This is a genomic window from Clostridium sp. AM58-1XD, from assembly GCF_003464085.1.
Lineage (GTDB): Bacteria > Bacillota > Clostridia > Lachnospirales > Lachnospiraceae > Lachnoclostridium_A.
Genome location: NZ_QSDR01000010.1, coordinates 57672 through 115342 on the forward strand (window position 1 = coordinate 57672; position 57671 = coordinate 115342).

Annotated in this window: 43 protein-coding genes and 5 pseudogenes (2 of these 48 cut by a window edge); 10 read left to right on the forward strand and 38 right to left on the reverse strand. The window is 46.9% G+C overall.

Going from position 1 to position 57671, the window contains the following annotated elements; all coding sequences use genetic code 11:
• Window positions 1-1230 carry the 5' end (the start) of a DNA translocase FtsK gene (locus DXA13_RS07945; RefSeq protein ID WP_118243186.1) on the reverse strand. Its footprint begins 1710 nt before the window's first position, so the window shows 1230 of its 2940 coding nt (coding positions 1-1230); its start codon is at window positions 1228-1230; its stop codon lies off the left edge, out of view.
• A 216-nt stretch (window positions 1231-1446) separates the two neighbouring features.
• On the opposite strand from DXA13_RS07945, the gene DXA13_RS07950 reads away from it, so the two are divergent.
• A complete protein-coding gene (locus tag DXA13_RS07950; protein ID WP_118243188.1) occupies window positions 1447-2046 on the forward strand; it encodes a hypothetical protein in 600 nt (199 codons plus the stop codon).
• Window positions 2047-2135: 89 nt separating this feature from the next.
• A complete protein-coding gene (locus DXA13_RS07955; protein ID WP_118243190.1) occupies window positions 2136-2408 on the forward strand; it encodes a hypothetical protein in 273 nt (90 codons plus the stop codon).
• A 202-nt stretch (window positions 2409-2610) separates the two neighbouring features.
• Here the strand turns inward: DXA13_RS07955 and DXA13_RS07960 are convergent, their stop codons facing one another.
• Together DXA13_RS07960 and DXA13_RS07965 are read right to left on the reverse strand one after the other, a co-directional pair.
• Window positions 2611-4431: a bifunctional diguanylate cyclase/phosphodiesterase gene (locus DXA13_RS07960; RefSeq protein WP_181995569.1), complete on the reverse strand. Its 1821-nt coding sequence runs from the start codon at window positions 4429-4431 to the stop codon at window positions 2611-2613.
• The gene (locus DXA13_RS07965; RefSeq protein ID WP_118243195.1) at window positions 4320-8279 is read right to left on the reverse strand and encodes a PAS domain-containing protein; all 3960 of its coding nucleotides are present in this window, start codon (window positions 8277-8279) and stop codon (window positions 4320-4322) included. The genes DXA13_RS07960 and DXA13_RS07965 overlap by 112 nt, the downstream gene beginning before the upstream one ends.
• A 232-nt stretch (window positions 8280-8511) precedes the next feature.
• Between DXA13_RS07965 and DXA13_RS07970 the strand changes: the two genes are divergently transcribed.
• Entirely contained in the window at window positions 8512-8832 is a 321-nt protein-coding gene (locus tag DXA13_RS07970) for a helix-turn-helix transcriptional regulator (protein ID WP_118243197.1), read from the forward strand.
• Window positions 8833-9228: 396 nt separating this feature from the next.
• Here the strand turns inward: DXA13_RS07970 and DXA13_RS07975 are convergent, their stop codons facing one another.
• Complete coding sequence (locus DXA13_RS07975; RefSeq protein WP_118243199.1) at window positions 9229-10044, reverse strand: ATP-dependent Clp protease proteolytic subunit; 816 nt, start codon at window positions 10042-10044, stop codon at window positions 9229-9231.
• A 268-nt stretch (window positions 10045-10312) separates the two neighbouring features.
• Here DXA13_RS07975 and DXA13_RS07980 point away from each other — a divergent pair, with 268 nt between their 5' ends.
• Window positions 10313-10912, forward strand: a complete 600-nt coding sequence (locus tag DXA13_RS07980) for a DJ-1/PfpI family protein (protein WP_118243201.1) — start codon at window positions 10313-10315, stop codon at window positions 10910-10912.
• Window positions 10913-11146: 234 nt separating this feature from the next.
• On the opposite strand, the gene DXA13_RS07985 is transcribed toward DXA13_RS07980, so the two are convergent.
• The 18 genes and pseudogenes from DXA13_RS07985 to DXA13_RS08070 all read right to left on the reverse strand — a co-directional run bounded on the left by DXA13_RS07985 (window position 11147) and on the right by DXA13_RS08070 (window position 33164).
• Window positions 11147-13825: a DUF5050 domain-containing protein gene (locus DXA13_RS07985; RefSeq protein WP_118243204.1), complete on the reverse strand. Its 2679-nt coding sequence runs from the start codon at window positions 13823-13825 to the stop codon at window positions 11147-11149.
• Complete coding sequence (locus tag DXA13_RS07990) at window positions 13747-14715, reverse strand: zinc ribbon domain-containing protein (protein WP_118243206.1); 969 nt, start codon at window positions 14713-14715, stop codon at window positions 13747-13749. The genes DXA13_RS07985 and DXA13_RS07990 overlap by 79 nt, the downstream gene beginning before the upstream one ends.
• A gap of 80 nt (window positions 14716-14795) precedes the next feature.
• Window positions 14796-16166: a zinc ribbon domain-containing protein gene (locus tag DXA13_RS07995; RefSeq protein WP_118243208.1), complete on the reverse strand. Its 1371-nt coding sequence runs from the start codon at window positions 16164-16166 to the stop codon at window positions 14796-14798.
• 124 nt (window positions 16167-16290) lie between these two features.
• Entirely contained in the window at window positions 16291-17328 is a 1038-nt protein-coding gene (locus DXA13_RS08000; RefSeq protein ID WP_118243210.1) for an SH3 domain-containing protein, read from the reverse strand.
• 23 nt (window positions 17329-17351) lie between these two features.
• Window positions 17352-19418, reverse strand: coding sequence for a DUF4234 domain-containing protein (locus DXA13_RS08005; RefSeq protein WP_181995570.1), 2067 nt, complete (start codon window positions 19416-19418; stop codon window positions 17352-17354).
• Between the two features lie 93 nt (window positions 19419-19511).
• Window positions 19512-20768, reverse strand: a complete 1257-nt coding sequence (locus tag DXA13_RS08010) for a M14 family zinc carboxypeptidase (protein WP_118243214.1) — start codon at window positions 20766-20768, stop codon at window positions 19512-19514.
• Between the two features lie 489 nt (window positions 20769-21257).
• Window positions 21258-21359: pseudogene (locus DXA13_RS22950) on the reverse strand (D-ribose ABC transporter substrate-binding protein); the annotation flags it as partial.
• A 74-nt stretch (window positions 21360-21433) separates the two neighbouring features.
• A pseudogene (locus tag DXA13_RS08020) lies at window positions 21434-22063 on the reverse strand (substrate-binding domain-containing protein); the annotation flags it as partial.
• A gap of 27 nt (window positions 22064-22090) precedes the next feature.
• Window positions 22091-23032 (reverse strand): ribose ABC transporter permease, encoded by a 942-nt coding sequence (gene rbsC, locus DXA13_RS08025; protein ID WP_118243218.1) that lies wholly within the window; start codon window positions 23030-23032, stop codon window positions 22091-22093.
• Window positions 23032-24522 (reverse strand): sugar ABC transporter ATP-binding protein, encoded by a 1491-nt coding sequence (locus tag DXA13_RS08030; RefSeq protein ID WP_118243220.1) that lies wholly within the window; start codon window positions 24520-24522, stop codon window positions 23032-23034. The genes rbsC and DXA13_RS08030 overlap by 1 nt, the downstream gene beginning before the upstream one ends.
• Window positions 24523-24548: 26 nt before the next feature.
• Window positions 24549-24962 (reverse strand): D-ribose pyranase, encoded by a 414-nt coding sequence (gene rbsD, locus DXA13_RS08035; protein WP_118243223.1) that lies wholly within the window; start codon window positions 24960-24962, stop codon window positions 24549-24551.
• Window positions 24963-24977: 15 nt separating this feature from the next.
• Window positions 24978-25879: pseudogene (gene rbsK / locus DXA13_RS08040) on the reverse strand (ribokinase).
• 14 nt (window positions 25880-25893) lie between these two features.
• On the reverse strand, window positions 25894-26910 hold the full coding sequence (locus tag DXA13_RS08045) for a LacI family DNA-binding transcriptional regulator (RefSeq protein ID WP_347559767.1): 1017 nt from the start codon (window positions 26908-26910) through the stop codon (window positions 25894-25896).
• Between the two features lie 327 nt (window positions 26911-27237).
• Window positions 27238-28407, reverse strand: a complete 1170-nt coding sequence (locus DXA13_RS08050) for an isocitrate/isopropylmalate family dehydrogenase (RefSeq protein WP_118243225.1) — start codon at window positions 28405-28407, stop codon at window positions 27238-27240.
• A 20-nt stretch (window positions 28408-28427) separates the two neighbouring features.
• Window positions 28428-28619, reverse strand: a complete 192-nt coding sequence (locus tag DXA13_RS08055) for an FCD domain-containing protein (RefSeq protein ID WP_243009023.1) — start codon at window positions 28617-28619, stop codon at window positions 28428-28430.
• Between the two features lie 5 nt (window positions 28620-28624).
• A complete protein-coding gene (locus tag DXA13_RS08060; RefSeq protein WP_118243229.1) occupies window positions 28625-29134 on the reverse strand; it encodes a GntR family transcriptional regulator in 510 nt (169 codons plus the stop codon).
• Between the two features lie 8 nt (window positions 29135-29142).
• Window positions 29143-30521 (reverse strand): annotated as a pseudogene (locus tag DXA13_RS08065) (2-isopropylmalate synthase).
• A gap of 222 nt (window positions 30522-30743) precedes the next feature.
• Window positions 30744-33164 (reverse strand): response regulator, encoded by a 2421-nt coding sequence (locus DXA13_RS08070; protein WP_207662156.1) that lies wholly within the window; start codon window positions 33162-33164, stop codon window positions 30744-30746.
• A gap of 362 nt (window positions 33165-33526) precedes the next feature.
• Here DXA13_RS08070 and DXA13_RS08075 point away from each other — a divergent pair, with 362 nt between their 5' ends.
• On the forward strand, window positions 33527-35152 hold the full coding sequence (locus DXA13_RS08075; protein WP_118243231.1) for a GntR family transcriptional regulator: 1626 nt from the start codon (window positions 33527-33529) through the stop codon (window positions 35150-35152).
• On the opposite strand, the gene DXA13_RS08080 is transcribed toward DXA13_RS08075, so the two are convergent.
• The 3 genes from DXA13_RS08080 to DXA13_RS08090 are packed head-to-tail and all read right to left on the reverse strand — an operon-like array spanning window position 35149 to window position 39772.
• Window positions 35149-36747 carry a C40 family peptidase gene (locus DXA13_RS08080; RefSeq protein ID WP_118243234.1) on the reverse strand — a complete coding sequence of 533 codons (1599 nt, stop codon included), beginning with the start codon at window positions 36745-36747 and terminating at the stop codon, window positions 35149-35151. The two genes, DXA13_RS08075 and DXA13_RS08080, sit on opposite strands and share 4 nt — an antisense overlap.
• A gap of 15 nt (window positions 36748-36762) precedes the next feature.
• A complete protein-coding gene (locus DXA13_RS08085) occupies window positions 36763-39090 on the reverse strand; it encodes a hydratase (RefSeq protein ID WP_118243237.1) in 2328 nt (775 codons plus the stop codon).
• 46 nt (window positions 39091-39136) lie between these two features.
• Window positions 39137-39772, reverse strand: coding sequence for a cytidylate kinase-like family protein (locus tag DXA13_RS08090; protein WP_118243239.1), 636 nt, complete (start codon window positions 39770-39772; stop codon window positions 39137-39139).
• Between the two features lie 331 nt (window positions 39773-40103).
• On the opposite strand from DXA13_RS08090, the gene DXA13_RS08095 reads away from it, so the two are divergent.
• Entirely contained in the window at window positions 40104-40529 is a 426-nt protein-coding gene (locus DXA13_RS08095) for a hypothetical protein (protein WP_118243241.1), read from the forward strand.
• A 187-nt stretch (window positions 40530-40716) separates the two neighbouring features.
• Here DXA13_RS08095 and DXA13_RS08100 read toward each other — a convergent pair whose 3' ends face one another.
• The 10 genes and pseudogenes from DXA13_RS08100 to DXA13_RS08135 all read right to left on the reverse strand — a co-directional run bounded on the left by DXA13_RS08100 (window position 40717) and on the right by DXA13_RS08135 (window position 50661).
• Complete coding sequence (locus DXA13_RS08100; protein WP_118243244.1) at window positions 40717-41709, reverse strand: dipeptidase; 993 nt, start codon at window positions 41707-41709, stop codon at window positions 40717-40719.
• Window positions 41710-41825: 116 nt separating this feature from the next.
• On the reverse strand, window positions 41826-42956 hold the full coding sequence (locus DXA13_RS08105; protein ID WP_347559768.1) for an ABC transporter permease: 1131 nt from the start codon (window positions 42954-42956) through the stop codon (window positions 41826-41828).
• 31 nt (window positions 42957-42987) lie between these two features.
• Entirely contained in the window at window positions 42988-43695 is a 708-nt protein-coding gene (locus DXA13_RS08110; protein WP_118243300.1) for an ABC transporter ATP-binding protein, read from the reverse strand.
• A 58-nt stretch (window positions 43696-43753) separates the two neighbouring features.
• A complete protein-coding gene (locus DXA13_RS22955) occupies window positions 43754-44863 on the reverse strand; it encodes an HlyD family efflux transporter periplasmic adaptor subunit (protein WP_347559769.1) in 1110 nt (369 codons plus the stop codon).
• Complete coding sequence (locus DXA13_RS22960) at window positions 44851-45486, reverse strand: HlyD family efflux transporter periplasmic adaptor subunit (protein ID WP_347559770.1); 636 nt, start codon at window positions 45484-45486, stop codon at window positions 44851-44853. Before DXA13_RS22960 ends, DXA13_RS22955 begins: the two co-directional genes overlap by 13 nt.
• A 41-nt stretch (window positions 45487-45527) precedes the next feature.
• Window positions 45528-46625, reverse strand: a complete 1098-nt coding sequence (locus DXA13_RS08120; RefSeq protein ID WP_118243248.1) for an S-layer homology domain-containing protein — start codon at window positions 46623-46625, stop codon at window positions 45528-45530.
• A 207-nt stretch (window positions 46626-46832) separates the two neighbouring features.
• A complete protein-coding gene (locus DXA13_RS22965) occupies window positions 46833-47294 on the reverse strand; it encodes a DUF6363 domain-containing protein (RefSeq protein WP_347559771.1) in 462 nt (153 codons plus the stop codon).
• Window positions 47291-47692, reverse strand: a complete 402-nt coding sequence (locus tag DXA13_RS22970; protein ID WP_347559772.1) for a patatin-like phospholipase family protein — start codon at window positions 47690-47692, stop codon at window positions 47291-47293. Before DXA13_RS22970 ends, DXA13_RS22965 begins: the two co-directional genes overlap by 4 nt.
• 25 nt (window positions 47693-47717) lie before the next feature.
• Window positions 47718-49268 carry a cardiolipin synthase gene (cls, locus tag DXA13_RS08130; RefSeq protein ID WP_118243250.1) on the reverse strand — a complete coding sequence of 517 codons (1551 nt, stop codon included), beginning with the start codon at window positions 49266-49268 and terminating at the stop codon, window positions 47718-47720.
• Between the two features lie 113 nt (window positions 49269-49381).
• Window positions 49382-50661: pseudogene (locus DXA13_RS08135) on the reverse strand (aminotransferase class I/II-fold pyridoxal phosphate-dependent enzyme).
• Window positions 50662-50852: 191 nt separating this feature from the next.
• Between DXA13_RS08135 and DXA13_RS08140 the strand changes: the two are divergent.
• Window positions 50853-51962 (forward strand): DUF362 domain-containing protein, encoded by a 1110-nt coding sequence (locus DXA13_RS08140; RefSeq protein WP_118243302.1) that lies wholly within the window; start codon window positions 50853-50855, stop codon window positions 51960-51962.
• 147 nt (window positions 51963-52109) lie between these two features.
• Here DXA13_RS08140 and DXA13_RS08145 read toward each other — a convergent pair whose 3' ends face one another.
• Window positions 52110-54182, reverse strand: coding sequence for an LTA synthase family protein (locus tag DXA13_RS08145; RefSeq protein ID WP_118243252.1), 2073 nt, complete (start codon window positions 54180-54182; stop codon window positions 52110-52112).
• A gap of 288 nt (window positions 54183-54470) precedes the next feature.
• Between DXA13_RS08145 and DXA13_RS08150 the strand changes: the two genes are divergently transcribed.
• Window positions 54471-55355: a DUF368 domain-containing protein gene (locus DXA13_RS08150; protein WP_118243254.1), complete on the forward strand. Its 885-nt coding sequence runs from the start codon at window positions 54471-54473 to the stop codon at window positions 55353-55355.
• 158 nt (window positions 55356-55513) lie between these two features.
• Here the strand turns inward: DXA13_RS08150 and DXA13_RS08155 are convergent, their stop codons facing one another.
• On the reverse strand, window positions 55514-56032 hold the full coding sequence (locus DXA13_RS08155; protein ID WP_118243257.1) for a TetR-like C-terminal domain-containing protein: 519 nt from the start codon (window positions 56030-56032) through the stop codon (window positions 55514-55516).
• A 122-nt stretch (window positions 56033-56154) separates the two neighbouring features.
• Here DXA13_RS08155 and DXA13_RS08160 point away from each other — a divergent pair, with 122 nt between their 5' ends.
• Complete coding sequence (locus DXA13_RS08160; RefSeq protein ID WP_118243259.1) at window positions 56155-56379, forward strand: hypothetical protein; 225 nt, start codon at window positions 56155-56157, stop codon at window positions 56377-56379.
• Window positions 56376-56744 (forward strand): hypothetical protein, encoded by a 369-nt coding sequence (locus DXA13_RS08165; RefSeq protein ID WP_118243261.1) that lies wholly within the window; start codon window positions 56376-56378, stop codon window positions 56742-56744. The genes DXA13_RS08160 and DXA13_RS08165 overlap by 4 nt, the downstream gene beginning before the upstream one ends.
• A gap of 212 nt (window positions 56745-56956) precedes the next feature.
• On the opposite strand, the gene DXA13_RS08170 is transcribed toward DXA13_RS08165, so the two are convergent.
• On the reverse strand, window positions 56957-57671 hold the 3' portion of the coding sequence (locus DXA13_RS08170) for a DUF6449 domain-containing protein (RefSeq protein ID WP_118243264.1). 251 nt of this gene lie beyond the right edge of the window; the window shows 715 of its 966 coding nt (coding positions 252-966); its start codon lies beyond the right edge, outside the window; it ends in the stop codon at window positions 56957-56959.

Sequence of the window (57671 nt, forward strand, 5' to 3'; positions counted from 1 at the left end):
ATCGTCGAAATCAGGATGGGCCATGGTGACATGAACCTCCTCCGGCTGAATCTCCCAGGGTGCTTCCTCTTCTTCATATGTTTCCGGATCGTCCCGGCGTTCTTCTTTCGGCCGATCCGCCGCCTGGTCTTCATCGTGCTTCACCGGCTCTTCCGTTTTGCTGACCGCCGTTCTCACTTCTTCCAGCTCGTCCGCATCAAACGGAACTGTATCTTCATCAAATTCAGCCGGCGGTGTAATCTTTCCAGTAAATACATCCGCCTGGTCGGTCCGGGTTCCCCCTGATGTGCCGTCACCATGAGCCGCGAGGTTTCCAGATGCAGGCGCACGCTTAAATTCTTCTCTGGAGGAACGGCGGAACGAACTTCTCTGTACTTCTTTTTTTCCTTCCAGGCGATCATTTAAACTGCCAAGCTCATCGCCAGGTTCCAAATCCAGCGCCTCATCATAATCGTCATTATAATCATCGTCGTATTCATAATCGCCGTCCGGATATCCCCCTGCATCCAGCGCAGTGGCATCCAGATTGACTCCGCGCACTCTGTTTTCTTCTCTGATCCTGCGCCTCTCTTCCTGACGCTCCGCATGGATTTCTTTTCTCCTGTCGAAATCTTCTTTCGCATACTGACAAGCTTTGCTGCCTCCGCTTTTCACGAAAGACACGAGTGACTTTTCTGTTATCAGTACGGTACAGATGGCAAAAAGAACCGCCAGTACCAGATAAGATCCAACCGTTCCTAAAAGGCCTGTCAGCCCGGCGGCAATTGCTCCGCCGACTATTCCGCCTCCTGCTCCAGATTTGGAGGAGGCCTGATAGCACGCTGTAATCTTCCCGCCCTCTTCCAGCGGAATGCCGAAAATAAGCTGTGCAAAAGCGCACAACACAAGAATGGCGCAGATTACTGCCCCCATTTTCATCATCGCTCTTGGATTTTCTCTGTTTGCTATGTAAAAACATGTCCCCACAAATAACAGCAGCGGGGCAATGAAGCCAACGGATCCGAAGATCCCCAGCTGAACACTCCTCAGGAAATCTCCGAATACTCCGCACAGATGAAAGTTGCTTAAAAATAAAAGCACAGCCAGTGCAAAGGAAATGATAATCGCCACCTCGGATTGCAGAAATTCCGGCTGTTCCGGTTCCTTCCTCTTTGGAGGGCGGCCCCTCTTTCCTGTATTCGTCTTCGCTCTTGTGGATGTCGTCGTTTTTCGTTTTTTCGTTTCTGCCAATGTAATTCAAGCCTCCTACTTTTTGGAAATGGAAATAATCAGCTTTCGACAGAACTGCTTCTGTCACAGGAACTGTTTTCCATCCAAATCAGTATACAAAATATTTCGCAGAATTGCAATCACCTCATTCAAGGTGTTTGAGAAGTATTGTCGGATATGCTATAATCTATATGAAGGATATATTGTTTCTATGTTGAAAGAGAAAGGGGGTACCATATGGATTATCTCAAATATACGATAAAAGCTGCCCAGGGTACAATTAGTATAGGCGGTAAGGTAATTGATGCTTATAACATGGAAATGCTGGTTAATCAAATTTATGATCAAATATATGATGTTTATTTCGACATTGCAAGAAGTCATTTAAAAGCTGCCGAAGAATCCATGAAGGCCAGCCAAAAGAGCAATCATCCGGAACAGGAGTTCTTTGCTGCGATTCACCATCTGTATGATTCTTTTGAAGTGCTGCAGCCGCTCCTTACAAAGACAAGAACATATAAATCGCTAATTTTCTTCACTACGACCGAGGATGTGGTGAAAGATAAGATCAAAATTTATAATCCCTGTTTCAAAATCTGCGCACTTATATTTATGCTTTACCATATTTTAGAGGAAAAAAATAATGCAAACGATTGGGAGAATAAATTCTATTTCTACAAAGAGAAAGTCCAGGACGATAACCGGAATAAATATGGGGGTAGTTTTTGGGTAGGAAAGCGAGAAAGCTGTAAGTGTATTTATACCTGTTGGGAGTATCATCATATGGATTGGGATAAGACGTGCCTCATTGTTACAGTCAATATAAATGTGATTTAGAGAAATGTACGTCCTGTACAAAAAAATGCAGACATTATATAAAAGGCGATAAGATATTATATGATGATAGCAATGAAAAAATAAGTGATGTGCAGTATCAGAATTTAAGTGCTATTTCCAAAGATTTTGTCGATAGAACAGAAGAAGAACACAGGGATTATCGGGGATGGGGCGACGAGGTCGGCGAAATCTATGATGAATATGTAACTGTCACGTACTATATTACGGCTAAGGGAAAACAATTCAGGCGGGAACAGGAATTAAAATTCAAAAAAGATGTAGATGACTTTGTGTTCCATGTAGAGCAGAGGAATTACACAGAGGCTCAGACGGTATTGAATAGATTAATTTCTTACCAGTAACCGGTAGCAGGACCATTGCCATGGGGTATGAAGTCTTTTCCTATGACGGGAAAACAGCGAGATATGACAGAGGAATCCCCCTTATTAATGCGGCATTGAACTTAAAAAGGCTGGTAAAAGCGGTGTGAAAACGCTCCTTTTACCAGCCTTTTTTCGTCCATTCCATTCATAGATTCGACTACGCGCAGCTGTCAATCTGCTTCTATTCCTTTTTCATATAAATCGCTTCAAATTCCTTCACCGGCAGCGGTTTATTATAATAATATCCCTGGATATACCAGCATTCCAAACGTTTCAGTACTTCCAGCTGCTCATACACCTCTACCCCCTCGGCAACTACTGTAATTTCCAGCTCTCTGCAGAGATTCAGAATGTTTTTTACGATAATCCGCGCATTCTCATTGCTGATCAGGTTGTTCGCCAGTCCTTTGTCCAGTTTCAGTGTATTAAAATGAAGGGCGGACAGAAACGACAGGTTGCTGTACTTGGAACCGAAGTCATCCAGGGACAGGCGGCAGCCGGCCTGCCGGATCTGGCTGCCGATAGCCGCGATGGTATTGCGTTCCACTTCTCCCAGACTTTCCGTAATCTCGATTTCGATCAGTGACTTGTCCGCTTCATATTTTCCGGCTATCCCGTCCATCTGGGCGATCAGATTTTCCTCCAGCAGGGTGGATCTGGAAAAATTCAGCGAAACGGGAATCCGCGGCAATCCCCGCTGCCTCCATTCCGCCTGGACGCGGCACACTTCCTCGAACACAAAGAGATCAATATGGTGGATCAAACCGGCATTCTCCAGATATTGTATGAATTTCCCAGGAGCAACCAGGCCTGCAGTGTCATCCTGATAGCGCACCAGCGCCTCCGCACCGTAGAGACTTCCGTCCCTGCTGTCAATCTTCGGCTGCATATAAACGAGGAACCGTCTCTGGGACAATGCTTTTAAAAGGCCTTTCAGGATCTTAGCATTTTTGCGCTTATGGCCATACTGTTTTTCCTCGTAATAATTCTGCTTTGCAATCAGGCGACGCTCATCTGCGCTTATGCTCAGAGAATTGAGGCTGATATCCGTATCGCTCCAGGCGGTCCCCATAGAAATGCTGCAGATATCTTTTAGTCTGTCACTGGCTTTATGCGCTCTGGACAGAAAAGTATCATAAGCAATATTTTCACAGAGAGCCAGGAACTCATCTCCCGTAAAACGGTATATTTTAAACATGGACAGCTCTTCCTTTAGAATTCGGGCAATATACCGGACAATATCATCACCGTAGGAATTTCCATGGTTCCGGTTAATTTCCTTCAGTCCGTTAATGTCCAGGGAGATCACCCCCAGTGAAATCAGCCCCTCCTCCTTCAGTGACTCAGCGTAGTCCTTATAGCTGTTCCTGTTCAGCATGCCGGTCATTTCATCGTGGTAGCTTAAATATTCCTGGCGCTTCTGTAATCTGCGTTTGATCAGTTCATTGGTCAGAAAATAGAGAAGCCCGTCTATAGCGGAGATATTGCCTGTATTCTGCCTGGGATTGTCTATCCTAATGTATCCTACCAGCGTACCGTCTTCCACCAGGCTGGATGTGAAGAAGGAGAAGACACCAATACTTCTCAGATATCGGCAAAGTTGCGGATCATGTTCCTCGAATGTATCCAGATTCTCAATATAGCGCAGCTTTCTCATTTGTTCTCCCGCAGGCAAAGACAGGCTTCGGGGACATAGAAAGGTACTGTCAAGGGTTCGGATGGAGCGTTCCTCCTCCTTCTTCCATTCATATAGTTCCAGCAGGTCTGCGGTCTCCCGCTCCAGCTCCACCACGTATGCGCGGTCCGCGCCGTAATATCGGCCGATCTCTTTCAACGTATTCTCCATGGATTTGCGGAAATCCGCAGAACCGGTCAGGAAAAACAGGCACTTTAACAGAATATTCTCCACTGGATTCTCCTGGATCGAAGCCAGGTGCATGGGGCCGGAAAATGATGTTTTGTCCAGCAGCGCCTGTTTGTCCATATCCTGGCTGTAGACCATGCAGCAGTTTCTTCCGTCGGCCTTGGCTGCAAACAGCGCGGTTCTCGCCTTCTGATACAGACTATTAAATGCCAGAGGCTCCCCGTTTCCAAAAACAATTCCGACGGAAACAGTGACCGGGATTCTGACCTGTGGGAACATATAGGCTGGTTGATATCCTTCCGCACATTTTCCGCGTATTGCATTACTTCTTCCGCCGAAGGGCTGTCATACAGAAGCACCACAAATTCATCGCCATAAAACCGCCCTACAATCTTTAAACTGGAGGAACAGGTATTCAGTAGATTTCCCATTTCCTTCAGGATGTTGTCCGCCGCAGCGTATCCGTCATCATGGACGATACCGGTAAAATTATCTACGTTGAATACCATCATGGCATAGTTACTTTTCCGTTTCTGTTCTTTATGAACCGTCTCTTCAATCATGAGGATTGCCGTTTCTTTATTGTAGACACCTGTCAGCATGTCCCGCTCCGCCCGGTTCTTCAGGGCCAGCTCAATATTCTTCCGCTCATCAATATCCTGAAGCGTCCCATATACGTAGAGGCTGCCATCCTGGGCATTGCGCATCAGACGCGCGGAAGCACTGACCCAGAAGAGCCTGCCGTTCCTATCTCTCCTGCGGTATTCACAGCTGATCATGGTCATCCCATTCTGAAATGCGCTGTAGAGCGCTTCTTTACTCATGGCATTCAAAAACCGCACCCTGTCCTCCTTGTTTGCCACATATAGATTGTGCAGCCGCAGCAGGTCATCATAAGTCAGATCGTCTCCGTACTGATCTGTGTCCGGCCCGTCAATATATTCTACCCGGTTTTGGTCCAGATTGCAGCGAAAACAGATAATCATTCCTGCATTCATCATCATGCGCAACTGCATATCCTGCTGGTAGAGCATTTCCGCTTTCTTCTGATTCGTAATATCCTCTCCCACAGCCACAGCATAGGCCGGAGCGCCGTTTTTGTCATAGAGACTTGTATAGTTGATTCGCTCCCACCACCATCCGGACAGATCACAAGTGCGGGTCAAAATATCCGCCTGAATGTGAGGCTCCCCCCTGTCCAGTTTCTGATACATCTCAATCAGATCCTGACGGCTGGAAGGATGCACACATCCCTTATCCAGAAGCGACTCCGGCACCCCTTCCAAAGTTCCTTTAAAGGAATGGTGTTCCTCTGCACTTTCCGTCAAAATCAGCGTATGGTTTTTCACATCATATTCCCAAACATTGATATGTGTCTCTTTGAGCGCCGTTCTGTATACCAGCTCTTTGTGGGCAATCTCATCCTCCAGCCGATGCTTCTCCGTGACATCGATGACGAAGCCGTCCATCACCAAGCCGTCCTCACTTTTTTCCAGCGAAGCGTTTACCAATATCCATTTCAGCCGCCCTTTCCCGGTAATGATCCGGAGTGCCCACTGGAAATAGTCCTTATGATCCGCCCTGGCTTCCTCCAGAAGCCTTCTCGCCAGCAAGCGGTCATCCGGATGGATAAAGGAAACCACCTTATCGTCCATGGCCGCCACATGCTCGCGGCTCGTCTCAAACACATGGTAGAAGATATCATTCGCATAGAGCAGTGGATAATTGCCGTCCATGCTGATGACAAATGCTCCGCCGTTGGACGCGTTCCTGTAGATAGTCAGCTGATTTTCATATTCCTTCTGTTCACTGATATCGATTCGCAGGGAAAGTACCGCCTCCTTCCCATCTGAGGTCTGGATTTTCTTCCCCTTGTCACTGACCCATATCAGCTCTCCGTCCTTTTTAATCATTCGATACTCCGTTTCATATTCCCCGCCTGCCTTCAGGCTTTTAAGAATATGGGCAGTCACCTGTTTCCGATCCTCCTTGTATATCCCATTTGCCGCATTGCCCTCTATAAAGTGATCGTATTCTTCCTGGGTTTCAAAGCCCAGATATCCCAGCATCCGTGGATTAATAAAATACAGTGGAAATCCATCCCTCAGATATACCCCCAGCATCCCGCCGGGAATGCTGTCCATCAGAAACGATATTCTTTCGTTATTCTGTTTTTGAAGAATGGCAGAATTGTACTGCTTCACCAGGAACAAGTTCAGAATTTCGCTGGCCATAAAAAGTGTATATCGTTCCTCTTCCACATCCTGACGGGTATTATGACAGTCTTCATAGCCTATGAGGTTCATTACCTGATCTTTGTCCCCCAGCCAGCATAGGAATATAGCTTTGACATTCCGCTCCTCCAGCCATCCGCGAATCTCCGGATCCTCTACCTTTCCGGCATCCGGAATCGCCGTGCCTGAGATTTCCGGTGTAATTTCCCAGTTCAGGGAATACAGACGGTTTAAGGACTCTTCTTTTGGAAGCGTTTCAGCGCTGCACCAGCGATAGATGTTTCTGAAATCCTCTCCGCCTGTTTTTTGGCAGATGTAGATACGGTTCGAATGCAACACCCGCCCTATATAATCCAGTAAAATAGGAATCGCCCTATGGGTATCCGGGTTTTCCAGAAAGATTCGAAACATGTATTCAATAATATGGTCATGAAAGCTCTTCTGCATGGAAAGGAGGGGCCGGTGGCTGACAGACAGGAACCTGGTAGGCAATTCCCCTTCGTTGTAGAAACAGTACATCCCCTTTCCCTGCCTTTTGGCGTGGTACATCGCCGCATCCGCCTTGGAAAAAAGGGTGGAAAACTGGTCTCCGTGATCCGGATAAAAGCAGGCCCCTATGCTGCAGCTGAACGTTCGTTCCATTCTGGAGGAATGTTTCATCATGTTTAAAATGTCCTCCAGTTTTTGGGTAACATTGTTCTTTTCCCTGAGATGCGGCATGAAAACCAGGAACTCATCTCCCCCAAACCGTGCAATAATATCTCCATGGCGGAAGATTGTGAGCAGGCCTTCTGCAATATCCGACAACACGGAGTCCCCATAGAGATGACCCATGGTATCGTTTAACCGCTTAAAGTCATCCACATCAATGATAATCAGTGCAGCCAGCGCCTCGTTATGTTCTATGTATTGATTGATGCGTTTCACACTTTCCCGCCGGTTTAACAGTCCGGTGAGCGGGTCCAGGTTGGCAATCTTCCTCGTCTCCAATATCTCAGTCTTTCTCTGATGGATGTCCGATATAATTCCCAGTATTTTCAACAATTCGCCTTCTGGGCTGCGCATTACTGTGGCATGGACATCCATCCACAGATAATATCCGTCTTTGTGTTTAATTCGGTATTCCTGCTGCATCCGCTCACTTCCCTGCAACAGGCCCTGAAACTTCTGCCGGAGCACCGCTTTATCGTCCTCATAAATAATATCCGTGCTAAACATTGAATCCGGGAATCCTTTTACCGGAATCTGATATCCGAATTTCTTTTCAAAATTAGGTGAATAATAGATATCAAATGTTTTGCAGTCCAGCTCAAAAATAATATCCTGCATCTGTGAAAGCACAATTTCATATCTCTGTTCGCTGATTGCAAGCTGCTGCCGTTCTTTTTTAACATCCGTGATATCGTGGAAAATACAATGAAAATATGGTCCGCAATCCCGGTTCTCCCTGAGTTCCGCGCTGATCCATACCCAGCGGATCTCTCCTCCCTTCGTATTCAGACGATTTTCATACATGAACACATTTCCTTTCGCCAGCTGTAAAGCAATCTCCTTTTTAATCATCTGACGATCATCTTGATAAATGCATTCGATCAGATGGTTGTGAAATATCTCTTCCATCTCATCTCTGGTATACCCCAGGAAATCACAGACATTATCCGCACGCAGAAGCGTGAAATATTCATCGTATATACAGTCAAAATATCCCCCCTGGAATTTTCTTTCCCCATTTTCTATCTCTACTTTTTTCAAGCAACTCCCTCCTCTGTTCCATCCAATAATTCTATGTGTCCGCCGTAAATAAACAGGGCGTTCTCTGGCAATACTGTTCACATATCTATTTATTCATAGTAGAAAAATCAATTAATACAATAATTAATAATTATACCACCATTTATTTTAATAATAAACAAAAATTCATAGTGTTACTACCAATTCTTTTTGATTTTTGTAGATACAATATTAACTTGGGAGGATAGACACAATGGATGAAATTGAAAATTATGAAAACTTTCTCAGAAACAGAATTACGGAGCTCAGATTACTAAAAAATGTTTCCGAGCATCGCATGAGTCTGAGTTTAGGTAAGAGCGGTTCTTATATACGTGGTATCACCAACGGCTCCACTTTACCGTCTCTAAGAGAGCTTTTTAATATAATCACCTATTTCGATATGACACCGGAAGAATTTTTTACGGGGGCGGACGACGAAAGCCCGCGCACAGCCATATGGAAAAAACTTTTGGTATTTGACGAAGAAGATCTGAAAAAAATAGAGTTGTTTATCAACTGGATCCAAAAATAATAAAAATCAGGGTCTCCAGGACTCCTGATATCAGGCTGCAGACCATCGACCTCATTCGGGAAGGGGATGCTGTAAAACTAGAATAAGCCAGTTTTGCAGTACCTCCTTTTTTGTAACGCAAAATAAGAAAAAATCCCGCTCGCGGGATTCTCCGCCTGCAGTGGGTCGCTTCATCGGCATCATTCCTTACCTTCGCAGGATGACCCTGCCCGGAGGGCTTTTTAGTTACATCGGATAGTTCGGAGAACTATCCGATGTAACTAAAAAGCAGGTTCCGAAGAACCTGCTCAGACTGGCTAAGAGTCCTTATCAAGCAGCTACAAAATAGAGGTTCCAGTTTTCCCGGCCGCCGTACTGGAACGATATATGGTGTCGGTATCTGAGGCATCGCTAAAATTACTTTTGCGGCGTCCCCTGTTCATCAATCAGGCCATACAGCTTCTGAAGCGCTTCTTTAATACCTCCGACCTCATTGATCAATCCCTCTTTTACCGTTTCTTCTCCTACGAGAACGGTCCCCAGATCCCTGGTCAGCATTTCCGTATTGTGCATGAGCTGTTTCAGCTTATCATAAGGAATTGTGGAGTGATCCGATACAAAACTCAAAATTCTATCCTGAATCATATCGAAGTACTCATATGTCTGTTCTGCTCCGATCACCATTCCGCTCATACGGACCGGATGAATCATCATCGTTCCTGTAGGCACAATAAAGGAGTAATCTGTACAGACCGCAAGCGGAACGCCGATGGAATGGCTGCCGCCAAGCACGAGTGAAACCGTAGGCATACTTAAGGAAGCAATCATTTCGGCAATAGCAAGGCCGGCATCCACGTCGCCGCCTGAGGTATTCAGCAGAATCAGAAGTCCTTCAATTTCGTGGTCATCTTCCAGTTCCGCCAGTTTCGGCAGCACATGGTCGTATTTCGTCGCCTTGCTGTTGCTGGGCAGATTTTCATGGCCTTCGACTTCACCGATAATCGAGAGAAGGTATATTTTCTTTCTGGCGCGGTTGGAATCCAGTACTGCCTGTCCATATTCTTCCAGCTTGGCGTCCTTCTTCTCGTCCACTTCTCCCTGCTTCTTCTGCTCGTCCAGGTTGTCTGCTGTTCTGCCGTCATCCCTGTCGTTTTTATCGTTTTTGTCACAGATTCTGTCGTTTTTATCGCTTCTATCATTTTTATCATTTCCGTGATTCTTTTTATTTCCCATGGCTCTGCGCTCCTTTATTAACAAGATCAAAAAACTTTTTGATCCCAATCTCATAGGATAGGATGTGAAGAATCGCCGCGATTTATTCCTTTATAGCGAAGTATGGCGAAAAGATTCTCACTTTAGGGCCGGAGAATATGATATAATGACCACAACGTGGTCTTTATATCTGCGCATACCGGTTTCTGTGTTCACCGCAGAAATCCGGGCGCTAAATTCCACCGAACTTTTAAATTCGAATATCTAAAATATGGAAAAGAGGTCAATTATGAAAAAAACCGTGTTATTTCTAATTCTGGATCAATACGCCGATTGGGAAGCCGCCTATTTATCCGCACTGCTGGCCGCCCTTGGGCAAGACCGTTTTTCTGCCAAAACCGTTTCCCTTACGACGGACAGCGTCCGGTCCATCGGAGGCTTTACCGTTCTTCCTGATTATGATATCCAGTCAGCTCCGAAAGATTTTGAAGGTTTAATTCTCGTAGGCGGAATGTCCTGGAGAAAAGAGGAGGCGCGGCAGGTAGAACCGCTCGTCCAAGCCGCTCTGGACAGAAAAAAGGTTCTGGCCGGCATCTGCGATGCTTCCGGATTTCTTGGTACCATGGGCGTCTTAAATCATATCCGCCACACGGCCAACGATCTGAACGACTTAAAGCAATGGGCAAAAGAAGCATATACCGGGGAAGAACACTACGTCATGCAGCCGGCTGTCAGGGACGGCAATATCGTCACAGCCAACGGTACTGCTCCGCTGGAATTTGCCCGGGAGGTGCTGACCGCACTGGAGGCTGCACCTGAAATCAATATTATGGAATGGTATAATTTCCACAAATACGGTTTTTATGAGGCGCCCATGCCGGGAGTGTAAGTGCTTTGTTATATGAACAGCATCGTTGTTTTTGCCACCTTAGATATCAGCAATATAATTCTTATAAATTTTCCACATAATTATAATACATAAAAAGTGCCTCTGATACCGGTTTTGATTCCTGGCAGCAAGCCAAGTCACCGTCCCGATATCAGGGGCACTATTTTTGGTTATTTCAAGCAGCGCATTCATATGTAGAGAGGCTCTTGAGAACGATATAAAATTAAAGCATAATTAATATGTCCAGCCTGTTCCCGTGCCGTTCAGCAGATACTTCTGACGGTTGGCCGGGGTGTTGTCTACGAAGACTAGTTTGGGATAGCTTTTCATATAAGTGTTATAATATCGGTCTAGCGCCTCCAACTCAGCCTCTGAATCCGGCGCCTGTCCCGGATAAAACGCACCTGTTTCAATTTGAGAGCCATCGAATCTGCAGCGTTCTATATAGTCTCTTCCCCCTCCTCCATAGAAGTAAAGTGCCATTTCTTTTCCAGCTGTATTAACCGCTATCTCGCTTCCTTCATGCAAATCCCAAATCTTTCTTATAGAGCCGTCAAACCGGAAGTAATCCACACAAAGATCAGGCGCTCCCGGATTGTACTGTACGAATAGTTCGTTGATCCCGTCTCCATCGATATCCTGACAGGCAAACTGTATATATTTCTGCCGTTCGTACTCCCCTACAAGCTCTGTCGGCACATATCCATCCAACAGCTCCGCAAACGCTTTCATCGCTCCCGCGCTCCTTAAAGCAGACGTGTCGAACAGCTGTCTCTCGTTTCCGCCGTTCAGATCGCTGACCATGATCGGCGACCACTGAGAAGATGTATCTCTTGTATAGATCTCTCCATCGACTATGGAAAAGCTGCCTGAATTCTGAATAACAACGCGGTTGCCCCTTCCGTCCAGGTTCATTCCATATAGACTGCTGTCATTTCCCATATAGTAGACGGTATTATTAAATATCGTAGGAGTTCCGCCATGGAAAGCCAGTTCTGCATCGCCTGATCCATCAATCCGTATTCTCTTGACAGTACCGCCTTCTGTATAGTAGACCCAGCCTTTATAAATGGTAAATGGACTGAAGTCCCATCTGATACCGTCTCGTATGCATTCTCTTTCGCTTCCGTCCAGACGACTTCTCCACAGGGATATCTCATCCCAGCTTGTATTTATATCAATAGCCTGATAATAAATATAATCTCCTGCTATGGCATAATACTGCATACATTGATTATCAAGACCAACATGAACAGCTTCTCCACCGGAAACAGGAAGCGCCCTCGCCCATCCAATCGTTTCCGGCGCATTCCAGTAATAGACGAGTCCATCTGCATAGCCCATAAGGAAAAGCGCCGAGTCGTACTCTGCCAGCTGCATGGAATCACTTATCATCTCACGTCCCGTACCGTCTGTGTTAATTCTGTATATACCTGCTCCTACCAGCCCATATGCTACATAATAGATCTGATTATCTACCAACAGAATATCTTCATCTATCAGCACATCATCACAGATCTTCGTCAAATCACTGCCGTCTTTCCTGCAGTAGTACAGCTTATTTTGATCGGCCGCATTTGCAAAGTACAGCCACTCCCCATCAGACTGAATCCAGTCGGCCTTTATCCCTCTCTCGGATATCCTGGCAAGGCGTTTGTCCTCTGTCCACCAGCTTTTTCCTTCTGCGCTGCCATAGACCTCCTGAACCGGAACAATGCTCTCATTTCTCAGCTCAAATACTTCCCAGATCACACCCCGTTCTTCCGGCACTCGGAAAGTTTTTACAGGCGCGCCGTTGTGATATACGGTAACGGAAGCTCTGGAATCCGCCATCTTAGAGGAAGTCTGGTCTTTTCCCTGAATATCCGAATAATTGCTTACGTAATACTTATAGCTCCCTGCCTTAGGCGATGTCAGGGAAATGATTTCGCATGCGTTCCCGCCCTCTCCGTCATAGAGGAACCGGCCGCCTGATGCATCGCTCCTGTTGATCGTATTGATGCAGTTTCTGTCGCCTCCGGCCGCCTTGTCCGGCGTAAATAAAGAACTGTCCAGGTCGAGAGGTTCTTCTTCTGCAGAATCCCATGTCAGAACAATCGTCCACTGGCTCCCTCCGCCTGATGCGCTGTTATCTGAGGAATCCGACGCTGATCCGCCACCATTCTCACTATCGTCTTTTGCCATGGAGTATACGGACATTTCCTCCTGATCTCCATTTGCGAGAAAGACGGTCCTGGCTGTCATAAATCCTTCTTTTTCAAATACAGCCGTATAACTTCCGGACGGAAACTCCGCCGTTACGGTTCCGTCTTCCGATATCTCTGCCTGACCGACAGGCTCTCCAAAAATACAGTTCACCCCAGAATAGACCGAAACATCTGCTCCGCCAAGGGCCGGGAGCTGTTCTTCCGTCGCGTCTTCCGCAAAAGCCCGCGCCGTCACTTCTTCCTCGCTCTGCGGCTTCATCTGGTAGACGTGAAAGGTCACTTTATGCTTTTCCTTCTTTTTGCTGTCCGCTATGAGCACCGTATCTTCCTGGTCCGCTTGCTGCTGTGCCCCCTCAATCAGCGATGGTTTCATAAGCGACTGAATCCAACCTTTTTTCTGGAATACGAGGAAATATTCTGCTTGAGCGTCGTCTGCCGCCCAGGCGTACCGTCCCTCTTCATCCGTCATTACCTTTATTTCCGGTTTCTGACCTTCTCCGCTCTCAATGATACCAATTCCGACCTCTACGCCCTCTATCGGCTCTCCGTCTTCATCCGTCACCCGGCCTGCAACAAGAACGACCGGTTCATTGGCCGTCACAGCGTCAAAGGTATTGTAGGCTTCGTTTAATACCTGCGCTTCCTTTTCATCGTACTGGCTCTTTCCCCGTCGGAAATCGCCTGATATCCCCACTGGGTATACCATGTGTCTTCCGGGGTCAGAATCCACTGGTTCACGACAGACGGTTCATAAATCCAGCGCCATTTTACCATCTGATCATTTGTAAAATAATACCGTTCGCCCACTTTATCGATGGACGCGTATGTAGGCGTATAGACCGTATCACTGCGCCGGAACACGAAATTCGGTTTTCCATCCCTGTAATAATAATCGCTCAATTCCAGGCTGCCGTCTTCCATATGCTCGATCGATACGATTTTGTAAATTTCATCCGTTTCTGAATCCCTGTATACTTCATATTCGATCGTATTTCCGTTATCGTTTCGTTTCAGCTCGATCCTGGTCATGGCGCATGCAGCGATATGGTTATCATCTTCCCCGCCTACGTCTTCCAGCCAGTAGAAGAGCGTCTGATCCCACACGGCCGAAAGATCGCGGCCGGCTGGCTGATGGTTCCGCGCGGAAAGATCGACGGTTCCTCTGTTTTCCGGCTGCAGGTAATTTTCCGCCAGCTCCGCCTTTGCCAGGCTCCATGTCTCTTTTGAATTGTTTTTCAAGTATCTAATGCCAAACAGAACCCCCGCAGCCAGGATAATCAACAGGAATATACCTCCAACGGCCATGGGAAGAACTGATTTTTTACCTTTTCTCTTATCCTTATTTACCGTTTTCGTTGCCTGATTCTCTGAATACGGCTTGCTCATATCCCATCTGCATTCCTGACAAAAGACCGCGTCCGGCAGATTATGGCAGCCGCATCTGGGGCATATTTTTCCTGCTGGCTCTTCTCCACCTGCCCCTTCATATTCCGCTCCATAATCCTGGATCTGCGCTTCTTCATATCGGTTTCCGCATGCTCCGCAGAATACGGCTTCATCCGGCATCTCATGACCACAAAAACTGCATTTTTTCATAATTCTTATCCCCCATAGTACCCGTATATTTAAATCTCAATTTCATCTTTCTGTCTATTCCATGTGCTGCTTTCACACCGTTACTGCACCTGGCCGGCTTCTGATTTTACCTGATCCTCCCATGTATACCAGGAAGAATTGCCCGTATCATTATCGTGTGTCTGCTTCTGACTGTCGATCCATCGGAACATGGTTCCGCCGCTGAAATAAAAGCGGTTTTCCACTTTTTCCTGAAAATAAAATGCGAAGATTAGATTTCCGTTTTCATAGTAATACTCTCTGGCCCAGGGGCTGCCGTCCGTTCCTGACGTTACGGAATATTTCATCAATTTTCCGTCTGCAGAACAAAAACGTGTCACTCCGCTTCTCACGGTCGTCTTCTGATATGTCTGGAATTCGTTCTGTATCTTGGAGTATACGGCGCGTATTCTCTTCACCTCGTCCTCAATCTGACCGGAAGGAAGGGCGGTCGATGCGACTTCCTGTTCCATCCAGGAATAGAGCGGTTGATCCCATCGTTCCTTATAAGATTCCATTGTGTAGAGAACAGGGCTGGCCGGATTGTACGTCCAGGTGGTAATCCTCTCCCCTCGATTTACCACGCGGTCGCTGCCGTCTGTCAGACGTTCTTCACATGGAACGGTCACCGTCAGCATTTTTTCATCGAAGCTGTATGACGGCTCAAGAAAGTCAACCTCTGTCGCGTCCATTCCGTCTCCAAATCCCGGCCCGTAAATTCTGCCGTCTTTTTCCGCATATCCTAAGGCTGCATCGGCATCTGTAATTTCAAAGCTCCATCCGTATACCTTCTTCAGAAACGCCTTCATAGCGTCTGCATCGCTGCTGACATATCCCCATCCCTGGATTCCGTCAATTCCCTGGTTCTCCCATCTGGATTCCGGATACAGAGATTTGTTCTTTCCTTGTGCAGAATGCATTCCTGTATCATAAGCGATATAATTATAGGTATCCAGCATCCTTTCATGAGGTACGTTCTGCACAAATACCTCGCCTGACGAATCTGCATTGTAAGGAAGCAGACAGATTCCGTTAAATGTCAGATCCCTCATCATTTCCTTCTGCTCTTCGTCCGGAACCTGGATCTGTTCTGCAGAACCGACAGTTCCAGCCGTTTCTGCCGTCCTTAAACTCTCTGTTGATTTTTCATTTGCCGACGCCTGAATCTCAGTTGAATCTGAACCTCTGTCTGTTTCCTGAGAGACATCATTTACCGCCGCCGGCTGAACTTCCTTTGTTCTCTCTCCGCCGTCATCCTTCCCCTTTATAAACATGAGCAACACAACGAGTATAATCAGCACGATAATTAAGGTCGTCCCGGCCAGAATCATCGTAATTTTTCCAGTCTTTTTTCCGTCATCCTGCTTTGCCCCGCAGTATGGACAATGTTTGACTCCCTGCGGTATTTCTCTTTTGCAGTTTTTACATGTCATTTCATTTTTCTCCTTCAATAATCAGACATATCCCTTTCATCCATTCAAAAACTGAGCCGAGAGTGCTGCAAATTAATGAAACGCATCACCCCCGACTCCTTTCTACCTTATATCATTTGATTTCTTACTGCAATGCCAGATACTGCCCCAGAGCGTATCCCTCGTAGCCGCCATACTGGATCTTCCAGAAACCGTTTGCTTCCCCTGTGGAAATTACGGTCACGTATGCCCCCAGAGGAATTTCCGTATATTTGTCCGCCTTCGTATTCGGTGATACGCGCAAGGATATCCATTCTTCACAGTTAACTACCTTTGCCGACCGATAAGATGCGGCAGCTTTGGAGGCAGGAACGCTGGTACTCAGATAGGAAGCCAGAGCGTATCCCGTATGACCGTTGTAGATGATCTTATAGAATCCGTTTGTGGAGTTCTCCACAAAGCTGACTGCCGCTCCGTATGGTATGGTTGTAATCCTGTCGGCTCCAGTACTTGGACTCTTGCGAAGTGATATCCACTCATCGCAATTCGTCACATAATATGTCTTATAAGATGCCGCTGGAGCTGCAGCTTTGCTGTTCGGCTCCGGCTGGGTGGTGCTGAGGTAGGACGCAAGCCCATATCCCGTATGGCCATTGTAAATAATCTTATAAAATCCGTTGTCTGCTGTTTCCACATAGCTGACAGGAGACCCATAGGGAATCTGAAGAATCGCAGCCGCCGATGTGTCCGGTTCCGTTCTGAGGGTTATAAATTCGTCACAGTTTGCCACAAAGTATGTAGGATACTGAGTCGTGTTCGGCGTCTCCGGCATCGTAGTTTCCGGAGCAGTCGTTTCTGGAACTGGCGTCTCGGCCTCGCTTTCCTCAGCCTCCGTTGTAATCGTCTCTGTTTCTTCCGGCTCACTCACGGCTTCTTTCAGAGTCTCCGACGGCGCGCCCGATTTCATGGTCTTCATCACAAACACGGCCGTAGCGATTATCGCAACAGCTATAATCACTCCGCAGACCGCAAGAAACGGCTTCATATTTTTTCCGCCTGAGGCGGCCGGCTTTCTGTGTCCGGAAGAATTGTCCTGCTGAGACGAGGGTTTTATATCCGCCCCGCAGTATGGACAGAATTTCGTTGTATCTGCTATCTGCTTTCCGCATTTTTTACAAAACATATCATTTTCTCCTTTAGTTTCGATTACTCGTCAATTCTGCTTCCACAGCTCATACAGAACATCGAATCACTATCATTGACATATCCGCATGACGGGCATACTCTGCCTTCTTGTGTCTGCCGGACTTGATGGACTTCCTCTTCAAAAGCGTCTGACGAAGCAGGCCCATCGCCTGCCTTATTCTGGCTGGCCGCTGCCATCTGTTCAGCCATTTCCGGCGTGAGCACTACGGTTCTCAATTCGTCCTGATCATATTCCTTCCCCTCATTCTCCTTATAAGCCGGGGCAGACGCCATAGCTTCATTCGATTCCGGCTGTTTTTCCAGTGAAACAGGTGCTTTTTTATCTAAATGGACCGCTTCGCTGGAAGACAGCGTTTCCTGCGGCTTTTCATAAGCTGCCTCTTCCACGCCCAGAAGGCTTCCGCAGCCCATGCAGAACTTGGAATCTCCATCATTTTCCATACCACACTTCCCGCATCTCGTCTTTCCTGTACTGCCGGTATCAGGCAGAACCTGTGCCTGCACGGCTGCCGGTTTGAGGGATGTGCCGCAGCTCATACAGAATTTATCTCCCGCACGGTACGGACGGCCGCATTTCGGACATGTTCCCTGTATGGCGGCTGTTCCTGACATGCTGTCCTGTTTTTGGGACATAACAGCGCCTTTTATCTTTTCTTCCCCTTTTGCATAATACTCAGATCCCCGGTTCTTAACGGCACTCAGTGCCCCCTTCGCCTTCTTCTGCGCTTCTTCAATCTTCTGATTGCGCTCCGCAATTTTTTGTGCCCGAAGCGCCTCTTCCTGTGCCCTTCGTTCCGCTTCTAACCGCTCTGCTTCTTCTCTTGCAGTTCTTTCCTGTTCCAGGCGTATATCACGTTCATTGACAAGGAATGAGAGATCCAGAAGGCTGAACTCCCTTGCTTTTTCCGCCCCGCAGGCAAGGCAGCTGTCCGAACCGGCCCCGTTCAGCTGGCCGCATGCACAGAACCAGTACATTCCCCTGTCCTCAGGAAGATAAGGATAATTCACATCCGGAACAGACGCATGCATTTGCCTTACAAATTCCTCATTCAGCCCGTCCGGCAGATTCAGCGTATTCTGGGCCTCTACCTGTATAAACGATTCACTGCCTTCATAGCTCCATATTGTTTCATCCGCATAGACAATGTGGCGGATGACGATGTCGCATCTTCTTGTGGATCTGTCAGGAAGGGATACCGGCGATCCCGTTTCAAAAATCTGTCCTTTTCCTATGCTCAGGTCGAGATAACAGATATTAGAAAGTTCTCCCAACTTTTCTTTCAGCACGTTATAGTACACAATGTCCAGATAGACCGCTGAAATAGTCTTTTCCGTCATGTTCTGTATCCCCAGAAACAGGCCGACGTCACCATCCTGGCTCGTATCTGCAATCTGGTACTGGGTAATGACGGCCGGCGCATCCGGCTGCCACATTTCAGAGGTATTTGATACTCTTATATTTCCCTGACTGATAGGATCTCTGTATTTTGACGTCACAAGGTATCGGTACGCCTGTACGTTTTTCTGAGCGCCCTGTCCTTTTACCTTATCTCCTACCTTTTTCTTGATGTCGTTTATTCCCCTGGAATTCTGAATTTTTCCAGCAAGGTTACCGGCGCCCTGCTCCATTTTCTGAGCGACCGCTGCTACCGCTGACGGCACTTCCGGAGACGGACCGCCCGTAAAATCACCGCCGCCTGGCAGCTGCCCGTTATATGCATCCGCAACCCGGTTGAATGACTCGATCCAGAGATAGAACGCTACGAACGGACCAAGGCCACAGAGCAGCGCTCCTACGAGATACCACAGGAGCAGTGTTGACCCTGTCGTCTGAGTTCTCATATTGTAAGAGGCGGCCGCATCGGCCAGACGGTTGCCCTGCTTATACATCCAGATATAATAGTAAATTCCGCATGTAACGATCGTCAAAAGCATAACGATCAAAAAATTCGGACTTGGTTTTTCAGGCGATCTGCCTTCGCAGATCCGGTTGGAATCTTCAATAAAGCAAAACCACCAGTAAAGGCCGTACAACCCACAGGTAATTGCCGACAGTAAAATTAACATCCAGAAATTTCTCTTCTTAACACCCATACGTTTCCCTTCCCTTATTTCTTAATTTATTTATAATAACGGTAACTGTATTGAAGACAGCGCCTGTCATTTCATTGCGCTGTCAAAAATCACCGTCCAAACTCCGCTGTTCCTGTTCCAGATTTCCCCAAACTGCGCAGGAGGAACGGGGGATGTCTCACGCCCCACTTCGATCGTCAGGCTTGGGATACTTTTCTTCGAAATTGCCCAGTCTTTATATCCGGCTGGATCCAGCTTCTGATAGTTGGCGTCCAAAGGATATCCCGTAACGGCAGAAACCTGTTTTGCAAACTGCTCCGTGTCATCTTTCAGCTTTCCCGTCTGACCGAAATACCAGTAAATAACGCCTCCCTGCGTGTGATAGCTGACCGTCCTGACGAACGGATACGTCTCTGTCAGGCGGATAAGGGCCGCTGCTTCCGGCTCACTGCCTGGCGCTTCTCCCTTATAATGGTCAGAGGATGGGTGTCCGCTTCCCACATACTGATCCCACAAGGCGTCGAAATTTCTGTTTAAATCAACACCATGGGCGTTGGCCTTCCAGCGTTTGAAATAATTTCCTGTTCCGGCAGAACCGTCCTTTTTCATAATTACATCGGTTATGTAGCTGCGCGTCTCATCTTTTCTTACAGCCTCCAGGCCGAACTGACTGATGGATACGCCGTCCGGATTAATCATCGGCACCACATGGACGGCAATCCCGCCCAGATATTTATTCACGGCTTCCTGATCTTTTAGAAAGCCATCCAGCTGTTTCATCACCAGTTGTGTCGTCATATATTCCCTGGCATGAATGGAACCTGTAATCAGAACATGCCTGTCCGAAGCCGGATTTCCAAGAAGCACATGGTAAATCTGCCTGCCGTCCATCGTCTCTCCCAGGCTGTCAACCGTCATTTCCTCATACATGTTCTTCATTTGCTGAAGATCCTGTTCCATATTTTCGTAAGTATAAACAGCAGGATCAGTTTCGACAATCAGAGGGCCAGCCGCTCCCTGTTCCCCTGAGCCCGAAGTTTCTGAAACCACTTCTCCCGCCGCAGATTCCGAAGCCGGCTCTGATTCTTTCCGCTCTGATGAATTTGATTCCGAGACACCTGCCTGTGCAAGCCCCTTTTTACTCTCCTCCATAGATGATGAAGCAACCGTCTCTTTTATATGCGCATCCGACTGCAGCTGGGCGGTTCTGATATCCTCTTCGGGTTTCCCTTTTCCAGACTCAGAAACTGCAAAGATACCTGCTCCGGCACACAGTACCAGGGTAATTACGACGGCAGCAATTCCCCAGAAAATAATCATTTTTTCCCGTTTTTTCCTTTTCATTTTCCTATCCTTTTTCTAAATTTTCTGTCTATTTATCCTTTGGTTAATTATACCGTCCGCACCAGTTATTGTCAACGAAATCGGGCAGCTGTGATCCCCCTTATTCCGTTTTGTATCTCCAAAAAAACAAAAGACCCCCATACCTGCCGGCCATTACTTTTCCCGTTTGTGCCTTCGCTCCAAAAAACGGATGTACAGTGGCTTCCTGATCTGCCCGGTAAAGGAAGATATATGCTCTCGTTATGGCAATTTTCGATTGCGGCCTTGTTTCCATGACAGAAAAAGGCACAGCTTCGGCCATCTGATTCTGTATCAGTGGATCAACCACTTCATAAAATCAAATGCCAAACTGTGCCCGTTCTGCTGTAATCAGCCGGCGCTTTTCTATTTAATCAATTCTACTTCTACAGGAATCGATTTGTCTACCGTCTCTCCTGCCATCAGTTTTAATGCTGTTTCTACTGCTGTTTCTCCCATTTTATCAGGTTTCTGTGCCACAGTAGCCGCCATTTTCCCGTCCTTAACAGCTTTTTGAGCATCGTCGGTAGCGTCAAATCCAACGATTTTAATATTCTTTCCGGAAGCAGCCACCGCTTCGGCAGCGCCAGAGCCATCTCGTCATTATGTGCAAAAACGCCTTTTATGGAACCGTCAGACTGAAGAATATTTTCCATAACGGACATGCCTTCCGCACGGTTGAAATTGGCCGTCTGACTGGCCGCTACATCCAGCTTTTCATCTGCCACCTGGTGGAATCCTTCACCACGGTCAATGGTCGCAGAAGCGCCCGGTACGCCCTGAAGTTCAGCTACCTTTGCCCCTTCTCCGATCAATTCAGCCAGATATTCTGTGGCCATATTGGCTCCTGCCACATTATCGGAAGCAATCTGGCAGTCCACCTCTACACCATTGACACCACGGTCAACGGAAATGACCTTTATTCCCTGTGCGACCGCACTTTGAACGGCTGGAGCCACCGCATCGGAATCTACCGGATTGACAATCAGCACACCCACATTTCTGGAGACGAGGTCTTCAATATCGCTCGTCTGTTTTGCCGCATCGTCTCCTGCGTCGACGACGATCAGCTGTACATTCTCTTCTCCGGCCTTTTCTTTTGCGCCTTCCGTCAGCGTTACAAAAAACGGGTTGTTCAGAGTGGAGACGGAAAATCCGATGGCCGTACCTCCCGATCTCTCTTTCGCGTTGTCTTCTCCGTCAATCGTAATTGCGTTACATCCGGTTACACTGATCATCATCAGCCCTGATAATAATAATGCCGCAAATCTTTTCATTTTTTAACCTCCTTATTTTCCTGATAATTAGCGCTTCCTGTCCGAAAGAACGGCGATGAGAATTACAATACCTTTGATGACGTCCTGATAGTAAGACGACACGCCCAGAATATTCAGTCCGTTATTTAAAACTGCAATAATCAGTACGCCGATAAATGTGCCGTAAATCTTTCCTCTGCCTCCGCTCATACTGGTTCCGCCGAGAGCTACCGCCGCAATGGCATCCAGTTCATATCCGTCTCCAAGAGTCGGCTGTGCAGAGCCCAGTCTGGATAACAGGATCAGGCCGGAAAGAGCCGCCATTGTGCCCGAAATGGCATAGGCTATAATTTTCGTCTTATGTATATTGACACCGGCCAGACTGGCGGATTTCCAGTTACTTCCTGTGGCATATACCCTGCGTCCGAACGTGGTCTTATTCAGCAGGAAGAAGAACAGAAGGAACAGGAGAACCAGCAGAATAACCGGGATCGGAATTCCATAGAATTTCCCTTTTCCAACTACCTTCAGGATGAAACTGTCTCCCAGGTTGGAAATCGGTTTTCCGTTCGTATAGATCATAGTCAGGCCGCGGTAAACGGTCATTGTGATCAGCGTTGCGATAAATGGCTGGAGGCGTCCTTTCGTCACCATGACTCCGCTGACAATTCCAAGACCGCAGCCGATCAGAAGAGCCAGAACCATTGCCAGTCCGGCCGGAACACCTGACGTGATCATACCTGCGCAGAATGCTGTGCTCAGAGCCAGCACAGAACCAACTGAAAGGTCTATGGCGTCGGTCAGAATAACGAACGTCATTCCAAAGGCTATGAGGCCGTTGATGGAAGACTGGCGAAGCAGCGACAAAAAGTTGGAACCCGTGCGGAATTCCGGGCTGACGATGCTGATTCCTGCAATCAGCAGTACGAGCGCGATTAATGCTCCAAAATCCTGTGCATAATTAACAGCTTTATTTTTATTCCCATTCATTATAAAGTACCTCCCGTAGCTAATGTCATAATCTTCTCCTGATCAGCCTCACTGCGGCTGATGATTCCTCTGACCATACCTTCTCTTACTACCATAATCCGGTCACTCATTCCCAGCACCTCCGGCAGTTCGGAGGATACCATGACAACCGCTACCCCCTGTTCCGCCAGCTTGTTGATAATGCTGTATATTTCCTTTTTTGCACCGATATCCACACCTCTCGTCGGTTCATCCAGAATCAGTATTTTCGGGTCCGTATAAATCCATTTGGCAAATACAACTTTCTGCTGGTTTCCTCCGCTCAGATTCAGGCATTCGTGGAATGGACCGAAGCACTTGATGTGAAGCTCTTCGATTGCCTGCCTGACAAGGCTGCTTTCCTTTTCCCTGCTGATTACAATGCCGCCTTTTCCTGAAATGCGGTTCAGATTGGCCAGAGAAATATTCTTTTCGATACTCTCTTCCAGAAGCAGCCCTTCCGTCTTTCTATCCTCCGTGATAAATCCAATGCCCTGGCGGATTGCCTCTTCCGGTTTCCGTATAACTGCTTTCTTTCCGTTTATATGGATTTCTCCCTTTTCATATGGAAGATTTCCAAAGATCGCCTGCATGATTTCCGTTCTTCCGGCCCCCATCAGGCCGGACACGCCCAGCACTTCTCCTGCCCGGACGGAAAAGCTCACATTCTGGAAAACGCCGTCCTTTGTCAGACCTTCCACACGGAGCACCACATCCCCAACGGAACAGTTTCTGGACGGATACCGTTCCCCGATTTCACGTCCGATCATCATCTTTACAATTTCATTCATATTTGTCTTCGGAATTTCTTTTGTACCGATATACGTGCCGTCTCTCAGGACGGAAATCCTGTCGCACAGCTCGAATATCTCCTCCATACGGTGAGAGATGTAGACGATGGAAACGCCTTTTTTTCTGAGGGAACGGATCACCTCAAACAGCACTTTTGTTTCACTCTGCGTAAGCGCAGCCGTCGGCTCATCCATGATGATGACCTTTGCATCCACCATCAATGCCTTACAGATTTCAATCATCTGCTGCTGCCCCACGGAAAGCTCTGACATCACCTGATCCGTTGGAATTTTAACTCCAAGGCGCTCGAGCGTTTCTTCCGCCTTTGCCCTCATGGCCTTTCTGTCACAGACTCCAAAGCGTTTTGTAATCTCTTTTCCCAGAAAGAGGTTTTCTTCTACCGTAAGATCAAACAGTACGTTCAGTTCCTGCTGAATAAATACAATTCCTGCCCTCTCCGCTTCCTGTGCGTTTTTGTATACGACTTCCCGTCCATCCACCAGGACCGTTCCTTTATCCCGCGTATAAACGCCGGTCAGTATTTTCATAAGGGTGGATTTCCCTGCCCCGTTTTCTCCCATCAGCGCATGGACTTCCCCGTCATCCAGAATAAATCCGGCATCCTTTAAGACCTGATTCTGTCCAAAGGATTTATCAATCCCCTTCATTTCAATTTTCATTTTGCTTCCCTCCAGACGTTCTTCCTTTAAAAGATACAGCCAGACTGCAGGATAATATTTGCATACGGCGTAGTTTCCCCTGTTCTGATCACGGCTTTGCATGAACCTGTCATTGCTTTCAGCCGGCTATGAGGCACGAAAACGACCTCTGTTTTGAAACCGGTTTCACATTCGGCAAAAAGATGGTTGATTTCTCTTAATATATGAGGATTCGATTCCCTGATCTCTTCCGCAAGTATAACCTTTTCAACTTTCATATCGTCTGAAACCGCTTTCAAGACTTCCATAAAAGAAGGAACTCCATATGTCACGGCCAGATCGATTCTCTCTGTTCCATCCGGTATGGGCAGTCCGCAGTCTCCCACCGCCAGAGTATCCGTATGGCCCATATAAGACAGCACTCTCGATATTTCTCCATTCAGCATACCATGTTTTTTCATTACCGATCCTCCTTATTATTTTCTGCCTTCCGCACATTCCATCGCATCCATGACCTGCCGGCGTGTAGGCATTCCGCCCTGGGCACCGAATCTCTCGGTGGACAGACTGGCCGCCGTATTAGCGAACAAAAGTGCTTCTTCAATCGGCCTTCCTTCCCCGATTTCCACGGTAAACGCGCCGTTTAACGTATCTCCTGCTCCCGTCGTATCAACGACCATTGCTTTTCTGGCCGGTACATTCAGCACTTTTCCGGATTTCAAGCCTACGGAAACGCCTCTGGATCCCTGAGTAATCACCAGTTTTTCCGGATAAGCCTTTAAAAGTTCTTCCGTCGTTCTGTCTTTTCCAAAAAGGATGACGGCTTCATGTTCATTCGGCGTCAGATAACTCACTTTTTCAATGATCTCCTGTTTTACCGGTCGTGCCGGTCCCGGATTCAGGACTGCCTTTACTCCGTGGCTGTGGCAGAGCTCGATCACATATTCCACCGTGTCCTGAGGTATTTCATGCTGCAGAAGTACGATTTCGCAGGAAAGCAGCTCATCCCTGATGCTGTCTATATATTCTCTGTCCACCTGATCGTTTGCTCCAGCTACGACGATGATCGTATTGTCGTTGTCTCCGACCGTAATCAATGCCAGTCCTGTGCTCACACCCTGCACCGTTTTGACATGGCATGAATCCACTCCCATATCCTGAGGTTTTTGAGGAGCGCTTTTCCTGCGTCGTCGCTGCCAACACATCCAAACATTTTTACATCTGCCCCCAGCTTTGCCATGGCAACCGCCTGGTTAGCGCCTTTTCCACCTGGTATGCAGCGGATTTCTTCCCCCTTTAATGTTTCTCCTTTTAAAGGGATTCTCTCTGCAGTTACCGTCATATCCATATTGATGCTTCCCACTACTGCAATTTTCATATTGACCTCCTTTATTATGATTTATTTTCTCCATCTGAAGTCTGTTTCGTCGTGCCCCGTTTTATAAGCTCCACTCCAAATGTAGTTTTCCTGTTAACTTCCATGCCTGATACGTAATCAGTCAGAATCTGCACCGCTGTCTGGCCCATCTTCGCGATCGGCTGTGCGATCGTCGTAATCTCCGGCGTAAACAGGCTGCTCAACATGATGTTATCAAATCCGATCACCTGAACATCGTCCGGAACTCTGATTCCTTCCTTATGAAGAATTTTGTACACAGATATGGCTACCATATCATTTGCCGCGATGATTCCGTCTGTTTCCGGAAAACGCCGCAGGATTTCTCCCGTCTTTTCCAGCCCGGATTCATAACTGTATTCACATTCAATCCACTTTGGTTCCAGCCCTCTCTCTCTGCACACATCCAGATATCCCTGGTGGCGCTGACGGGCACTGGAAAGCCTCTTAGGCCCACTCATCTGCACGATATTTCTACAGCCGCAGCTCAGCAGATATTCAACTGCCATCCGGCCTCCCTGATAGTGGTCGGACTGAATGCTGGCGATCTCTTCTCCACGTTCAATCTGACGGTCAATCATTACGATCGGAATCCGGCATTTGTCGATTTCTTCCCTTATTTCCTCTCTGTTTGTCATGAGAATCGCACCGTCTGCATTCATGCGCTCCAGCAGGTTCAAATTTCGCTTTTCTTTCTCCACATCGTTATTGGAATTGCATAAAGTCAGCCTGTATCCCCTTCTGTCACACTCCTCTTCAATCGCTCCCGCCAGTTCATTAAAAAATGGATTCACAATATCGGGAACGAGTATTCCAATAATCTTTGAAGATTTTTTAAAGAGTGACCGGGCTACTTCATTCGGTCTGAAACCGGTTTCAACTATTGCCTTTTCTACCCGCTGTTTCTTTTCATCATCCACTCTGGCCGTTCCATTCATAACCCTGGAAACCGTGGAAGGGGAAACACCAGCTATTCTGCTACGTCCCTGATACTCGCCATATATAATCACCATCCTGTCTAATCAATTCTGTCTAATGGTTGTAACTATCTCCTTATGAAACCCGTTTCAAATCTGTTTTCATTATATATTTTAACATTTTAAAAGTCAACATCGATCTCCTGTTTTTATTTTTTTCGGTATTCTTTACAATTTCACCTGCTTTTTACGAGAGATATTCCTAGCTTTTATATGCAAAACTCCCAATCATATATCCTGCATGTATTGCAGGTCCGCATGGAAACCGTTACGAAGCAGCGTATGAAACCGGGATGAAAAACAATCCTGTAAATCACAAAAGGGACCGGGAATTGTTGCATGCTGCAGCAATCCCCGGTCCGGTCATCCCTCTATCATATGTTTTAATTTTTCAAGCAGGTAATCGCCGTACTCTTTTCCGGTATTGCCCTCCTTTGTTCCCGTTACGATGACTGCGCCTTCTCTGTCACACGCCTCCATTGCCTCTGCCAGCCTGTCTGCCTGACCGGCCATGCCTATATGGCGGAGAAGCATTTCTTCTGCCTTTAGTATGCTTGACGGATTGGCGTATGCTCCCAATCCTTCTTCGATCATTCTGGGAGCGCTTCCGTGAATCGCCTCAAACATTCCATAACGGTTTCCTGTGTTTGCACTTCCTGCCGTACCGACTCCGCCCTGAATCTGAGCTGCTTCATCTGTTATAATATCTCCGTACAGATTCGGCATTAAAAACACCTGGAAGTTCTTCTGCATATCGGGATTAATCAGATTGGCGCAGATAATATCCACATACCAGTCCGTCATCGTAACTTCCGGGTAATCTTCAGCCACTTCACGGCAGATCGTAAGGAATTTCCCGTCTGTTTTCTTCATGATATTGGCCTTTGTGATTACTGCGACCTGTTTCTTACCATTATTTCTGGCGAATTCAAACGCTGCTTTGGCAATTCTTCTTGTTCCGGCGTCTGTAATCACCTTGAAGTCAAACGCCAGTTTTCCGGGAATTTCAAATCCTCTGCTTCCAAGAGCGTATTCACCCTCCGTATTTTCACGGAAGAACGTCCAGTCAATCCCTTTTTCGGGAACTTTAACCGGACGGATATTGGCAAAGAGATCCAGTTCTCTCCTCAGCGTGACATTCGCGCTCTCCAGGTTTTTCACACCGCCGCCTGCCTGCGGCGTCGTTGTCGGCCCCTTTAATATGACGTGGCATTCTTTCAGCTGGCTCAGCACCTCTTTTGGAATCGTCTCCCCGCTGGCAAGTCTGTTTTCCAAAGTCAGACCGTCAATTCTTCTGATCTCTACTTTTCCTGCAGCGATCTCCTTTTCCAAAAGGAACCTCAACGTTTTCTCCGCCTCTTCAAAAATGATTGGGCCTATCCCATCGCCGGGACACGTCCCTATGATGATCGGGCTGATGGAATTAAAATCAAGGGCCTGTTCTTCCCGTTCCAGGCGTTCTGCACGTTCCATCTGTTCTGAAACTAATTGTTTAAACTGTTCTGCGGCTTCTTCCAGATACTTCATCTCCATTAAACTTCTTTCCCCTTATCTTATTCCTGTGGTTTATTTGTCTTTTCTGTTTTTTCTTTTTCCCTGGTGTGAACGTCCAGCCTGTGCAGTGTACTCTGTTTTGCATTCTCCACATGGCGGATCGTAAGCTCCTCTGCCAGGTCTCCGTTTCGTTCGAGAATTGCTTTATATATCTCCCTGTGTTCCTTAATCGCCAGTCTGGCCCGTTCCATATCAGTCACAGACAGCTCCTGTATCTCGTAATCCTGTGATGCAGCGTCTTCAGCACTTCGTAGAGCAGTCGTTTTCCGGAAAATTCATAAACCATCTCATGAAAGCGGGAATCGAATGCCTCCTGCTCCTCAGGATCGTTTTTCTCCACATAAAATTCCTGCAGGTCCAGCACTTCTTTCATATCCTTCAACTGCTCTTGCGTTATTGCTTTAGCCGCCTCTTTCGCAGCCAAACCTTCCAGGCGTATTCTCATATCATAAATAACTTCCAGGTCGTCTTTCGTAATTCCAAGGATAACGGCCCCCCTGTTGGGGCGTATTTCTACCAAATTTTCCTGCTCAAGGCGCTGGAGCGCCTCTCTGATTGGAGTCCTGCTGACTCCCAGTGTCTTTGAAAGCTTGAGTTCTGTAATCACATCTCCAGGCTTTATTTTCCCCTGAAGAATTTCTTCCTCCAGCACCATGAAAACCTGTTCGGCCAGCGGCGCTCCCTTCTCCTGTATCACTTTCTCCATTTCAGCTCCTAAAAGAAGGGTTTGAATCTGCCAGGCGCTATCTTCTGCAGCTGTTCATCCAGTTCTGCATCACTGACAGCCGTCTGACGTCCTTCGTTATATTGTTCGTCCACCCACTCTTTCAGCTTCACGGCGGCTTCGTCTTCCTTATTCACCGCGTCCTTCGGTGAAAGCTCATAGTAATTATTGATCCAATATACGATTCCTGCCACGCCCGACGTATTGCTGATCGCTACTTCCGGCGCTCTCCCAAGAAGGCGGGATGTGTCGAAGATGTTGTAGATTTCCTCATCCTTCATCAGGCCGTCCGCATGAATTCCCGCCCGTGTGACATTGAAATTCCTTCCAACAAACGGCGTCATCGCTGGAATCTTGTATCCGATTTCCCTCTGATAATACCTGGCTATTTCTGTAATTACGGTCGGTTCCATTCCATCGAGAGAACCTCTTAAAGAAGCATATTCAAATACCATCGCCTCCAGAGGAATATTCCCTGTTCTCTCGCCGATTCCAAGAAGGGAACAGTTAACTGCAGACGCACCATACAGCCATGCACAGGAAGCATTTGAAACTGCCTTATAGAAATCATTGTGTCCATGCCATTCCAGCTGTTCACTCTTCACATCTGAATAATGCTGAAGTCCATAAATGATTCCCGGCACGCTCCTTGGAAGAGCCACGCCTGTATACGGAATCCCATAGCCCATGGTATCACATGCCCTGATCTTGACTGGAATTCCGGCCTGTCTCGACTTATCCATCAGCGCGTTGACAAATGGTACGACAAAACCGTAAAAATCTGCTCTAGTGATATCTTCCAGATGGCATCTGGGGACGATTCCTGCTGCAAAAGCGTCGTCCACCGTTGACAGATATTCATCCATCGCCTGCTTTCTGGTAAGCCTTCTCTTCTTAAAAATATGATAGTCGGAACAGCTCATCAAAATGCCTGTTTCCTTGATCCCCAAATCCTTTACCATCTGGAAATCCTTTTTATTCGCCCGGATCCATGTGGTGATCTCCGGGAACTTAAGGCCGAGGTCCATACACTCCAGAAGAGCTTCCTTATCTTTTCTGTCATATACAAAAAACTCAGTCTGGCGGATAATTCCGTTGGGACCGGACAGCCGTGACATCATTTTATAGAGGTCTACCATCTGTTTCTTCGTATAAGGAACTCTGGACTGCTGCCCGTCACGGAACGTAGTATCTGTCATCCAGATGTGCTCCGGCATACCGATCGGACACTGGCGGAAGTTAAAGGAGACCTCGGGACTTCATCATAAGGAAAGAATTCACGGTACAGATGCGGTTCTGATATGTTCTGGAGGGAATAACGGTAAGGGTCCTGTTCCAGTAAGTTACTGTTCTTTGAAATAACCAGCATTGGTAAACACTCCTGTTCTCTTTTATTTTTTATGTCATGACTGCTGGATAATCCGGTTTTAAAAACCAGAGCGCAGCGCAAGTGCCATACTTGTATACAAGTATACATTCACTTTTAAAATTGTCAAGCATTTTTTTCAAATAAAAGAATTACCCCGCTGCCAGATTCCGTTCTATGGCGGCAGCCAAGTCCTTCCTCTGATAGCGGGGCATATATGTATCGTCATATCGGTCCGTCGTACAAATACCGTTCTAAAATTCTGTTCATCCGCTCGATGTCCAGCGGTTTAGCCAGGTGGTCATTCATCCCGGCTTCCTTTGCTGCACGCACATCTTCTTCCAATGCATTGGCAGTCATTGCTACGATAGGAATTCTGCACGCATCCGGCCGGCTCTGGGCCCGTATAGTACGGACAGCTTCCAAACCGTTCATCACAGGCATCTGCATATCCATAAAAATAAGATCATAAAATCCCATGGGAAACGTCAGAAATGCCTGGACAGCCTCCTGTCCGTTCTGCGCCACATCGACAACGGCTCCTGTCTGGCCAAGAAGTTCTGCTGCGATCTCCTGATTGAGCAGATTATCTTCTACCAGAAGCAGGCGTTTCCCCTCGAATGATCTCACTCTGCGTTCAGCAAAGCTCGCCGGCTTTCTGCTATTCTGGTTCAGAACGTATTTCTTTACTGCACAAACCAGACTGGATTTCAGAAGGGGCTTTACAATGCAACCGCTGACACCTGCTTTTGCAGCGGCCTCCTCATACTCCGTCCAGTCATACGCCGACAGCAGAATAATAGGCACGTCCGGCCCCACCAGGGTACGGATCGCTTTCGCCGTTTCAATTCCATTCATTTCCGGCATCTTCAAATCGATAATTATGGCTATGAATTCCTCTCCTGTTCCGTGAGCCTTAGTCACCCTGCTTACCGCTTCTTTTCCTGACGTTACCCACCGGCCGTCCAGTCCGATTTCGTCCAGCCTTTCACAAACCGTTTCGCATGTAACCGGATCATCGTCTACAACCAGGACCGGCAGCCTTTCCGGCAGAAAGAACTCCGTATTCTCTTCATCCCGGTACTGCAGGCTCAGGCTGATGGTAAATGTCGACCCTTTTCCGTACGTACTCTCTGCCTTGATGTCTCCATCCATCATACGCACGATATTACGGCTGATCGCCATTCCCAGACCGGTTCCCTGTATTCCGCGAATATCCGGATCTTCCGCCCGTTCGAAGGGCATAAAAAGTTTTTCCATAAACTCAGGCTTCATACCATAGCCATTGTCCCGGCATATGAATTCATATCTGCCGTATCCTTTCGTCTTATGAGGCAGTTCCCGAATATCAAACTGAATTCTTCCATAATCAGGAGTGTACTTGACTGCATTGGAAAGGATATTAAGAAATACCTGCTGGAGATGCTGGAGATCCCCGACGATATATTCATGTTCCAAGTCAAATGCATGTACATCAAAGGTATGGTGTTTTGCCTCTATGGAAGGCTGGATAATTGTGATAATATCATGGATCATCCCGCCCATACTGAATTCTTCCTCCGTCAGAGCCACTCTCCCGCTCTCAATTCTGGACATGTCCAGCACCTCGTTAATCAGACCGAGCAGAAGTCTGGATGAGACATTGATTTTTTCCAGGCAGTCCATAACACGCTCCTGATTGTCAATATGAGAAGCAGCAATCGCCGTCATACCTATAATGGCATTCATCGGCGTACGGATGTCATGACTCATACGCGATAAAAATTCCGACTTTGCCCTGTTGGCCTCTTCCGCCGCTTCCAGAGCATTGTGAAGCAGTTCCGACCGCTCTTCCAGCTGCTTCTGCAGAAGCCTCTGTTCTGTCAAGTCCGTTATATCAATGTAAATAACAAGATAAACCGGATTGTCGTCCTGCCAGCTGATACAGTCCGCATTAATCTGAAGCCATACATCTCTCCCGTCCTGATCCTTTGCCTGCAAAGTAAAATGGACAGGATTTCCCCTGCGCATCGCCAGAAAGTTCCGGTCATACGCCATTCGATTACTTTCCGAATAATAATTAGACAGGCCATAGGAAAGTTCCTGGCCTTTTGTGCAGCCAAAAAACTTTATAAATTTATCATTTGCGCTGAGAAAAACAAAGTTGTCCACATCGATGCGGAACCTGGCTGCAAAGCCGGGAAGATTATCATATGTTATCGTCCGCTCCCTCCGCACTTCTACTACATCCGTAATATCCGTAAACACCGTATACACAACAGGATATCCGTCGACGAATTCATTGGTAAACGTGCCCACAAGACGGGTCCATGCTGTAGTGCCGCCCTTTTGGGGCATTTCGCATATACATTCATATCCGGGACGCCCTTCGGCAAGTGCCTTCTCTACCTCTTCTCTGATTCTCTGAAAACGATCAGGCATATGTTTATAGAATTCATCCGCGTGATTGTGAAACAGCGCTTCATATTCGTCTTTCGGATACTTGATTATTTCATAATAAAAATCGTTCGCCCATATCATGGTAAAATGTTCATCAAGCAGGTGTTTGCTGACACTTACTTTTAGCGAACTCATCAGGGCATTATATTCGTCAAATTGTTTTCCGCCAGCCGCCATTTCCTCACTCTTTTCCTTCTCCTTCTGCATGTTTCCCTTTCCTCTTTTCACAAAGCAGTCTTTGCTGATTCTCTGTACTGATTACAGAGACATTTTCTCATACAGTCTTTATCTTAATATCACATATGTACTGTTATCATATTATCACATGATGATAAATTTGTCTATGCGCCGGATTTGAGGACACTTCACGTCCAATGTTTCTTTCCTTTCTGCCCCATCTGCAACCCGGGAATGGCATTTCTGTCGATTTTATGGTATAATGTCCGCAAAGTAGGAATACCCGGCAGGTAATTGAATCCTGCAGCAGGTAAAACCGGCTCCCTTAACGAAAAGTTATACGAGTTCGGCGAACACGGTATCCTAATGGAAATTGTTTTGGAGGTGGATAAATGGAGAAAAAGAATCTCTATTTTTCAATGTATGGTTTTCTGCTGGCACGCATTCATTTTAAATATTATCCCGAAGGGGAGTATCTCCCATCCATTCATAAGCTCAGCGAACTGTTCGGCGTATCTACGATGACAGTACGCGGTGCGCTCAAGCTTCTGGAGCAGGATGGATATATCTCAGGGGCCAAAAATAAACGGTCCGTTATTCTTTCTCAATCCGAAGATTCTCATAGGGAACTGCCGAATGAGATCATAGTACAGGAGGCCGTCCTAGAGGACCTGTATAAGAGCCTGGAAATCATTTTTCCGAATGCAGTTTATTATAGTCTTTCTTTATGCAGTGAGGAGGATATTCTGATGCAGCAGCAGATTCTGGACAAGCCTGCCTATGCATGGGATGAACCGACCGTTCATTTTCTGGCACAGCTTATTAAACGTCTGCACAATTCCCTGCTGATGGACTTATATTACGACGCTATGCTGTTTTCTTACCCGTCTTATCTGGCCTCACTTGCCAAAGACCAGACCAGGTGGCAGAACGTCTACCATATGCTTCACGATAAGCTTCATAACATGCTGCGAATGCAGGAGGAAGGCGAGACAGACGCTCTGCGTAATCTTATCGAACAGGTATATCAGAATTTCAATCCATATTCTGTTTCTGTCGATAAAGATACCGTTCATGACAGACCTTATCGTTGGGGAAAGCCGCATGTCTGCTTTTCTGTTGCAAGCGAACTGATCCGCAGAATTTATCTTGAAAATTACCCGGCCGGAACCTTTCTCCCTTCTGCGCGAAAACTTGCAGAAGAATTTTCCATCCCGATCATTACGGTGCGCAGGGCAATTGTTCTGCTCAATAACCTGGGTGTCACCGAATCCATAAATGGAAAGGGAACCCGATCACTCCTGCCGGAGGAAGGTGTAAAACAGGTCAAATGGAGCGATCCGATCGTCAGGAAAAATATCATGTCCTATCTGGAGTCCCTTCATGTCCTGGCTCTCACATGCCGTTCCATGGCCGCGGCCTGCTTTTCTCTGATCAGCAAAAACGAGCGCCAACGGATGAAGGCAGAAATCATTATGGCTGTAAATGGAAATCATTATGGAGTTATCAACTACATATGCACGAATGCCTTAATTTTAGCTTCCGACAGAGCTGCGCTGAAGACCATATACGACCAGCTCTTCAGCCTCCTGATATGGGGATATCCGTTCTCCACTCTGGAGCCATATCTTCAGATGGACGATTACGCCAATCGGCTGATTCAAAGCCTGGATGACGGAGATTCTTCCCTATTTGAAGATACTCTGGAACAACTTATCACTAAAATATTTCTTTCATCAAGAGAAAAAGCTGTTTCTGTAGGCATTGAGGAAGCCCGTGTACTGACGCTGCCCTTCTGTGAAACGCAATCAGTTCCAATCTTCTGTAAAAAAATCGAAATTAACGATCATAAAAAGAGGGTGTTGCAAAAGTCGAATCCGCATTGCCGCCGATACCAGATTCCGTTCCAGGCAGTGGCCAAGTCACTCCATCTGGTATCGGCGGCAATGCTCTATTCCTTTTTGCAACATCCTCTTTTACCTTTTCTATTCCTGTTATATGATATTTGCCTTTTCTAATCGATCATATTTCTGATCGTTTTCGGCTTTCTGTAGTTCCACGTAGAAATCTTAATACCGCTTCTTCGGCTGGCTGCATGAACAATCTGGCCGTTTCCTATATACATCGCTACGTGGTTTACAACTCCACGGCTGTTTGTATAGAAAATCAAATCTCCCGGCCTCATATTCTTGGATGAAACTTCTTTTCCCATCTTCGCCTGAGAACCGGAGTAATGCGGAAGCGAAATTCCGAAATGTCCCAATACCTGCATAGTAAATCCGGAACAGTCTACACCCTTTGTAAGGCTTGTACCGCCCCATACATATGGATTTCCGACAAACTGAAGCGCATAGTTGACAATCTGTGCCCTTCTGGATGCTTCTTTATTCGCCTTCTCTTCCAGCGGTGAGAATTTGATCGCTTCATTCAGAGCGTACCGTACTTCTACGTTATTGTCTCTGGTCGAAATGAACGCCTCATCACTGTCTTCTGTATCCAGCTCGATCTGCACCCAGCCGTCCAGCTGTGCCAGAACCGGGTACCGCTCTTCCTTGGATATTTGGGTCCATGCCTTGCTGTCCGTATTGGGCTCTGTACGGACGTTTAATTTATCCGTACGCACTACGGCCATCAGGGACGCCGACTGCAGCGCAAGATCTCTGGCTTCCTGTCCCACAGCCGTATACTGCGGGTCTGCCGTCACATAGCCTGTAATATTGCCTGATTTAATCTTGTACCATCCGTCCAGCGTTTCCAGAATCTCTCCTGCCGCCCTGCTTGGGAACTTTCCGATCACATTCTCATTTCCCTTATCTTCCGGTGAACTTCTGACATTCAGATAGTTGTCTACCTTGGAAATGACGATATTGTCATACTGATTCACGGCCATAGCCTTCAGATCCATCTTCCTGGCTTCATTCAGACACATTTTCACTTCCACATAATCGGCAGAAAGATAACCAGTATCAATCTTCACCCAGCCTTCCTGCTGTTCCAGCACCTCGTATCTCTCATTAATCAAAGCCTGTCCTACCACATTGGCCGCATCGATCACCGGCTCCTGACGGATATTCAGTTTGTCAGCAGTCACAATCGCTCTCTCTTTGATATTCTCTTTTGCCAGAGCCTTGGCCTCGTCTCCAGTCAGCACGTACTGGCTGCTTACATATCCTTCAAACCCTCCGGAGGATATCTTATACCATCCCTCCAGGGTCTCCAGAATATCAAAGCCGCTGCCTCCCATCAGTTTTCCGATAATCTTGCCGTTTGCTTCTGCGGTTTCCCTGATATTCAGATAACCGGATACCTGCGCCACGCCCAGGTTACCGTAGGAATCAATTACCTGTTGGATCTCTTCTTCCTGTTTCTGTCTGGCCAGTTCTTCCTCTGAAAGAGTCGGCTCCTCTCCCTGTGACGGCTGCTGCTGTTCTTCTCCCTGCCGGTTTTCCGCCTCGCCGGAAGCAGGCTTGTTCCATGTCTTTCCGATAATAACGGCCAGAAGGATTACAATGACTGCCACTCCTGCGATCAGGAGGTACTTCTCGTATTTTCCACGATTTCTGCGCCTCCTGGCTTTATTTATGCTCGTTCTGTAATCTATTTTTCCAGGCATTCTTCTCGTCTCCAATTAGTCCTTATTCATGCGGTCCCTGTTGTAATTAATCAGGCAGCCTGCCTTTACGATCTCACGTTCTTCCGGAGTCATATCTGCAATGCTCAAAGTAATCTCTGTTACCGTGCTGCCGATCACGTAAGCTGATATACGGCTCATATCGCCGTCAAGAATCTTTCTGATTCCAGGGACATAGATGTAAGCGCCCACCTCGAATTCAGGCGTTTCTTCCATAAGAAACGGAATCATGCCCCAGTTCATTACGTTGGAGCGGTATCTCTTTGTCGCATACTCCAGAGCAATATTGGCAAGGCCTCCGATCACTCTCTGACAGCTGGCGGCCTGTTCTCTGGCAGAGCCGTCTCCCGGCCTTACTGCATAGATCACGCTGCCGATTTCCGTATTGAACGCCGTAGCCTCTTCGCTCCCTGATATCGTACGTATCCTGTCAAAGATGTCATTCAGTTCCGGACACTCTGCCGCAGGATCTTTGCCGGCTGCACGCGCCTTCTCCAGCTTATCTACATCCTTTGTACGGCCAACGTATGCCGGATCCCTTCTGGAAAGTGTAAATTCAGCAAGTCCCAGCGGATTGGAACGGTAAGCGGAAGTCTCTCCCGATGGGATCAGCTCGTCTGTTGTCGTTACAGGATCCATGATCTTGGAGCAGACTTTCAAAAGAATGTTGTCTGCCAGCGCGCTCATCTGAGGCCAGTCCTTAATGTTCGGACCGTATACGAGTTCTTTCGCCTTATCACCCTTGCCGAATCCCTGATAGACTCTGTTTTCATAAACAGTTCCGTCGAAATGATATGCCGGAATCTCATAAGCTTCTGCAATCTCTTCTGCTGATGTGAGAACGCCGCCGTTAGCTGCTGTAGCTGCAATCGAACGCGCATCCATAAGTGCAACCGATGCAATCTGACCGTTTCCAGGTTTGGAGCCTTCACGGTTCGGGAAGTTTCTCGTCGTATGGCGTACGGAAAGCCCCTTATTTGACGGAGTATCGCCTGCACCGAAGCATGGACCGCAGAATGCACTTCTTACAGTTGCGCCTGCTACCATAAGGTCTGCGATTACGCCTTTATTTACCAGGTCGATAAATACAGCCTGAGAAGACGGATATACGGAAAGCGCAAATTCATCACAACCGCAGGACCTGCCTTTGAGGATGTGGGCCGCTTCCATGATATTCGTATAAGTACCGCCTGCACAGCCGGCAATTACGCCCTGCTCTACCTGCAGCCTGCCATTTACAATCTTGTCCGTTAAGGTGAACTGGATCGCCGGATTATCGATCGTCTTTGCCGCTTCTGTCTCTACCTTTCTCAGAATATCGGAAAGGTTGCTGTTCAGTTCATCGATCTCATATGTGTTGCTCGGATGGAACGGAAGGGCGATCATCGGCTTCACCGTGCTCAGATCTACATAGACCATTCCATCATAGTATGCCACTTCTGCCGGATTCAGCTCTTTATAGTCCCCGCCGCGGCCATGAAGCGTCAGATATTCCTTTGTATCCTCATCTGTTCTCCAGATGGATGTCAGGCAAGTCGTTTCCGTCGTCATGACGTCTACACCGTTTCTGTAGTCTGTCGTCATGGATGCAACACCAGGTCCTACAAATTCCATTACCTTATTCTTTACATAGCCGTTCTTATATACGGCGCCGATAATAGCAAGTGCAATGTCCTGCGGTCCTACATAAGGAGCCGGACGGCCTGTCAGGTATACGCCGACTACATCCGGATAAGAAATGTCATAGGTATCACGAAGCAGCTGTTTTACCAGTTCTCCACCGCCTTCACCAACGGCCATGGTGCCGAGAGCTCCGTATCTCGTATGGCTGTCGGAGCCAAGGATCATCTTTCCGCAGCCGGCCATCATTTCACGCATATACTGATGAATAACGCCAATGTGAGGAGGAACAAAGATTCCGCCGTATTTCTTACAGGCAGAAAGGCCGAACAGATGGTCATCTTCATTGATCGTTCCGCCTACCGCACAGAGCGTATTGTGACAGTTCGTCAGCACATATGGAATCGGGAACTCTTCCATTCCGGAAGCCTTTGCGGTCTGAACGATTCCCACATATGTAATGTCATGGGATGTCATTGCGTCAAATCGAATCTTTAACTTGTCCATGTTTTCGGATGTATTGTGTTCCTCTAATATGGAATAGGCCATTGTACCCTTTTTAGCTGCTTCCTTGTATGAACATTCCGTGCCGTCAGCTTCAACGGCCGGCATGCTTCCCTCGGCTGCTCTTCTCACAGCCTCCTCTTCTGTAACGATCTCAGTTCCATTCAGCAGATATACTCCGCCGTCATATAATTTCACCATTGGTCCATCCTCCTGTTTTTCTTTTCTTATCCTTTGTAAAACCGGGTCAGATCTCATACCCTCTGATTCTGATATAACATTTTACAAGCTCAGCCAGCTGGTCCAGATCGATCTTTGTCGTGTTGATCGGAAGATCGTAGTTCGTCATGTCTTCCCAGTCCAGGCCCGTGAAATACTTATGATATCCCTTTCTTTCCCGGTCAATCTTCCTGATTCTCTTCTGGGCCTCTTCGCTGTCCACTCCGTCCACTTCCATTACACGGCGGATCCGCGTCGGCATATCGGCATAGACGAACAGCTTAATCACATCCATTCCAGCAGACTCCAGAACATAATCTGCACATCTTCCAGCAATAATACATGATTCTTCTTTCGCCAGGTCACGTATTACCGAAGACTGGAAACGGAACAGATTGTCCGGGGATGTGATGTCAAACTTCGTGGACGGTGCCGACAGACTGTCCTTCAGGCCTCCCACAATCTTATAGAGCAGGTTATTCCCGGCCTTTTCATCTGCAAGGCGGAAATACTGTTCACCAATAGCGCTGACTTCGGAAGTCATCTTCAGAATCTCCTCATCGTAAAAATGGATTCCCAATTCCTTTGCAAGCCGTTCACCTGTCATACGGCCGCCGCTTCCGTACTGTCTTCCTATCGTTATTACCAAGTTCTTTTCACTCATGGCTTACGCCTCCCCATCATAATTTGGTATCCGCGTTTCGCAGATATAATATCCACTTTGATCCACTTTGCGGATATTATATCATATTTTTTATATCAGGTAAATTATTTTTCAAATTCGTTACAAAGTTTAACAAACTTTTATGTTTTTTTTATAAAACAATTTATATTTTCTGGAATAACAATTGACAAAAACTACCTTTATTTATTAGGATAAATATAACAAACACTTAGCGAGGTCTTTTCGAGCTTAGTGCGGATTATCGCACCTGGCAAGATCTTACACGAGCTCAGTACAATCTGTATACCACACGACAAGAGAGGAGATTTCAATGAAACCATCCGATTCCAAAGTACACAAGGCTCAGTTAATGATTGCCGCTGCATCCAACTGGTTTGAAATACTGGTTGCCGCAATCGTTATCATCGCAATTCTCATTTCCCTTATCCATGTTCCTGACAAAATCACCTTCCTTTACCAGGAAGGCGGTTTCAACGAATTTTTGATATCGATCTTTGATATTGTCATCGGAATTGAGCTGCTGAAGATGTTCTGCCGCCACAACCTGGATTCCGTTGTTGAGGTAATGATCTTCACCGTTTCCAGGGAAATGATTATTGAGCACATGCCCATCCTGGACACGCTGATCGGCATAGCCGCGATTGCCCTGCTGTTCGTGATCAGAAAATTCCTGTTCGTCTCCGCTTTGGATAAGCAGGATCCTCCTATAAACTCCAAACCGGACGACAGAGGCTGACATTGGCATCGGAATACATAATGTCCTGATGCCGCTGCAGCTGGGTCCGAAATGAAACGGATTCTGCAAATTTAAAACCACACATTGCCCCGATATCAGATCTCGTCACCTGGCCGCTGCTCTGGAACGTGATCTGGTATCGGGGCAATTCTATATCCTTTTTGCAGCTCTGATTTCATCATTATTTTTACAGTACATCCCTGTAAAGGCGCAGTACGTTTTTGCAGAAAACCGCCTCGATTTCCCGTTCCGTAAAGCCGGCTTTCCTCATCTCATGTTCCAGCAGAGGGAGTTTATCGGGACCGTCGATTTCCAACTGCCCATCGATTCCGTCGAAATCTGATCCAAGGCCTATACATTCGATTCCACCGATATTTTTTATATACTTCATATGACGGATCATATCAGAAATCCTGCTTTTTTCCTCCTCTTTTTCCTTCCAGTCACGAAGGAAGGCACTGTAATAATTAATTCCCATGACCCCGCCACGATCAGAAAGTGCTTTTATCATCTCATCGGTAAGATTTCGCGGATGAGAGGCAAGCGCTCTTGCATTGGAATGGCTGGCCACGAATGGTTTCTTCGTATGCCGAAACACATCCCATATACCGGCGTCCGACAAATGTGAAATATCGGGAATCATACCAATTCGCTCCATTTCCTCCACAATCACAATCCCTTTGTCCGTCAGCCCCCGCTCCGTATCCGGCACGTATCTGCCCGCCTGGGGCCCTTCTGTTATCTTTCGGTTTGGAAAGCCCAGACAGTTTTCGAAGTTCCATGTGAGCGTCATCATCCTGGCGCCCATCCTGTACAAATCCCTGAGCAGGAACACCTCTCCTTCACAGGCGGCTCCTTCTTCAATTGTCAGCAACGCTGATATCTTTCCCTGTCTGCGGTTCTTTTCGATGTCATCAAAAGACGTTGCAACTCCGATTCTGTCCGCAAACAATTCCATCTCCTGGTAAAAGACATCGATCAGCTCCATACAGAAGCGGAACGGCTGTTTTTCCCTTCCCAGATGGACGAACATTCCAAAGTTCTGTACGAGATAATCCCCCTTTTCCAGTCGTTCCAGATTGATCTGAAGAGGACTGTCCAAAAGGGAAATATTTCCACCGTTTTTATGGTCTTTCTGTATTTCCAGTATAGTATCGCAATGCATATCTGCAACTTTCATCCGTTCCTCCTGTTTTACATTCACCGCTTTTTGTATCGCTCGTAATACCAGCGGATTCCTGTGCACTTTATGCTCCTGGTACCATTATATTGAACGTTTACCGGAAAATGCAAGCATTATTCGCTTCTTAACGCATCGATAGGATTCAGCTTTGCAGCTCTGTTCGCCGGCATATATCCGAAAATCAGTCCGATTCCGACCGAAACGCTGAAAGAGATCAGCACCGCCGCAAAAGTAGGAGGTGAGGAAATTCCCATCGCCTTGCCAACTGCTATACTCGCCGCAGAACCCAGAATAATTCCCATAATCCCTCCTATGGAACTGGTCACGGCGGCTTCTATGACAAACTGCTGTAGAATCGTACGTTTTTTGGCCCCCAATGATTTTCTGATTCCGATTTCCCTCGTACGTTCCGTTACGGATACAAGCATGATATTCATTACGCCTACTCCTGCCACGAGAAGGGAGATACCTGCGATTCCTCCCAGCATGGCCGACATCATGGCGATCTGCTCATTCAGCTGATCCAGCATTTCACTGTTGGCATTTACCTTGTAAAGGTCTTCATTTTTAAACTGTTCATATAAAAATGACTCCAGAAGCGTCCTGCACTCTGTCGTATTTTCCACATCCTTCGTTGTAAAAATGTAGCTGCTGACGCTGCCGTTTCTGGAAAATTTCATCGCCGTTGTATAGGGAATCCATACGAAATCATCTGTTCCGCCTTCTTTCAGGCTCTCTTTATCCTGACGTTCCACCACGCCAACCACTTTAAAAGCAGAACCTCCCACTTTCAGCGTCTGCCCCACGGCTTTCTCAGGCCCGCCGTAGAGCTCATTTGACACATAGTATCCGATGACGCAGACCTTCTGTCTCGTCTCCAGGTCCGAATACTGAATGTTTCTCCCCGTTTCCAGATCGTAATCCTTGATCGCCAGATAGTCCTCACTGTATCCGCCGACGCTGGTGGAATCCATACTGTCGCTGCCGCTTTTTATAGTCGTAGAAATGCCGACCACCGGCGTCATCTGACCGAATTCATCCAGGTGTTCTTCATAAAAATCATATGTATCCTCCACATCCAGAGAACGAGACGGGATATTCACGACGCTTACGGATATCTGATTGACTCCCATACTAGCAAAACTCTCCACGACAGAAGACATATATCCGTTTACAAGGCTTACCAGGATGATTACGGAGGCGACACCGATGATGATTCCCAGCATGGTCAGAAATGACCGCATTTTATTTCCCCATATACTTTTTAAAGCCATTTTAAACGATTGCAGCATAATCCTCCACATCCCCGTCAAAATTTATTTTTCCATCGTGAATTCTCACAACACGGTTCGCTTCCACTGCGATTCCGTTGTCATGGGTGATCATAACGATCGTATTCCCCTCTTCATTCAGCTGCTTCAAAAAATCCAGCACATCCCGGCTCGTTCTGGAATCCAGAGCGCCTGTCGGTTCGTCTGCCAGAATCAGAGAAGGGCTTCCCGCCAGTGCTCTCGCTATGGAAACTCTTTGCTGCTGCCCGCCGGACAGCTGATTCGGCATGTTTTTCCACTTTTCTTCGAGTCCGACGCGTTTCAGGGACTCCATGGCCCGCTCTTTTCTTTCTTCCGCTCCCAGTCCTGCATAAAGCAGGGGAAGCTCTACGTTTTCCAGGAGGTTCAGTTTTGGAAGCAGGTTGTACTGCTGAAAAATAAAACCGATCATTTTATTGCGGATTTCCGCCAGTTCGTCATCGCTCATGTCGCTTACATCTTCACCGCCCAGATAATAAGAACCGCTTGTCGGCACATCCAGGGCACCGATGATATTCATCAGGGTGGATTTTCCGCTTCCTGACTTGCCTACGATCGCTACGAATTCTCCACGGCAGATCGTCAGGGTAATTCCGTCATTTGCCCGGACCTGTTCATCGCCCATGTGATAAATCTTGTCTATATTTTTCAGTTCAATTAATGGTTCCGCCATAATCAGCCTTTCCTTCCCGATCTGTTCTGTGCACACATTCCTGTCCCGGTCAGCTTCCTTAACGCTGCCTGCTTCCGCTTCCACTGCCTGACTGGCGGCCGCTCCCTCTGTTACCACTGCCGTCCGGCGCGCCGCCTTCAGCCGGAAAGCCTCCCATACCTCCGCTTTGGATCATAAACGTGCTCGTAGATGAATTTTTGCTGGACTGGTTTATGTAAATTTCATCCCCCTCAGAAAGGCCGCTTTTAATTTCCACATAAGAGTCATTCGTAAGGCCGGTTTCCACTACCGCCGCCCGGAATCCGGCCGGTACACCTTCTGCCTGCGTTCCTTCCACGGAAGCAGAATCCCTGACATAGACGCGGTTGCCCCGCATGAGTGCGTCTACCGGTATAGCCAGTACGTCGTTTGCCTCTTCCAGAACGATTGTTCCGTCTACGTTCATTCCGGGAAGCAGTCCGCCGGTCTCATCCAGAGTTACTGTGACCGGGTAATTCGTGACACCGTTAGAATAGGAACCTTCCAGACTGACATTCGTTACCGTACCTGTAAAGCTCTGATCTTCAAAGGCGTCTGCTTTAATATTCACTTTCTGCCCCACTTTCACGTTCCGAATATCCAGTTCGTCGATGGACATCTCAAAGGTCAGGCTGGACAAGTCGTAAATAATCGCCAGTGTCGTATCCGACGATCCTGAGTTCCTGCTGATTTTCTCTCCCACTTTCACATTCTTTGCGATTACCTGGCCGGAAATAGGAGCCGTAATTGTATAGTTATCGTAAGAATCCTGTGTTGTCTCCAGTTTGTTCTCTGCGGATTCCACCTGTTCTTCGGCCTTATCCATGCTGGTTTTATAGGAACGCATCATCTTGTCTGCAGAATTGGAAGTCATCTGGAAGAGAGCCGTCCCTTTATTTACATAGTCACCTTCTGAAATGAGAAGCGTCTGAATTTCCACATCCGAAGACAGGTCTTCTGCTGTCATTGTCGTTTCCGTCGTCGGTTCAAAACTGCCTTCCTCACTGCATGTCAAATCTCCATATGTAACCGTCGCACTGTGACTGATGGTGAGCCCTCCCGGATTTTCCACCTCCACATATACATAACGGACTACCCGGCCTCCCGTCATCGTCTCATCCATGTTGGCAACTGATTTCACCGTTCCCATAAGCACCTCACCTGTATCCGTAAGTGTACGGTCACCTGTGCCCCGGCAGGAACCGCCGCCGCTTCCTCAGCCAGAAAAGGAACCTTCAGCTTCATGATTTTATCATTGTAAATGTCTGCAATTTTCGTCTGAGCACTCACTTTGTCTCCGTCTTTGATATAAAGCGTTTTTATATATCCTGTTTCTGTTGACTTGTATGTATTGCCGCTGAATTTGCTCACGGCCTCCTGATAATCCTCCACCGCCGTATTATAATCCTCCTTGGCCCTCTCCAGAGAGTTGCCGGAAGATTTCAGTTCTGATTCTATGGAAGAATTGTCAATCGTATAGAGCACCTGACCTTTTTCGACTTCATCTCCTTCTTCAAAATCAGCCGTCAGCACCTCGCCTTCTACCAGGGACGTGATATTGTAGGAATCTTTTGCCGCCAAACTGCCGGAGGCTGAAAGTTCGGAGGCAATGTCTCTTTTTTCAACCTTTGCCGTATTCTGCACCACTGCTTCTGCCCCTGTTTTTTTGGACTTTCTGCTGAAAACCAGCAACGCAAGAGCAGCCGCAAAAATCAGGGCGAGAATCAAAATATGTTTTCTGGTCAGTTTTCTTTTCCTGCTTTTTTTCGCCATAATGGAAACTCCTTAATACATCATTTTTATGAAGAATGGTCTTAATCCTCTATTATGTAGTCCAGAATTTTTCTGGTTACGCTGTCGTCGTCACCTTCCCCTGATTTGCTGTAAATAACCGTGATCATATCACCGATTTCCACGGTTCCGTATACGGAAAATGCGAACTGCATTTCGGAATTATCAATCTGGTATTCTGTATCATCATTCAGTTCGATTGCACTCGGTGTCATAACATCTGTGGATTTGTAGTAAATATGGGTCACTTCGCCTCTTGCCATGCAGCGGTCGGAGTCATCGCTGTCATTTGGCGTATATCCCCAAATCGTCTTACTGGCCGAGTTATAATATATGACGAGATAGCTGTCTGCTGCACTGTAAAGTGACTTGGCGCTGCTGGGATCCCCATTCAGATATACGTTGGCGTCTTCCATCTTAAAGGGAACTGCCCTGTCCAGCTCATTTTCACTAGTAATCAGTTTCGGTCCCTGGAGCGTTACGTCTGCCATGGCCAGCGGGCTGATTTCCCCGTCAGATGCCAGTTCGCATCCAAGCACCGATCCATAAATGCCGTTTCCAGATTTTGGTTTTGCCTTCAAAAGATTGTAAAACAGATTGATGCAGTCCCCTTTTGTCATCGGATCGCCGGCTGACAGGCCAATTTCTTCTTTTAGATCCAGATATTCAAATTTAGCCATTCTGGCTCCTATCTGATCCCCTTTAAAGTCTTCATTGGTGTATCCCAGAAGAGTAAGTGCGGCCTTTGCTCCTTCCTGAAGTGTCACATACTGGTCCGGTCGGAAAACGCCTCCCAGATAGCCGTTCATCCACTCATTTTGCACGGCTACGCGCACAAAAGAAGCATATTGATTGTCCTTCTTTACATCTGAAAACACGGAAACCGAACTGTTTTCACCCACAATTTCCCTGTATTCAGAAGCTTTTACGAGCATTTCAGCAAATTCTGCCCTGGTCACATACTGATCGGCATTATTTACTGTCATAATTCCCGACAGGCTGATTACTTTTTTTCTGAAATCAAAATTTGTAGCGGCCTCTGCGGACATCACAGGCTCCGGCACTGCTGTGATTACCGCAGTCACCATGGCCATCATTCCTGCCTGCCATCTCTTATCCATAAACAGACTCCTTCCATATCATACTTTTTCCCACTTTTCTTTGAATTTAATTCACTTTATCAATAAATTGTGTTCATTTTGTGATTAAAAAGTGGAAATTCAGCGTTCAAAAAGGGGGGATGCAAAAACGAGACTGTTTCTTCTCCTGCCATGCGTCAGAGATGAAACAGCCTCGTTAAGCTTTATATATTATTTCGGATTTCTCCGTCATTCTTTAAGTTCCAGATATTGCTTCAGCGCCTCCAGATGGTTGGCTCCCACTTTCCGTCCCTCCTGGTACAGTTCCTCCAGTTTTTTGAAATCCCGCTCTACTCGTGACACTCTTACAGGACAATCTGGACGGATGATAAAAATACGGCCTTCCGCCTCAAGCCGCGATAGCTCTTCCTGCATCCGGTTATAGCGGTCCGGTACGTCGTACAAGGATTTTCTCAAGTTGGGAAGGGGCGCGAAATAGTGTTCATATGCTCTCTTTGTCAACGGTTTCACCGGTTTTTTTCTGTAGCCTTCATTCCTTGTCAATACCACCACAACCTTTTCATATCCCAGATCCATTGCCCTTCTGTAGGCAATCGGCATGGATATTCCGCCGTCTAAATATTTTCTTCCATCCACTCTGATCATCCGCGACAGCACAGGCATGCTGGCGGACGCCTGTACGGCCGTCATAATGTCCGGGCATACGCCCTTTTCAAAGTATTCCGGTCTGCCCGTCCTGCACCTGGTAGCAACCGCTTCAAATCTCTGTTCCGATCGCTGAACGTTTCAAAATCGAATGGAATCAGTGTACTGCTCAATTCTCCGAACAGAAACTCAAAGTTAAAAATCTGTCTGTTCTTAACCAGATTATGCAGACTGATATATCTTTTATCTCTGAGGTATCTTTTATTTATTTCATACATTCTTCCCTTCTGTTTTGCCACGTAGTTGATACCGCACATAGAACCGGCGGACACGCCGTTTACATAGGATAGTTCAATCTCATTTTCCATCAGCACATCCAGTACGCCTGCCGTAAACAGGCAGCGCAGAGATCCGCCTTCTAATACGAGTGCTCCTTCTGTCATACACACATCTCCTTTATTAAACGCTTTACATCAGGGGGGCAAACAGCCTCAGTACGCTGCCGGCTATTTTTTTGTAAACAGGGTACCGGCGGCAGTCTTCCAGAGTAATCTCCTGACACTTTTTCAGCGTATTCTGATAATCGTCTTCGACCTGCCCGACTGCCGTGTTGCGGTACAGATACGCAGCACATTCAAAATGCAGATACAGACTCCTGTAGTCCATGTTAATGGTGCCTACAACTGCTTTCTCATCATCGCTTACGTATACCTTGGCATGGACAAATCCCGGCGTAAATTCAAAAATCCGGACGCCTGCATCCAGCAGCTCCCAGTAATAGGAACGCGCCAGCAGATATGCATATTTTTTGTCCGGTATGTGAGGCATGATAATAATCGTCTCAATTCCTCTTTTCGCTGCGTATGTGAGCGCCGTTACCATATCATTATCCAGAATCAGATACGGAGTCATAATATGCACGTATTTCTTCGCCTGATACAGAATGTCCAGATAAACATGCTCTCCAACCGTTTCATGATCAAGTGGGCTGTCTCCATAAGGCATCACATATCCGCTGCCGGACGGAACGATGTCCCTGTATTCCTCTCTGGACGGAATGTACCTGTCATAAATCTCTTTCTGCTTTTCCGTAATATTCCACAACTGGAGAAACATCATGGTAAAACTCTTGACCGCATCCCCTTTCACCATCACGGCTACATCCTTCCAGTAACCAAATCTTTTCTTCTCATTGATATACTCATCTGCCAGATTTATTCCTCCTGTAAATGCAGTATGGCCGTCGATCACCGTGATCTTTCTGTGGTCCCTGTTGTTCTGGTAAGTGGAAAGGGCCGGTTTTACAGGAGCAAACATCTTGCATCGTATTCCTTTTTTCTCCAATTCATCCGGATAATGATATGGAAGCAGGGTCAGCCAGCACATTCCGTCATACATAACGCGTACTTCCACGCCTTCCTTTGCTTTTTCTTCCAGGATATCGAGAATCGAGTTCCACATCATACCACGTTCTACTATAAAGTATTCCATAAAAATGAATTTTTCAGCCGCTTTCAGCTGTTTTTTCATTTCTTCAAACATTTCTTCCCCAGACGGGAAGTATTCTGCATGGGTATTCTGATAAATGGGGTATCCGCCGTATTCGTTCATATAGTGGGCAAGACTCCCGATTCTGCCGCTTTCCTGCTTTAAGTTATGTTTCACGTTCTCGTCCTGCAGCAGATAAACTTTTGTTTCCTCCAGTATATGTTTCAGCCTTCCTGCAATCAGCCTGGTTCCAACTTCCAACTCCACAAATACAAAAAACAGCGTGCCGAAAATAGGAAATGTCAAAATCGGGATAATCCAGGCCAGCTTGTAATTTGGCTCTTCTTTCTTGTTCAGGATATAGATGACTACAAGGACCGTTAATCCCGTAAATCCTCCATATACATAGATAATGTATTCACTCAGCCACTGAAAACAGCCGAATAAAATCGCCAGCTGAATCAGCACGAACAGGACTACAAAAGTCGTCCGTCCAAATATAATCCTCAAAAGGCTTCTCAGACGCTTCATCCGTCTCTACTCCTTTCCAAAAGGCATTCAGCCCTATGATAAAACAGAGGATGGCCAGGAGCTGAACGCCCCTCTTACCATCCCCTCATTGTGACTCATCTCTTCGCCGGAACTCAGTCGTCCAGCGCCTGTCTCAAATCTTCAATAATGTCGTCCACATTTTCGATGCCCACACTCAGACGGATTAAGGACGGATCAACACCTGCCTCAATCAGCTGTTCGTTGCTTAACTGCCTGTGGGTATGGCTTGCAGGATGAAGAACAGAAGTTCTCGCATCTGCTACATGGGTTACGATTGCCGCCAGCTTCAGCTTATCCATAAATACTCCCGCTGCCGATCTTCCGCCCTTCAGTCCGAAGGAAATTACGCCGCAGGTGCCGTTCGGCATGTATTTTTTCGCCAGGTCGAAATATCTATCACCCTCTAATCCCGGGTAATTCACCCACGCCACATCTTCTCTGCTCTTTAAATACTGAGCTACCTTTAATGCGTTTTCACAGTGTCGCGGCATTCTCAGGTGAAGTGTCTCCAGACCGATATTTAAGAGGAACGCATTCTGAGGCGCCTGAATCGATCCCAGGTCTCTCATCAGCTGAGCTGTTGCTTTCATTATGTATGCGGCCTTTCCAAACTTCTCCGTATAAACGATGCCGTGATAGGATCATCCGGAGTCGTAAGGCCAGGGAACTTATCCGCATGGGCCGTCCAATCAAAATTTCCGCTGTCAACGACGCAGCCGCCAACCGTCAGGGCGTGGCCGTCCATATATTTCGTTGTGGAATGGGTAATGATATCCGCTCCCCACTCGAACGGCCGGCAGTTAATCGGCGTTGCGAACGTATTGTCTACAATCAGCGGTACGCCGTGCTCATGAGCCAGCGCAGCAAATTTTTCTATATCCAGCACAGACAGGGCCGGATTCGCGATCGTCTCTGCAAAAACTGCCTTTGTATTCTCGCGGAATGCTTTGGAAATTTCATCATCAGGAGCGTCCTGATCCACCAGTGTAACTTCGATTCCAAAACGCTTGATTGTAACGGTAAAGAGGTTAAAGGTTCCTCCATATATAGAAGAGGAACAAACGATATGATCGCCTTCGCTGCAGATATTCAGAACTGCAAAAAGGTTGGCCGCCTGTCCGGAAGAAGTCAGCATTGCCGCCGTTCCTCCCTCCAGCTCACAGATTTTTGCTGCGACAGCATCGTTGGTGGGATTCGCCAGCCTCGTATAGAAATAGCCGCTTTCTTCCAAATCAAAAAGGCGGCCCATCTGGTCACTTGTCTCGTATTTGAATGTGGTACTCTGATAAATCGGGAGCACTCTCGGCTCTCCATTCTTAGGCTGCCAGCCCCCCTGAATACACACTGTCTCTGCAGAACGTGTCTTACTCATATGTTTATCCTCCTATAGTAATTCTTATAGCTTCCAATTCTAACACACATCCTGCATGAAAATCAAGTTGAATGCCAGGGAAATTTAAGATATAATGACTGCAGAGCGGCTGTCATGTAATGGCTGCAGGAATGCATTACATCTGTGCATGCAGGTTTATGCCGCGCAGAGTAATTTTTAAGGAGGACATCATGAGCAAGTCAAAGGTATTTTTTACGAATTTCAGAACCTCTCCCACTGAGAATCAGCTTCAGAAACTGGCACGTCTTGTAAAGAAAGCCGGAATGCTGGAGAACATCGATTTTAATAATCGCTACACGGCCATTAAAATCCATTTCGGCGAACCTGGAAACCTGGCATTTCTTCGCCCCAACTATTCGAAAGTAATCGTGGATTTAATCCGGGAAGCGGGAGGCAAAGCATTTCTGACAGACTGCAATACCCTTTATGTGGGCGGACGAAAAAACGCACTGGATCATCTGGACGCTGCATATGAGAACGGTTACAGCCCATTTTCCACCGGCTGCCACGTTCTGATTGCCGATGGCCTGAAGGGAACGGATGAGATGCTGGTGCCTGTAGAGAACGGAGAATATGTAAAAGAGGCCAAAATCGGCCGCGCTATTATGGACGCCGATATCTTTATCTCCCTGACGCATTTCAAGGGCCACGAGCTGACTGGCTTCGGCGGCGCGTTAAAGAATATCGGTATGGGCTGCGGTTCGCGTGCCGGCAAGATGGAAATGCACAGCGCAGGCAAACCGCGTGTACATAGATCGAAATGTGTCGGCTGCGGTTTCTGCCAGAAAAACTGCGCTCACAGCGCAATTACAATTACGGATAGAAAAGCTTCCATCGATCACAGCAAGTGTGTCGGCTGCGGACGCTGTATCGGCGCCTGTCCAGTGGATGCCGTACTGGCCGGAAATGATGAATCCAACGATATTCTGAATAAGAAAATCGCTGAGTACAGCTGGGCCGTTCTTCACAACCGCCCTCATTTCCATATCAGCCTCGTTGTAGACGTCTCTCCTTACTGCGACTGTCACAGTGAAAATGATGTTCCGATTGTACCCGATGTCGGTATGTTCGCTTCCTTTGATCCTGTCGCCCTCGATATGGCATGCGCGGATGCGGTCAACAGACAGTCTGCCATTTCCGGAAGCATCATGGATGAAAGGGAACACGTTCATCACGATCATTTTACAGACGTGCATCCTGAAACGAACTGGGAAGTCTGTATCGACCATTCTGAAAAGCTCGGACTCGGAAGCAGGGAATACGAACTGATCACCATATGATTAAAAAGCGATAATGGGCTGCGTGAAATAAGTTGACAGAGGCCCGCTGATACCAGAATCCTTTCCGATGCGGTGGCAAGTCACTTCACCTGGTATCAGCGGGCCTCTGCTTTTCTTTTTTCGCAGCACCCTGACCGTTTTTTATAATTATTGTTTCGCGCTGTTAAGTACGCCTTGTTCTCCGTCTCCTTCCATAATGGGAATTGTCTCAGGTTCACGGATTTTTTCCGTCCACCTGCCCTCCTTGATCCTGTCGGCTTTCATTTCCGCCTCTCCCAGAGGCACTTTATCTTTTCCCGTCTGCCAGACGGATATGTCTCCTATCTCCAGTTTCTCCAGCTTTTTCCCGGATATCTCCTTTACAAGAATCAGTTCCGGCCATACATACATGGTCTCTTCCGCTTTTCCGCTGAGATACACTTTCGAATACTGGTTAAAACCGCTTCCATAGATAAGCAGCGTGTCGTCGTTCCGTACTGCTGCGTCGACTATGACCGGGCGTATGCCCATTTCCAGTTCAGTCGCACGAAAAGGCAGTTCCCCGCCATATATCTCATGATCTCCATAGAGCATATCGTACTGAAGGGCTTTCATATCCTCCTGGTACTTCTTTCTGATTTTCTGTCTGGCAATCCTCAAGCGTTCCGTCCGCAGGAGGCTTCCCTGTATGCCGATAGCCAGATCTCTCTCCATCCATGCCTGATGAAACCGTATCATAGTCCCCTCATGGATTCCCAGCATATCCAGAACATGCGCGCCCAGCTGGTAAGCTTCTACATTCTTTTTAATATTTTCCAATCCCAGATTGTTCCACATCACATACTGGGTCTGGTACAGTGAACCGCCTGCCATCTCACTGGCATCCCATGAAAATCCCGGAAGATGATCCCCGTACATGATTACTACGGACGGTTCGCTTCTGGCATTCATCGTGCGGATCAGCTCCCGGATAAAATCGTCCATCTCTTTAATCTGGCTGCAGTAATATTCAAAATCAGGATACGCTCCATGACCCTGAACGGAAATCGTATAGATGAAATCAGGACCTTTTGTGGAATCCAGCGTATCTGTGATTTCTCCGGTAAGAATTTTATCCCTGCACCAGCCAATGGGATTCTTTTCGATGTTGTACATATATTCAATCGGTGTAAACGTATCAAAACCCAACTGGGAAAACACCTTATTTCTGTCATAGAAGGTCGCTTCATTATTGTGAATTGCATGTGTGGCATATCCAAGCCTGGACAGATCAAAGGGGATACTCTCACAGGCGGTTTTTCTGAGAACGGTCTTATAAGGGTATTCTCCCGGCCCGAAGAAATCCAGATTCATTCCGGTAATACATTCAAATTCTGTATTCGCCGTTCCTGCCCCCACCGAAGGGACTTTCAGATAGCCGGAAGGATAGTTTCTTCTGAGATACTGGAAAAAGGGTACGACATTTTCCTTAACCGGGCTTTCCGACCATAAGGACGGATCGAAAAAAGACTCCAGCTGGATCATCACAATGTTAGGGAGTTCTTCCTCTGAAAGAGTATATGTATGAGCAGGAATCATCTCTTTTTCGATCTGTTTCATCGTCTCCTCGTCATACTCCCTGGGTTTTGATATGCCCGTATTGACAAGCGAATTGGCAAATCCATAAGGAAATCCATATTCCTTGAATGCCTGTCCGATATTTCCGAAATGGACCGCCACAATTCCCGATTCAATGCAGTATTTCGTATATCCCATTCCGCCGGCTGCAGTCACTGCACAGATCAGAACGGCGGTCAAATAAGGGGTTCCCTTCTCTTCAGCTGGGGCCTTCTTCCATAAAAATGCAAGCAGAACTCCGGCTCCGGCCAGTCCGGCCAACGCGAGTATGATCTCCGGCCAGCTCATATATGTAGTCAGCATACCCATCGCATACTTTACAAGTCTGAAATCAGCCGCTGTAAAGGGCGTCGTTCGAAAGGCGAGAAGAACCCCGTTGACAACACCTGCAAACAGCCAGATCACAGCCGCCAGGATAAACAGAAACCATTTTCTCCTTGTCAGAAATACTGGCAGAAACAGAATCATGATAATTGCGGTATTCAAAAGGAAAACCTGAGGATTTCCTACTATATACTTCCATGTCCCGGCAAACGATTTTCTTCCCAGGACTTCAATCACACTGTTTACGGCAAATGACGCCAGAATAATTTTCAGATACCAGTTCCACCAGCATCGTTTCATTTATTTCCTCCCCGCCCTTGGCGCAGGCACTCGTTCAGACTGCTGACTTAATATGCTTCGTTTTTACCTTCCGGTTCAATCGCAACGGTTCGGATCTTTCGGGGAATCGATAAGTACTGTCCGAACAATTACGTAAAATCGGCTTTAGTCTACCATATCCGTTCCCTTTTTTCAACGGTTTTATAACACCTTTATAACCCTTTCTCCGCTTGACATCTGTTCCTTCCGCCCATATAATTATCCCTGAGGTTTACGAATAACGATTAACTATGAAATGAGGACTGTTTTATGACATTTATTTTCGACATTATCAAAGGGATGTTTATCGGCATCGCCAATGTCATTCCAGGCGTAAGCGGTGGAACGATGGCACTCTCTCTTGGTATTTATGACAAATTGATCGGCTCTGTGTCCGGCCTCTTTAAAGATTTCAAGAAGAGCGTACTGACCCTTCTGCCAATTGTAATCGGCTGCTTTATCGGGCTCGTAGGCTTTACGTTTGCCATCGAATATCTGTTGAGCCAGCACACCTTCGTCACCTGTATGACTTTTGTCGGATTGATTTTAGGCGGCATTCCCGTACTTTTGCGCTCCCTGAAAAACAAGATGAGGGAAACCTCTTCTTCCATCGGAATTTCCGGCGCTCTCGCCTTTCTGATCCTCTTCGTCGTAGCGGTAGGACTTCCCCTTCTCCAGTCGGATAAGGAGATGATGACATCGCTGTCCGCAGCTCCCGGCACTATGATCCTTCTGTTTTTTATCGGAATCATAGCTTCCGCAACCATGGTTGTTCCAGGCGTAAGCGGTTCCATGGTTCTTATGATTTTAGGGTACTATTATGGAATTATCGATTCCGTCAAAACCTTTATGGAAGGACTAAAAGCCTTTGATATGGCAGTTCTCATTGACCGCGGGCTTGTCCTGTTCCCTTTCGGCATTGGCGTTCTGCTTGGAATTTTCCTGATTGCCAAGCTGATTACCTTCCTGTTTGAAACATATGGGGTACAGACGTACTGCGCCATATTCGGCCTGATTCTGGCTTCCCCTTTCGCGATCTTCTACAATACGGGGTTGTTCAGTCAGCTCTCCTCTCTGGGATTGATGACCGTACTCCTCGGAATCATTCTTGCAGCAGCGGGCGGTTTTATCACCTACATTATGGGTGAGCGGTAGCCTTTAGCCTGCGGTGGTCCGGTTCATAGCAGAGAATTCATACCGCAAGGCTCATGCCCGCTTGCAGTTATGAGTCTCTGCGTTTTTATTACATAGAAAAGTCAACCTATGTAACAAAAACGCTCTGCGAGGACCGCCCTGAACCAATCCGCTTTCTTCTATTTTCTGTATTCAGATTTTATAATTTCAAACACCTCCTCCGGACTCAGGACACAGCCGCCTTTCAGCCATCTTTTAATGACAGCCGTTATGCCGGCCCTGAAAAACTCCATGTGGTACTCGATATTTTCAAGATCATAGTATTTTTCAGCAAGGGCTTTGTCGTAATTCGTGATCTGAACATTCAGGTCAAAATTCAATTTAAAATAGGTGTTATAAAAAAGCTGATTTTCTCTTATATGATAAAAAAGTTTTAAAAAATCATTGGAATTATATCCGTTCGCCTCTTCGTCTGCATACAACGTCTGAAAGTCTTCCATCATTTTCATTTCCAGCTTCTCCACCAAATCGTATACATCGATATAATTGGCATAAAATGTGGAGCGATTTAACTGTGCCAATTTACACAGGTCCGTCACCGTGATTTCATCCACATTCTTTGTCTGAAGCAGCTGAATAAATGCCCGTTCTATTTTTTGTATGGAGGTTCTTCTCCTCTGATTATTCTTCGTATTCATTCTTTTGTTTCCTCCCTATTATTCCAACAAATGTTGCTTTATTGATGATTGAATTTCATGTCTGATCTAATTATACTAAAAGAGAACAAATCCAACAAGTGTTGAAATAATAGGAGGAATTTATGGCTAAATCAAAACTGATTCTTGCAAACAAAAAAATTGCCAGGATGGTGACAGACAACTTTCAAAAAATTGAAGACTGCGCAGTCGGCACTTTCCAAAAAATTGAAGACCAATTCATAGACCAGTATCTGACGTGCGGTAATGAATCCGCTGAAGACGCAAAAGAACGGCTGCGTAAAGAAAAATGGGATAAAAAGCAGATAAAAGGAGGATATAAACGATGAAAAAAAGTCATTTTACTGCGTTAATTTTAGGTACGACCGGTGTCCTTTTTCTGGGCGTGGGAATGTGTATGTCTATGCTTCCGGAATGGAATCTCTTTCGAGAAGGAATTGCCGCCGGCTGTTTCGGACTGTTCCTGCTTTTGATTATGGCTCTCGTTTACCGGCGGATGGAACATAAGACGCCGGTGCATATCACATTTAAAACCGTAATGGCAGTGCTATTGGGTATTGCAGGCGTACTTATATTAGGAGCTGGTATGTGTTTTACCATGGTGTTCAATCAGATGCTGCTGGGCATTGCCGCCGGAATCTCTGGAATTCTGTTGTTGTTCTGTCTAATTCCTTTATGTGTCGGTCTGAAATAGCAGATATCTAAAATTACTTAGGGAGGCCATGAAACGATAAAGGGTGCTGCAAGAGCAAATCAGACATCCCAGTCAGCCTGATTTTGATCAGAGGCCCAGCCAGGTCATAAAATCCGGCCCGGCCTCTTTGTTTGCTTTTGCATCACCCTTATCGTTGTTTCGCTCATCTCCCGTTGTCTCACTCTAAGCAGCAGTAAACCACAGAATTTCATCTAGTCGTAATAATCCTCTGCTGTCTTTATCGCTTCGGTTGTCTCATTGTAGGAAAGCAGCTCCACATATTTTTCCGGCAAATCATTCAGTTTGATGATAAACTGCTGCCGTTCATACTCTCTCTCATCGTCTGCATCATCAGTTATCACTTCTGCATCTACTGTCAATTCTCTGTTAAAATTAAACTCATTGTAGGACAAGTATTCCGTGGAAATCAGAACCGGAGCCAGTTCTTCAATTTCTTCTCTTTTAAATATTTTTGCCTCTTCTCCTGATATCCAGATTCCATTTTTATAATAGGAACGCCTGTCATTAAGAATCATTTCCTCTACTGCTTCCGTATCGATATAGTCTGACAGACGGCTGTCTTCTTCAGCCAGAAGAGCGATTACATCTGTGAAACATTCATAGACCGGATATCGTTCCTTATTGCCGTAAGACCGGTAATAATAGTTGGTTCCTCCGTTCCTTTTATAGCTTTCTTCCCAATCGAGCATGGCCTTTTTATCCTCTGTGAGGAATCGAATTGTACCGATTGGGCAGAGATCTGTGATCTGCTCCTGGCTCATTCCTCTCAAAGCTTCCTGATATGCTTCCAGAAGTTCTCCCATTTTCTCTCCGTCAATCTTAACCACGTCTCCATGTTTCTCCAGCTGAACTTCAACAACATCTTCTTTCTGAAGCGCCAGCAGCGGGTATGCACCTTCCTTATAT

Coding starts and splice junctions, on each gene's coding strand:
- DXA13_RS08075 (WP_118243231.1), top strand. CDS start 33,527: ATGGAGAAAAAGAATCTCTATTTTTCAATGTATGGTTTTCTGCTGGCA.
- DXA13_RS08120 (WP_118243248.1), bottom strand. CDS start 46,625: ATGGATAAGAGATGGCAGGCAGGAATGATGGCCATGGTGACTGCGGTA.
- DXA13_RS07985 (WP_118243204.1), bottom strand. CDS start 13,825: ATGGTATACCCAGTGGGGATATCAGGCGATTTCCGACGGGGAAAGAGC.
- DXA13_RS08105 (WP_347559768.1), bottom strand. CDS start 42,956: ATGCGGTCATTTCTGACCATGCTGGGAATCATCATCGGTGTCGCCTCC.
- cls (WP_118243250.1), bottom strand. CDS start 49,268: ATGAAGCGTCTGAGAAGCCTTTTGAGGATTATATTTGGACGGACGACT.
- DXA13_RS07950 (WP_118243188.1), top strand. CDS start 1,447: ATGGATTATCTCAAATATACGATAAAAGCTGCCCAGGGTACAATTAGT.
- DXA13_RS08165 (WP_118243261.1), top strand. CDS start 56,376: ATGAAAAAAAGTCATTTTACTGCGTTAATTTTAGGTACGACCGGTGTC.
- DXA13_RS08045 (WP_347559767.1), bottom strand. CDS start 26,910: ATGGTGATTATATATGGCGAGTATCAGGGACGTAGCAGAATAGCTGGT.
- DXA13_RS08080 (WP_118243234.1), bottom strand. CDS start 36,747: ATGCCTGGAAAAATAGATTACAGAACGAGCATAAATAAAGCCAGGAGG.
- DXA13_RS08095 (WP_118243241.1), top strand. CDS start 40,104: ATGAAACCATCCGATTCCAAAGTACACAAGGCTCAGTTAATGATTGCC.
- DXA13_RS08150 (WP_118243254.1), top strand. CDS start 54,471: ATGACATTTATTTTCGACATTATCAAAGGGATGTTTATCGGCATCGCC.
- DXA13_RS08085 (WP_118243237.1), bottom strand. CDS start 39,090: ATGGTGAAATTATATGACGGCGGAGTATATCTGCTGAATGGAACTGAG.
- DXA13_RS07970 (WP_118243197.1), top strand. CDS start 8,512: ATGGATGAAATTGAAAATTATGAAAACTTTCTCAGAAACAGAATTACG.
- DXA13_RS08070 (WP_207662156.1), bottom strand. CDS start 33,164: ATGCAGAAGGAGAAGGAAAAGAGTGAGGAAATGGCGGCTGGCGGAAAA.
- DXA13_RS07980 (WP_118243201.1), top strand. CDS start 10,313: ATGAAAAAAACCGTGTTATTTCTAATTCTGGATCAATACGCCGATTGG.
- DXA13_RS07990 (WP_118243206.1), bottom strand. CDS start 14,715: ATGAAAAAATGCAGTTTTTGTGGTCATGAGATGCCGGATGAAGCCGTA.
- DXA13_RS08050 (WP_118243225.1), bottom strand. CDS start 28,407: ATGGAGATGAAGTATCTGGAAGAAGCCGCAGAACAGTTTAAACAATTA.
- DXA13_RS07975 (WP_118243199.1), bottom strand. CDS start 10,044: ATGGGAAATAAAAAGAATCACGGAAATGATAAAAATGATAGAAGCGAT.
- DXA13_RS08055 (WP_243009023.1), bottom strand. CDS start 28,619: ATGGAACGGGCCAGACTGGCGATTAAGGAACACAGGGAGATATATAAA.
- DXA13_RS08100 (WP_118243244.1), bottom strand. CDS start 41,709: ATGAAAGTTGCAGATATGCATTGCGATACTATACTGGAAATACAGAAA.
- DXA13_RS08110 (WP_118243300.1), bottom strand. CDS start 43,695: ATGGCGGAACCATTAATTGAACTGAAAAATATAGACAAGATTTATCAC.
- DXA13_RS22965 (WP_347559771.1), bottom strand. CDS start 47,294: ATGACGGCCGTACAGGCGTCCGCCAGCATGCCTGTGCTGTCGCGGATG.
- DXA13_RS08010 (WP_118243214.1), bottom strand. CDS start 20,768: ATGAAAAGGAAAAAACGGGAAAAAATGATTATTTTCTGGGGAATTGCT.
- DXA13_RS08155 (WP_118243257.1), bottom strand. CDS start 56,032: ATGAATACGAAGAATAATCAGAGGAGAAGAACCTCCATACAAAAAATA.
- DXA13_RS08000 (WP_118243210.1), bottom strand. CDS start 17,328: ATGTTTTGTAAAAAATGCGGAAAGCAGATAGCAGATACAACGAAATTC.
- DXA13_RS08030 (WP_118243220.1), bottom strand. CDS start 24,522: ATGAAAATTGAAATGAAGGGGATTGATAAATCCTTTGGACAGAATCAG.
- DXA13_RS07960 (WP_181995569.1), bottom strand. CDS start 4,431: ATGGTCTACAGCCAGGATATGGACAAACAGGCGCTGCTGGACAAAACA.
- DXA13_RS22960 (WP_347559770.1), bottom strand. CDS start 45,486: ATGGCGAAAAAAAGCAGGAAAAGAAAACTGACCAGAAAACATATTTTG.
- DXA13_RS08140 (WP_118243302.1), top strand. CDS start 50,853: ATGAGCAAGTCAAAGGTATTTTTTACGAATTTCAGAACCTCTCCCACT.
- rbsD (WP_118243223.1), bottom strand. CDS start 24,962: ATGAAAAAACATGGTATGCTGAATGGAGAAATATCGAGAGTGCTGTCT.
- DXA13_RS22955 (WP_347559769.1), bottom strand. CDS start 44,863: ATGGGAACGGTGAAATCAGTTGCCAACATGGATGAGACGATGACGGGA.
- DXA13_RS08160 (WP_118243259.1), top strand. CDS start 56,155: ATGGCTAAATCAAAACTGATTCTTGCAAACAAAAAAATTGCCAGGATG.
- DXA13_RS22970 (WP_347559772.1), bottom strand. CDS start 47,692: ATGACAGAAGGAGCACTCGTATTAGAAGGCGGATCTCTGCGCTGCCTG.
- DXA13_RS08145 (WP_118243252.1), bottom strand. CDS start 54,182: ATGAAACGATGCTGGTGGAACTGGTATCTGAAAATTATTCTGGCGTCA.
- rbsC (WP_118243218.1), bottom strand. CDS start 23,032: ATGAATGGGAATAAAAATAAAGCTGTTAATTATGCACAGGATTTTGGA.
- DXA13_RS08005 (WP_181995570.1), bottom strand. CDS start 19,418: ATGTTAATTTTACTGTCGGCAATTACCTGTGGGTTGTACGGCCTTTAC.
- DXA13_RS08090 (WP_118243239.1), bottom strand. CDS start 39,772: ATGAGTGAAAAGAACTTGGTAATAACGATAGGAAGACAGTACGGAAGC.
- DXA13_RS08060 (WP_118243229.1), bottom strand. CDS start 29,134: ATGGAGAAAGTGATACAGGAGAAGGGAGCGCCGCTGGCCGAACAGGTT.
- DXA13_RS07995 (WP_118243208.1), bottom strand. CDS start 16,166: ATGACATGTAAAAACTGCAAAAGAGAAATACCGCAGGGAGTCAAACAT.